This is a genomic window from Pontibacter actiniarum, from assembly GCF_003585765.1.
Taxonomy (GTDB): Bacteria; Bacteroidota; Bacteroidia; order Cytophagales; family Hymenobacteraceae; genus Pontibacter; species Pontibacter actiniarum.
In genome coordinates this window covers 4139855-4197525 of sequence record NZ_CP021235.1, presented here as the reverse complement: position 1 = coordinate 4197525, position 57671 = coordinate 4139855, and the positions used below count along the sequence as shown (strand labels likewise).

Here is a 57671-nt window from a genome sequence, read left to right as displayed (position 1 = left end):
AGCGGGGTGCCCGCCATTACAGTGGACACTTACAGCGACAGCACACTGCAGCTGACCATCGGCTCCTATAAAGCGCCGCGTGAGCGAAACGGCAACCAGGACCGCAGCCGCATGGTGCGCACGCCAGACCGCTATGTGCGCACACCGCGTGGGCTTGCCCTGATCCCCGGCCGCTGGACACCGGCTTACAACATCCCAAGCTATTACCTTAACTCGCCTTACTACAGCCGTTATTTCTACGACCCGTATGGCCAGAGCGACGGCTTGCCGACAGGCCCAGGCATCAGCACCTACTTCCACAGCATGCTGGACGCCAATAGCCTGAACAAGGTAGAGCAAGAAGGCGAAGTAGACGTGCTACAGGAGCGGGTGGAGCAGTATGAGCGCAACCTGAAGCAGGAGCCTGAGTTCCAGACGGTGTACCGCTACGGCGATAAGCTGCACTACGGTTACTACGACCGTAAGGCCAGGACCTTCCGCATTGTGGAGTTTGCCCACGGCCAGGAACCCGCCCAGCAAGAGCAGCAGCAGTAAACACCGCGCCTGCAAAGTATAAAAGCCCCGCCAAAGCTATGTTTGGCGGGGCTTTCTGTTATCAAGAGGGCCGTGCTATTTCTGGTCCTGCATCATCATCTCGTTCACCCGTTGTTGCAGCGCCTCGTTCTGGCGGTAAGCAATCATAATCTGCTCATACTTATCGAGCGACATGCCGTCTTTCTGAATAGCCGCCTCCACATTTTTCTGCATCTCCGGCTGCATTTCTATCATGCGCTGGGCCGCTTTGTTAAAAGCCGCTTTTTCCTCGGTGGTGGCCTCTACCTGGTCCAGCTGCTGCTGCTGGTGTGCCTGTGCCATTTCGTTGAACTTGTCGATGCTCAGGTTTTCTTCCTGCAGGATGCCCATCATCTTCTTTTCGCCCTCCTGCTGAACAGCCATCAGGCGTGCACTGGCATCTGCAAACTGCTGCAGCTCCGCATCTGTGAAGTTCTGCTGCGTTTGCCCTTGCTGGGCGGGCGGAGTGGTTTGCTGTGCCATTGCTGCGCCTCCAAACGCAGAAGTACCCAGTAGTAGTACGGCTACAGCAGTAGCTTTCAATTTATTCTTAAGATTCATAAAGTTCAGGATTTAAAAATTACGAGGTGGATAAACTGACTTATAAAAGCTCTCTGTCTCGCTCTTACACTCTTGGATATACCAGATTTAGTTTAAAATAGTTGTGTAGCGGCATCTCCTGGCGAGGTGGGGGAGCTATCCTCTTCGCCAGGAGATGCCGCTTTGGAATGCATCAGGTTCTTAAGCTTAATAAGCTGTGCAACTTTAAGCGAAGCCTATGAGGCACAGGTGTACACAGGCATATACCGCCCTTGGGCCATGCCACTACTGAAGGGAGGAAAAGCTGCAGAAGCCTTTTTGTGGTAAGAATAAAGAGACTCCAGTCGAAGGCGTAGGCTCCTCTTTAGCTTTGAAAAGGGTGCTTTCCTTAAGTGCAGCACTGATAAAGGCCTTGCCATTCTTCCGCGTGAGCCGGGGATACCTCGATAGGCTGAAAGCAACAAATACACCGCCTGGTTGAACAGTGGCTAAAGCTGGAGCTACGGTAAGCGGCAAAGGAAGGTGTGGTGGTAAGCCACAGAGAAGGGCTGGCACTTAGCGCTTGGCTCGGTTGCTGGCCAGGCCTGATACTAGCTCAGCTTTTCCTTCTTGAGCAGCTCCCGCTCTATCAGTTGCTGTACCTCCGGTTTGTTGTAGTCGTCTACGCTCTTGATGTGCTTCATTACCTGCTTCATGATCCTGTCCTGCACCTTGCCGGTTTCCAGGGCGTAGGAGTACGGTAGCTCCGAGAAGGTAACCATGGTATAAAGCGTTAGCCACTTGCCCGGGTACTGCTCTGAAATCCTGGCCTCGATCTTTTTGCGGAGCAGGAAGCGCGGGTCGGCTACTTTGTCGCGCATCTCGATGAAGTTCATCACGGCCAGGTCGGCAATGGCGTCGGCGTTGGGCTTGCGGGTGCGCTCAAAGCGATGGAACAGCTCCTCCCAGTCCTCCCCGTCAAATGTGTCCAGCATCTGGTCCAGCACGGTTATATCTTCGAAACCAGCGTTCATGCCCTGTCCATAAAACGGCACCACGGCATGGCAGGCGTCGCCAATCAGCAAAGATTTCCCCTTATGGCTCCATGGGAAGCACTTAATCGTCACCAGTGAGCCGACAGGGTGTGAGAAGTACTCCTGGGCCAGATCCGGCATCAGCGGCACCGCATCCGGGAACACCTCCCGGAAAAAGGCCAGTAAATCTTCCTCACTTTTGATGGAGGCAAATGAACGCTCGCCTTCGTAAGGAAAAAACAACGTACAGGTAAAGCTCCCGTCGAAGTTCGGCAGGGCGATCATCATGTAGTTGCCGCGCGGCCAGATGTGCAACGCGTTCTTTTCGATCACCCAACCGCCGTCGGCCGTGGCAGGTATGGTCAGTTCTTTGTAGCCGTACTCCAGGTAGCTCTGCTGGTAGTCGTACCGCTCCGTTTTCTGCATCGCCCCGCGCACGACCGAGAAAGCCCCGTCTGCCCCAAAAAGCAAGTCGGGCTGCACCGTTTCCACGCTGCCAGTTTCTATGTTGCGCAACTGCACCTCGTTGCTGTGCAGGTTCACGTCCATGGCCTGCCGGCCGAAGTGGTACGTAATGTCGGGGTTTGGCTCCGAGAGGTTCATCAGGGCCATGTTCAGCCCTCCCCGGGATACGGAGTATATCGCCTGCCCCTCCTTGCCATACGGCTGGTAGGTCAGGTTGCCCTGCTCGTCGTGCATCATGCGGCCGTACATGGGTATTGCCACCTTGCGCACATCCTCTTCTATACCGATGCCTTTGAGCGCGCGCCAGCCACGGTCGCTGAGGGCCAGGTTTATCGAACGGCCGCCATCCACAGACGTTTTACGCAGGTCGGGGCGCCGCTCGTACAGGTCTACCTTGTGGCCGCGCTTGGCCAGGTACAAAGACAGCAGCGAGCCAACCAAACCAGCTCCCATGATGGCGATGTTCTTTCTCTCGGTCATAGTTTATCAGGCAGAGCCTCTTGTTGGCGTAAAGTAACGGTTTCCGGAGCGTTTTGGCAAACCTGTCAGCCTTTCACGTACCGGAACGTGAGGTTGATGCGTGGTTGTACGGCTTTGGCTGTTTTAGGGATGTGGTGCAGCCAGTGGTGCTGCGTTGGCCCCTGCATTAGCAGTAAACTGCCGTGGCTGAGGATGATGCGAACAGGCGCGATGTCTTTTCGGCTGCGGTGTTTGAGCGCGAAGCGGCGCTCGCCCCCCAGGCTCAGACTGGCTATACTTGGCTCCTGCCCTAACTCCGGCTCGTTGTCCGAATGCCAGCCCATGCTGTCCTGCCCGCTCCGGTACAGGTTCAGGAGAACGCTGTTGTACGCCCGCCCGCTGGCCTCCTGCACGCGCTCCCGGAGCTCCTGTAGCAGCGGGAGCCACGGCTGCGGCTTGTTTTCCAGCCCCGAGTAAGTATAGCCTTTGTCACCGTACCAGGCTGTGAGGCGCGGCATGGGCTGTAGTTTACCGAACAGCTTTATACTTTCCTGCTGCCAGTTTACCTCCTGCAGCAGCCGCTCCAAGTACACGTCGCGCTGCGGCGCAGGCACAAACGCCGGGGCAAAGTACACCTCGGCGTCAGGCAGGGAGAGGGGCTGTAAATGTGGGTGCATAGGGCAAAGGTAGGCGTTGGTTTTTGAATTCTGCCCGGGCTCGCGCAGAGCCCGGTTGCTTTCAGCTTCTCCGGAGGCGGCGGCTTGGTTATGGGGGAGGCGGCACCTGTTACTCCTTCTTCACCACCCCCGGCACCCGCACCTTGCCGCTACGGCTCCGGCGATAGTCCAGGTAGCTCATGGATTTGGTGGCTGTTACCCCGTGTAGCACAACAGACACCAGCACGATAAAGCCTACAACCGCCCACAGCTGGTCTGCATCCACAAAGGTAACTTTATCCAGCGCAAAAGAGAGGTAGAAGAAAGAGCCGATGCCCCGGATGCCGAAGAAGCTGATGGCGAGTTTCTCACGCATCGGCATCTTTATCCCCCACATCCCCAGCAGCCCCGCCAGCGGCCGGATCACAAACAGAAACACCAGGCCTACCACAATGCCCTGCCAGGTCAGGTAGTCCAGCAGGCCAAACACCAGGCTACCGCCGAACAGCATCAGCAGCACCACCATCAGAATGTGCTCTATCTGGTTCACAAAGTCGTGCATTTCCGTGTGGTAATCGTGCTCGGGCTCACAACTGCTCAGGGTAATAGCCGCCACAAACACGGCAATAAAGCCATAGCCGTGCGCCATCTCCGTCACGCCGTACACCACCAGCGTGGCCGACAGCGCCAGAAAACCCTCCTGCGCCTTCGGGAAGCCGGAGGTGCGCGGGAGCTGGAAGATCAGGTAAGCCAGGCCGCGCCCGATCAGGAACCCGATGACCACGCCTGATACAATGCGGTAGAGCAGGTCGCGCAGCAGCCAGCCACTCAGCCACTCGCCGTCGGTGGCCTCAGCAGCAATGGCGATAACTACGGCCAGCCAGGTAAACGGGAAGGCCATTCCGTCGTTCAGCCCGGCCTCGGCAGTCAGGGAGAAGCGCACCTCGTCCTCCTCCTTCTCGTTGGGAGGCCCCACCTGCACCTGCTCCGCCAGCACTGGGTCTGTGGGGGCTAGCACGGCCCCCAGTAAGATTGCCGCGGAAACAGCCATGCCCAGCACGCTCCACCCCAGTAGCGCCAGCCCCCCAATGCACAGCAGCATGGTAATGCTCACCAGCCGAAGCGGCACCCGCCACCTGCGCCAGCTTACCTTGCGCCTGATCTTCAGGCCGGTGCCCATCAGCGAGATAATCACGCTCAGCTCCGTAATGTGCACCACATAGTTCTCCTGCCAGATGGGGTCCGGGATGGGCAACTCTACTGGCAGCATGTAGATGCCGATGCCTAGCAGCAGAAATATGATCGGGTAGGAAATAAAAGTACGCTTAAGCAGAGCGGGCACCCAGGCCATGGAGAGGGCGGCCAGCCCCACAAGCGTTATCACGAGTATATAGGTAGACATAGGCTTCTTTTAGCACCGGTACGGCCCCACTGGCTTTACGGCAAACCAGCCAGAACACAAGCTATACTTACTGTATCCGTACACCGTGTGGTTACATACGATATTTCAGGTTTTGTGCCTATATTTATACATTGCTAAACATTAACGTATAGATTTTGAAAGAATTAGAACGCTTCTTGGTCGATTTCAGCAACGCCGCCTGGGGCATGCCGCTGCTGCTCCTGCTCATGGGTGGGGGCTTCTTTTTTATGGTCTATTCCGGCTTCCTTCCCTTCCGCTACCTGGGCCACGCCATTAACGTGCTCCGCGGCAAGTACGACGACCCCGACGACCCGGGCGATATAAACCACTTCGAAGCGCTCTCCAGTGCCCTGGCGGCAACAGTAGGCATGGGCAACATTAGCGGTGTGGCTGTGGCTATTGCCACCGGGGGCCCCGGCGTGCTGTTCTGGATGTGGGTGAGTGCCTTTGTAGGGATGGCCACGAAGTTCTTTACCTGCTCACTGGCCATTATGTACCGTGGCCGCGATACCAACGGGCACGTAGAAGGCGGCCCCATGTACGTGATCACCGAAGGCCTGGGCAGTAAGTGGAAACCGCTGGCTGCGTTCTTTGCCGTGGCTGGCCTGTTCGGGACACTGCCCATCTTCCAGGCCAACCAGCTGACGCAGGTGCTGCGCGAGGTGGTGCTTGTGCCCAACGGCGTTGCCACCGAAAACCCGTTTTACTGGAACCTGGGCATCGGCCTGACGCTCGTCGCGATTACCTCGCTGGTAATTTTCGGTGGCATTAAACGCATTGGCCATGTGGCAGGCAAAATGGTGCCCAGCATGGTGCTCCTCTACATGGTGGCCGTGCTTTACATCATGTTTGTCAACCGCGAAAGCATACCTGGCGCCTTTGCCCTGATCTTTGAGGATGCCTTCTCGGCAAGGGCCGTGCTAGGCGGCGCGGTAGGGGCCATTATCATCGCCGGCGCGCGCAGGGCAGCGTTCTCAAACGAGGCGGGCATCGGCACGGCCGCCATGATGCACGGTGCCGCCAAAACCGACGAGCCTATTCGGGAGGGACTGGTAGCCATGCTCGGCCCTTTTATTGATACCCTCGTGGTCTGCACACTTACCGGGTTGGCGATTATCGTAACCGGCACCTGGCACACCTCCGACGACAATGGCGTAACCATGACGGCCACTGCCTTTGGCTCTGCCCTGCCGGGCGGCATTGGCAGCTATGTACTCGTGCTTTGTGTGCTGATCTTCGCTTTCACCTCGCTCTTCTCCTATTCTTATTACGGTACCAAGTGCTTCGGCTTCCTGTTTGGGGCCAGGTACAAGCACTACTACAACTACTTCTACGTGTTCACCATCGTCTTCGGCGCCGTGGCCTCTATCACAGCCGTACTTGCTCTTATTGATGGCATGTACGCCATGATGGCCATCCCGACCATGGTGTCGGCGCTTATACTTTCGCCCAAGGTCATGCGTGCCGCCAGGGACTACTTTAAGCGGATGCGGGAGTTCCGGGAAGAGCGGGAGGAGCTAAACGTATAGGCTGTACAGGCCTTGTGCTGCGGCCTGCGCCGGAAAGCAAACTGTGGTGATCGCGCTGCTTCGGGAGCTTAGCCAGCGCTATAACGCCGGCTTCGTGCTCGACAACAGGTTCCTAAACGAAGACTATGAGCAGCTGCATGCCGCCGAGCAGCGTGTGGCGGTGCTGTCTAAGTACTTCGCTGGGTTAGCCATGCTGATCTCCTGCCTCGGCTTGCTCGGGCTTGCCACCTTTACCGCCGAAAGAAGGATGAAAGAGATCGGCATCCGGAAGATGCTGGGCGCCAGCGAATTTAGTATCGCATACCTGCTGTCGGCCGATTTTTCAAAGCTGGTCGTGGTTGTCATCCTGATCGCGCTGCCTGTCAGTTACCTGGTCATCACGCACTGGCTGGATAACCTTGCCTACAGGATTGAGCTGAAGCTGTGGTACTTTCCCGGAGCCGGGCTCCTGGCACTGGTGATCGCCTGGGGCACCGTGGGCATGCAAGCCGTAAAAGCGGCCAGCGTAAGCCCTACCCAATGCCTGAAAGAGGAGTAGCACGAAGTATACTTGTGACGATTTGATTGGCTAGAAAAGGCAGCCCCTATCTACAAACCATTGCCCCCAAACGAAAACAGCGGCTGGCACTAAAAGGGTGCCAGCCGCTGCTGCTGTATCATCGGAAAGCGAAAGCTTTCTTTCTTTTGCCAATGCTACTTTACGCCCTCCAGGCACTCGTGCAGGATTTCGGAGAAGCGGTATACTTCCTCAAAGCTGTTGTAGAGCGGCGTAGGAGCCACGCGGATCACGTTTGGCTCACGGTAATCCACAATAATGCCTGCCTCCATCAGCTTATCAAACAGCACGCGCGAGTTCTGCTTCACGAGCAGCGAGATTTGACAGCCACGCGCCTGCGGGTTGCGCGGCGTGATCATCTCCAGCACATCTTCGCCCACATGCACATCGTTTATCAGGTACTCCAGGTAACCCGTCAGCTTTTCGCTCTTGGCACGCAGGGCTTCCATGCCACCGGCTTCCTCTACCAGCTCCAGGGCGGCACGGTGCACCGACATCGTCAGGATTTGCCCGTTACTCAGCTGCCACCCGGCCGCTCCTGCCATGGGCTTAAAGCCTTTCTGCATTTTAAAGCGCTCCTGGGCATCATGGCCCCACCAGCCGGCAAAGCGCGGGAGGCCCGGGTCGTTTCCGAAACGCTCATGCACATATACCCCCGACGTGCCTCCCGGTCCGGAGTTAAGGTATTTGTACGTGCACCACACGGCGAAATCTACGTCCCAGGCGTGTAGCTGCAGCGGGATGTTGCCTGCGGCGTGCGCCAGGTCAAAGCCGACCAAAGCTCCCACCTCGTGCCCTGCCTTGGTGATGGCTTCCATGTCGAACACCTGCCCGGTATAGTAGTTTATGCCGCCCATCATAATCAGGGACAGCTCCTCGCCGTGCTCTTTTATACTTTGCAGGATGTCTTCGATGCGCAGCGTGCGCTCCCCCTCGCGAGGGAACAGCTCGATAATGGCCTCATCCGGGTTGTAGCCGTGGAACTTCGCCTGCGTCTCCAGCGCATACTGGTCGGATGGAAAAGCGCCGCCCTCGGTGATGATCTTGAACCGTTTGCCTTCCGGCCTGTAGAACGACACCAGCATCAGGTGCAGGTTCACCGTCAGCTGGTTCATAATCACGACCTCGCTCTCTTTGGCGCCTACCACACGGGCGGCACCGCCAGCCAATAGCTCATGGTAGTTAAACCACGGCTCCTCTCCTTTAAAATGGCCCTCCACGGCAAGGTTCGCCCACTTATACATCTCATGGTCGATGAACCGCTGCGCCGACTTCGGCTGCAGGCCCAACGAGTTGCCACAGAAATAAATGGCATCCTGGCCGTTTACCTGCGGGAAGTAAAACTGATTTTTGAAGTGGTGTAGCGGGTCTTGTTTGTCTTGCTCCTGCGCAAAGGCAAGTGTGTTCTGGTAGTTCATGTTGTGCGGAATGTGTTTATACTTGAACAGCCGTGGCCGTTATTGTTTTCATTATCCTGCTAAGATAAGAATTTGCAGTGGTCCAACCACCCCTGCCCCTCAGAACTACGCCCGCAAGCTTTGAACTCACGCCTTCACTTGTTTTGGGAGGGGAGACTGTAGTAGCTATTGCCAAAGTATAAGTTCCATAGCGAGCGGTATCGCACGGACAGGCCGCGACCTGTCCCTACAAAGCAGTTTCAGGAACCGCCTCAGCTTTGGCTATTAAAAACTTATCCCAGTCTTTCCGTTGAGCGCATATGCGAGTTTTTCCGGTGACGAGCGGGAGCGAGGCAGCCCGAGGCACGAGTAAGAGGGCCCCTACCCCCGGCAGGAAAAGCTCCCAGCGCGATGCGGGAAGACGGGGCCTCGCGGGCATGAGCGCTCCAAAGCCAGAGGTGAAACGATAGGCGAGTGGGAGCTGGAGGATGAACGGAGGCTAGAAAGGACAGCTTGTTTGAAGATGCAAAAGCAGTAGCTATGGAAGTACGGTCAAAGCTGTACAGCTTTGGCTCTGTGAGCCAGTTGAGTTGCAAACTCAACATCATAGTAAGACACGAGTTACAAACTTGCGCCAGCAGGAGTAGCCTAAGGCACAAGCGGACGCTTGCGCCAGGAAAGTTGTAGAAGGCAATAACGGAAAGTGTGGCTTTGCAAGCCAGTTGAGTCACAGACTCAACATCATAGTAAGTCACAAGTCTGAAGACTTGCGCCAGAGGGGGTCAGAGAGGCAGCTAGTATATTTTGTTACTGCTAAGCCTTTTCCTTTACCCGCCCCTGCCCTTTCACAAACTGCTCCTTTTTTAAGTTGAGCCACTCCAGGGCCGTACCGCTGAGCATGCGCTCTTTGGTAGCCAGGTCGTAAGGCATGGACTCGATGATTTTGCCCGGTTCCAGCTCACCGAGCGGGAAAGGGTAATCAGTGCCGAGCGCGATGCTGTTGGCCCCCACCAGGTTTACCAGGTAGTCGAGGGCAGCAGGGTCATGCACCAGGGAGTCGAGGTAGAACTTGCCGAGGTAGTTGCGCGGGTTTACGTTGTTATCCACTGCGCACAGGTCCGGGCGCACCTCAAAGCCGTGTGCAATACGGCCAATGGTCGCCGGGAAGGAACCGCCGCCGTGTGCAAAGGCCACCCGCAGCTTTGGCAGGCGCTCCAACACTCCTCCAAAGATCATCGAGCAGATGGCCATACTTGTTTCGGCAGGCATGCCCACCAGCCAGGGCAACCAGTACTTGCTCATCTTCTCTTTGCCGAACATATCCCAGGGATGCACGAAAATGGCTGCGCCCAGTGCCTCCGCCGCTTCAAAAACAGGGAACAGCTCCGGCTCCTCCAGGTTCCAGTCGTTAATGTGGGTGCCGATCTGTATGCCTGCCATTCCCAGCTCTTTCATGCAGCGCTCCAGCTCTTTCACCGCCAGCTCAGGCTCTTGCATGGGCAAGGTGCCCAGTCCCACGAAGCGATCCGGGTAATCGGCTACGATGCCGGCAATGTGGTCATTCAGCATCCGCGACAGGTCATACGTGTGCTCCGGCTTTGCCCAATAGTTAAACATCACCGGCACGGTGCTCAGCACCTGTACCCCTACCTTGTGCTGGCTGCACTCGTGCATGCGCACCCTTGGGTCCCAGCAGTTATCCTGAATTTCGCGGAAGAACTTATCGTCCATCATCATGCGGGCGCAGCAGGGCTTGTGGTGCTCCAGCCGGATAAAGCCGCCATAGCCGTAACGGTCGCGCAGGTTGGGCCAGTTAGCAGGCAGGATGTGCGTGTGTATGTCTATCTTCAGCAGGTCGTCGGCAGTAAGTATAGGCTTCTTCTCTTGCATGGCTTAAGGGGCGAATTATACGTCTATACGCACATGGGCTGTATAGGGCAATCCAACAATATACGCTTTTTTGGACACAAGTATCAAGACGTAAGACACAAGACTTTGGGGACACAAGTATCAAGTATCACGACACAAGACTTTTTACAGGGGTGTGACAAAGGCTGATGAAGTATAAACTGCTTTGGGCTGATTTACACTTCACCTTTAAAAAAACAAGCCGCTCCGGCTACCAAGGCAGCAGAAGCGGCTTCTTACTTTATTCAACCACAAAAGTCTTGTGTCTTGATACTCGCGTCTTGTGTCCAACTTAAAGTTTTGCCGGAGGGTCCATTACAGTGCCGCAGTTGTTGCAGGTGCGGTGCTCCATGCTGTCCCAGAAGTGGCTCATGATAACCGGCAGCTGGCCTACAATGTCTGTTACATCGGCGTACTCCTCATATAGCTTGTTGCCGCAGTTCTCGCAGAACCACAGGAAGCCATCCTTCTCGCCGGCTTTGCGGTAGCGCTCCATCACCAGGCCTACTGAGCCGGCAGGGCGCTGCGGTGAGTGCGGCACGCGTGGTGGCAGCAGGAAAATCTCTCCTTCCTTGATCGGAATATCCACCGGCTTCCCGTCCTCGATTATCTTCAGCACGATATTCCCTTCCAGTTGATAGAAAAACTCCTCTCCTTCGTCGTAGTGGTAATCTTTGCGCGCATTAGGTCCGCCCACTACCATTACGATAAAGTCGTCGTTGCCCTTAAACACCTGCTGGTTGCCTACCGGCGGCTTCAGCAGGTGGCGGTGCTCCTCTATCCACTGCTTAAAGTTGAAAGGTCTCTGTATAGCCATACTTCTTCTGTTACATGTTTTATAGACTGAAAGTACGAAAAAGCCAGCAAATATGGTAATCGGCAATGCACGATGCCCCGCACATCTTTCCGCTGTTTTCCGTACATTTAGCCTATGGACTTAAACCTCAAGAACAAACGCGCCCTCGTGTGTGGCAGCACGCAGGGCATAGGCAGGGCAGTGGCGCAGGAACTGGCACAGCTAGGGGCCAGTGTTACGCTGCTCGCCCGCGACGAAGAAAAGCTGCAGCACGTGCTTCAGGAGCTGGACAGCGCACAGGGGCAACTCCACGATTACATTGTGGCGGACTTCAACAACCCCTACGAGGTGGACCTGAGTGTGCGCGCACGCCTGCAGGAGCTACAGCACATGCATATTCTGGTGAACAATACCGGAGGCCCTCCCGGTGGCCCGATCATAGACGCCGATACAGACGAATTCCTGACGGCTTTTAACATGCACCTGGTAAACAACCATCAGCTCACGCAGGCGGTGGTGCCATATATGAAGGAAGCAAAGTACGGCCGCATCATCAACATCATCAGCACCTCAGTAAAGCAGCCACTTAACGGTTTAGGCGTATCGAACACCATTCGTGGGGCTGTGGCTAGTTGGGCTAAGACGATGGCGAACGAGCTGGGGCAGTTTGGTATAACCGTAAACAACGTGCTGCCTGGCTCTACCAACACAGGTCGCATTACCTCTATCATCGAAAGCAGAGCCCAGAAATCAGGCCGTAGCCAGGAGGAAGTAAAGCAGGAAATGGAAGCAGAAATTCCGGCCAGGCGATTTGCAGAGCCAGCAGAAGTAGCTGCCGCAGCTGCCTTCTTAGCCTCTCCTGCCGCAGCCTACATCAACGGCATCAACGTGCCGGTAGATGGTGGAAGAACGGGCTGCTTGTAAGATTTTAGACGCTAGATTTTAGACGCTAGACTTTTTGGGTTGAAGGGGGTGAATAGTGGCTATTAGTCAGAGCCAAGGTACAAGCATTTATACTCGTGCTGAAATTCCCCTCCCTAGAGGGGCAGGGGTGGGTTCTTCTGTAGGGACAGGTCGTGACCTGTCCGCGCTGTACCTCCGGCTATGGAATTTATACTTGACGAACAGCGGCTACGGAAAACTCCCCTCCTTGGACACGGTAAGGCAAGTATAAGTACCACCCATTCATAATTCCTAATTCATCATTCATAATTGCGAACGCAGTGAACCAGCTTCAGAACTACATCAACGGTCAGCTAGTTGCTCCCGCAGCAGGGCAGTACATCGACAACTATAACCCTGCAACCGGAGAAGTATACTCCCTTATTCCTGATTCTGATGAGCAGGATGTGGAGCAGGCGGTGCAGGCTGCCCAAGCGGCTTTTCCGGCGTGGGCGAAGACGTCTGCCGAAAAGCGTGGCCGCATTTTGATGAAGATAGCTGATCTGATTGATGAGAACCTGGAGCGGCTGGCAGAAGCAGAATCAGTAGACAACGGTAAACCGCTAAAGCTTGCAAGGACAGTAGACATTCCGCGGGCTAGCAGTAACATGCGTTTCTACGGAACGGCCATACAACATTTTGCATCGGAGGCACATTACATGGACGGGACAGAGGCCATCAACTATACAGTGCGCCACCCACATGGTGTGGCAGGCTGTATCTCGCCTTGGAACCTGCCGCTATACTTGTTTACCTGGAAAATTGCGCCTGCCCTGGCTGCTGGCAACTGTGTGGTAGCCAAACCATCCGAAGTAACGCCCATGACAGCTTACCTGCTGTCAGAGATTTGCATGGAAGCAGGCTTACCTGCCGGTGTACTGAACATTGTGCACGGCTATGGCCACAAAGTAGGAGCGGCCATGGTAGCGCATCCTAAAGTACCTGTTATCTCCTTTACCGGCGGCACCGCTACCGGGAGAAGCATTGCCGCGACAGCTGCGCCTATGTTCAAAAAGCTATCGCTGGAGTTGGGCGGCAAAAACCCGAACATCATTTTTGCAGACTGCGATTTTAACAAAGCACTCCATACTTCCATTCACTCCTCCTTTGCTAATCAAGGGCAAATCTGCCTCTGCGGCTCCCGCATCTTTATAGAGCGCCCGCTGTATGAGAAATTCCGGGATGCATTTGTGGAGAAAGTAAAAACCCTGACCGTAGGCGATCCGCTGGAGGATGGCAGCAAGCAAGGTGCCGTGGTTTCGGAGCAGCACATGCAGAAGGTGCTTTCTTACATTGAGCTGGCAAAGCAGGAAGGTGGCACCATCCTGACAGGCGGACACCAGGTGCAGGTAGAAGGTCGCTGCGCCAAGGGTTGGTTTATTTCTCCTACCGTTATCGAAGGTCTTCCTTACAACTGCCGCACCAACACCGAGGAGATCTTTGGCCCTGTCGTGACGCTTACGCCTTTTGACACCGAAGAAGAAGTAATTCAGTACGCCAACTGCACCGACTACGGCCTCTCCGCCACTATCTGGACGCAGAACCTACAACGCGCCCATCGTGTGGCACACCAGGTACACAGCGGCATCATCTGGGTCAACACTTGGCTCCTCCGCGACCTCCGCACACCTTTCGGCGGCATGAAAAACTCCGGCGTAGGCCGCGAAGGAGGCTTTGAGGCGCTGAACTTCTTTACTGAGCCGCAAAATGTTTGTGTGAAGCTGTAAGCCTGCGCCTTCTTCTCTTTTATTCGCTTTCCATATTTGCCCCTCCTCCCCACCCTTCTTCTAAGGTGACATATGTCATTTTTGGCGCTTTTTTAAAGTTGTAACTTTGATGCAACTTTAAAATATCCTACTATGATTACAACGGAGCAAAAAGAATTAATTAAAGCAACAGTACCAATCCTGCGAGAGCATGGGGTTGCCTTAACTACTCATTTTTACAGCCGCATGTTTACGCATAACCCTGAGCTGAAGAACCTGTTTAACATGGGCAACCAGGGGAACGGAAAGCAACAGTTGTCGCTGGCGATGGCTGTGCTTGCCTATGCCGAGAATATAGAGGACCCATCAGTGCTGGTGTCTGCTGTTACCAAGATCGGGCATAAGCACATGAGCCTGGATATCAGACCAGAGCATTATGCTATTGTAGGCAAACACTTGCTGGCTTCCATTGGCGAGGTACTGGGCGAGGGCGCTACTCCTACACTGATAGAGGCATGGGCAGTGGCTTACCAGCAGTTAGCTGATTTGATGATTGGCCTGGAGCAGAACCTGTACAGCGATGCAGTAGCCAAAGAAGGCGGCTGGACCGGATGGCGACCTTTCCTGGTAAAGCAAAAAGTACAGGAGTCGGAGGAGATTACTTCATTTTACCTTTACCCTGCCGATGGCGGGAAAGTGGCTGACTTTACGCCGGGCCAGTACATAAGCCTCAGGCTGTTTCTGCCGGAGCTAAACCTGCTCCAGCCACGCCAGTACAGCCTTTCTAACGCCCCAAACGGCGACTATTACCGCATCTCTGTAAAAAAAGAGGCTGGAAAGGCCGAGCACCCCAATGGCATGATCAGCAACAGGCTGCATAATGCAGTACAGGAAGGCGATGTCGTAGAAGTGGCGCCACCAGCCGGAGACTTTGTACTTGACACGACCAAACAGACACCGGTGGTATTCGTCAGCGGTGGCGTGGGGCAAACGCCCCTGATGAGCATGCTCGAGTACCTGGCCAGCACGCAAAGCAGCCGCGACATTGTGTGGGTACACGGCAGCCGAAACAGAAAAGTACATGCTTTCCGTGAGCCGTTGACCATGCTCGAGGCAAAGATCGGGAAGCTAAACAAGCACATCTTCTACGATACCCTGGATGAGGAAATGCAGGTAAGCGGCTACTATGAGGGGGTGGTAGAGTTGGATAAGCTGAAGGAGCAAGCGCTTCTACAGAATGCGGATTACTACATCTGCGGGCCTGCCCCTTTCATACAGAAGCAGTTTACAGATTTGGCAGCGATGGGAGTTAGCCCGGAGGCGATACATTACGAGGAGTTTGGCCCGGCTAACCTGGTTCTGTCCTAGCGCATTTATTTTTGGAAGTATGAAATTGAACCACTTCACTGATATTGGCCTGCGGATATGCATGTATATGGCACAAAAGCAACAACATAACGCTGCCACAACCATTTCTGAACTCTCAGAGCGGCTTTGCATTTCCCGTAATCACCTGGTGAAAGTGGTTCAATTTCTTTCCAATAATAAAATTCTGGCTGCCACGCGCGGCAGAGGCGGCGGGCTGCGCCTGGGCGACAAAGCAGGCAGCATCAGAATAGGACAGCTGGTGCAGCTCCTGGAGCAAAGTAGCAACCTCATCAACTGCCAAAGTATAAGCTGTGTACTGGATGGCAGCTGCCTCCTGAAACTCGCCTTGGATAGTGCTTACCAAGCATTTATTGAGCACCTGGACCACTTCTCACTGCAAGATGTAACGGCAGGCAAAGCAGGTGTACTGCTTCAGCAGCTCATCCAACCAAGCATCGCCATTTCTGTTGATCCCGTGGATATACAGGCGTAGATTTCCTTGCCTGTACCTTCTTTCAAAGGGTACAAAATCCTGACTATACTTTCACCTTCTCCTTCGGTTTACCTACTCTTCTATTTCTCCGTACCTTTGCCCGATGGACTTTAAGAGAAGAAGACTAGCCGTAACGCTTCGGAACCAGCTGAACTACCCGTTGCAGTTTAATCCTTTTGTGTTCAGCAAGCTGTTTTTGCTATGGATAGCCGTGGGTATTGTGGGCGGTGTGATTGCCGGCTTTTACTGGACGGTACTAGAGGGACTGCTGCATTTTCTGGCGCAGTTCCAGGGGCTTTATGTCATTCCAATCATGGCAGTAGCAGGTCTGTTAGCAGGCTTGGTTATTCACTTTCTCGGCGACCCCGGCGAGATGGACCTGATTGTAAATAACATCCGTTTTAAGGGCGGCAGACTGGAGCCCAAGAATAACCCGTCCATGATCCTGTCGTCGTGGCTGTGCATTGCGAGCGGCGGCAGTGCAGGCCCGGAGGCTCCGCTTGTGCAGGTGGTAGGCTCCACCGGCACGTGGATAGCCCGGAAGCTCAGGATAAAAGGCGAAGACCTACGCTCTTTAAGTATAGCAGGTATGGCTTCTGCCTTTACAGCCCTGTTTGGCGCTCCGCTAGGTGGCAGCCTCTTTGCATTGGAGATACAACACCATAAACACATCAGCGAGTACTACCAAGCTCTGATGCCTGCCCTTGTTGCCAGCTGCTCCAGCTATGTTATTTTTCTTCTGGTTACACATATCGGCATTGGCCCTACCTGGGTTTTCCCGATCTATGCCACACCCGAGCTAAACGACTTTTTCTATGCCATGCTGTATGCGTTGGCAGGCACGGCAGCTGGTTGGTTGTTTATTTTTACAGTGCGCCAATGCCGCCGTATTTTTCAAAAACTGCATGTGCCGATTTATATAAAGATGATGATCGGAGGGCTCATCATCGGTACTATTGCTTACTTTGTGCCCCTCTCCCGCTACTTTAGCCACGATGAGCTGAATGTGTTGCTGGAGGAGCAGTTTACGCTGGAGTTCCTGCTTATACTTTTGGGAGCCAAGATACTGGCTATCGCCTTTACCGTTACCTCCGGCTGGCGCGGCGGTTTTATCATTCCGCTTTTCTTTGTGGGTGCTACGGTGGGCATGATTGTGAACACTGCCTTTCCGGGCCAGAACCTGCCTCTGATTATGGTAAGTTGCATGGCGGCGATCAACGCCTGCGTTACCCGCACCCCAATCAGCACGACCATTTTGCTGGCCACGCTTACAGGCTTTCATCATTTCATCCCGATCCTGTTTGCCAGCCTGACCGGTTTCTTCCTGGCACCTAAAACACCGCTGATAAACGCGCAGCTGGGCGTAAAGGAATAAGAGCATGTTTAAAATTTATCCTTTGCGCTGCAAACTGCCTGTAAAGGAACCTGGCTTCACGCTCTTCTCGCCCCATAGCGCTGCTATGAAGCTCTAAAACCGCTTTGCCAGAACCCCTTCCATTCAGCTTTCGCTTGCAAAAACAAAATTTAAACAAGCTCTAAGCTATACTTATCCATAAAATAAAAAAGGCTCACCATTTACGGTGAGCCTTTTTTATAACAGCTATACTTATACTTACTGGTTCTTCTCAGTAGTAGGGTTAATCAGGTTGCGCTCCAGGAAGTCAGTCATCATGGTGAAGCGGTGCATGTAGGTGTTGCCGCCATAGATGCCGTGGTTGCGGTTCGGGTAGTAGAAACTCTCGAACTGCTTGTTGGCATCAATTAAGGCATCCTGCATGGCTACAGCATTTTGGAAGTGCACGTTGTCATCGCCTGTACCGTGGATCAGCAACAGCTTACCCTGCAGCTTATCAGCGAAGAACAACGGTGAGTTCTCATCATAGCCTGCCGCATTTTCCTGTGGTGTTTTCAGGTAACGCTCTGTGTAGATAGAGTCATAGAATCTCCAGTTTGTAACCGGAGCCACGGAGATACCTGCACGGAACACACCATCACCTTTCGTTAAGCCAAGCAGCGTCATGTAGCCACCAAAGCTGTGGCCCCAAATACCGATGCGGTCTTTGTCTACATAGCTTTGCTTGCCCAGCCATTTAGCGGCCTCGATCTGGTCTTCGATTTCATACTTACCCAGGTTAGCGTAGGTAATCTTTTTGAAGTCAGCGCCACGGGCACCTGTACCTCTGTTATCTACGCTTACCACTATCAAGCCTTTGTCGGCCAGCACCTGGTGCCAAAGGTAGTTGCTGCCGCCCCAGCTGTTGGTTACTGTCTGTGAGCCCGGGCCACCGTACACGAACATCAGCACAGGGTACTTTTTGTTCGGGTCAAAGTCCGTTGGCTTGATCATCCAGCCGTTCAGCTTCGTGCCGTCAGCTGTGTTCATAGTGAAGAACTCCTGCTTGGCAATATCATACTGCGCCAGCGTGTTCTTCAGCTTTTCGTTATCCTCCAACACCTTAATCAGTTTGCCATCTTTAGCTGTGTGCAGGCTTACGGTTGGTGGTGTGTTGGCAGCAGAGTAATAATCCAGGTAGTATTTAAAATCATTACTCATGTTGATGTTGTGCGTACCTGATTTCTCTGTCAGGCGCTGCTTCTTTTTGCCTTTGCTGCTGATGCTGTACAGGTGGCGGTCCAGTGGGGACACCTCTGTAGACATGTAGTACAGGCGGTCGTTTTTCTCGTCGTAGCCAACGTACTCGCTCACTTCCCAGTTTCCGTCGGTGATCTGGCGCACCAGTTTACCGTTCATGTTGTACAGGTATAGGTGGTTGTAACCATCCTTCTCAGAAGAGTGGATAAAATTCTTGCCGTCCTCCAGGTAAGTAAGGTCGTCGGTAATGTCAATGTAAGCTTTGTCTGTCTCTTTCAATACCACATTGGTTTTACCGGTAGAAGCATTGGCGTGCAGAATCTCCAGGGTGTTCTGCAGGCGGTTCATTTTTTGGATAGACAGCAGGTTCGGGTCATTTGTCCACTTGATGCGCGGGATGTAAATATCATCCTCGTTGCCTGTATCCATCTTCACGGTTTTGCCGCTGTTAACGTCATACACCGAAACCTTTACGGTTGAGTTTGCCTCACCGGCTTTCGGGTATTTGAACTTGTAATCCTGCGGATACAGCTCGCCCCACATTTGCATGTTGAACTCCGGCACGTTTGCCTCGTCAAAAGTATAGAAGGCGATTTTCTTACCGTCTGGTGACCAGTGGAAGCCTTTCGCGAAAGAGAATTCTTCTTCATACACCCAGTCAGAATAACCGTTAATGATGGAGTTGAACTTGCCATCGGTGGTGATCTGTGTTTCCTGCATGTTGCTCAGGTCGGTCACGAACATGTTGTTTTCGCGGGCGAAGGCAACACGCTTGGCATCCGGTGAGAAAGACGCATACATCTGTTTGCCGCCATCACTCAGCTTCGTCAGCTTCTTAGAGGCGATGTCGTAGATGTAGAAATTCGCTTTGGAAGAGCGGCGGTAAATCTGCTCTGTATCGGTAGAGAAAAGTACTTTCTGCTCGTCTGAAGAGAACGTATAATCGTCGTACTGAATTGGCTGATTGCTGCCGGCTGGCACCAGGTTTTCTCCCTCGATGATGGTGGAAACAGGTTTGCCTGTAGTCACATCATACTTCACGATGTCGTACACCTTATGCTGCTCGTCTGGCACCATAGAGCTGTAGTAGCGGCCATCGTTCATCCAGTTCACGCCGTACACCGACTGGCTACGGAAGGTACCCTTCTTGTAAAGGTCCTCCAGCGTAATGTCTTTTTTCTGCTGCGCCTGCGCCACAAAGGCAAAGCACAGAAGCACGGCAGCCAAAAGATTTGTTTTTAATCTGATATGCATGCTTTTCGGTTAAAGTTTAGTTTAGCTCCTCTAAGTTAGAAGAATATTGTGGTTTAGCCATAGAGCAACAGCCAAAACCGTACCTATACTTGTTGCAGGACACAAAAAAGCGGTGGCCCCTACCGGAGCCGCCGCTTTCATTATCCTTTTACACCTGCGCCGTTAGAAGTTGAAGCCTAACGTCACAAGCACTGAATTCTGCTTTCTGTCGATGTTCACGGCTGGCTCTCCCGATCCCTGAGGCGAATAGGGTGTGTAGCTGGTGCCGCTCACAAAAGGGGCATAGGTTATATCCTGCTGCGAGTGCACATAGGCGGCATCCACAAAGAACTGCTGTAACCTGATGCCGGCACCCAGGGTGTAGTGTTTGGTTGCGCCATACTTATAGTTGATAAACCCGGCGTTGTAGCTGGAGCCATTATCCAACTCTCCATTGTAGGCATAGCCGGCACGCAGCCTGAACACCTCAAAGCGGCCTTCTGCGCCTATTTTATAGTTCACAGCCGATTTGTTGTTCGTCGCAATGCCATCGTTCACATCATCAAAGAAGCCACCGGATGAGAAATCGTCATCTTCTTTGAACTTCGCATCGCCGTAATCCACATACTCCACGTCGGCGGTGATAAAGCCGTACTTCCCGATGAAGTAAGCAATGCCACCCGTTGCTTTGAAAGGGGTAACCAGGCGGTAAGAAAACTGCCCCGGCACCTCTGCCGCACTTTCCACCCCATCGTTAAAAGAAGTGTTGATGATGCGCTGGTACTCATCGTCAAAGGTATAGGCAGTTGGCGTCTGCACGCTCACCCCTAAACGCAGGGCATCAATCGGGCGGGCGATAAGCCCGACCTTCAGGTTAACGCCAGCTCCGGTCGTGTTAAACTCATCGCGGTACTCCAGGCTTGTAAACGGTGTGGTCGGGTCGCCCTCAGCTTCGGTATAAATAACCTCCTGTGAGAAATCGACTGTTACAATGCCCAAAGAGGCACCTATGTACAGCTTGTCTTTATAACTGGTGCCCACGCCGATGTCCAGCTGGTTCTGCGAACCTGTGCGCCGAATTTCCTCCCGGTGTGAAATCTGCCCAAACCGCTCTAAGGGATAATACTCTCCTCCTTCCACATCAAAGAGAAAAGCCCCGTAAGCCAGCCCTTCTAAAGTTGTAAAGCCGTCGCGGTACTCTCTATTCAAACTTAAGGAATCACGGCCATTCTGGATGGCTAAATCAGTAAAATACTCTACTAACGTTGGGTCTAGCTCCCCTGACTGAGTGCGATAGGAAGTATACTTTTCGTTGAAGTTGTTTAGCCTCGTAAAGCCAATGCCGAAGGTCGTTCCGCGCCAGTCGCTGGCATCGCTGTCTCCTTTTCTGTTCGACAGCACCACGCCCAGCTGCGGGAACACAAACTTGCTGTTGCTGCCGCTTGTTCTACTCCCCATAATTGAGGCATCCGTGTTTACAGACTGCACGCCCGGTGTAACGGTAAACTCGGAGCGGCGGAACATGCCCAAGCCGGCTGGGTTACCGGAGAGGCTCGAAATATCGGCGCCCAGCGCTGTCTGCGCACCTCCCATTGCCTGAATACGCGCAGTACCGGTTACCCCGATCTGAGAGTAGCGCAGGGCGTCAACCTCGGTTTGGGCAAAAGCAGTACCACCCCAGCCCAGTGCAAGCGCCAGGCTGGCCAAAAGTGTCTTCTTCATGTGTTATATGGAGTTTTTACTAGTCTAATTGTTTCCTCTTCTTGATGGGCGCCCGCTGCTCTCCGAAGACGAAGAACTGCTGCTGCTGCGCTCAATAGAACGCGACGGTGTAGGAGTGCTGCTCGGTCGGCTCTCATACGTGCGGGTTGGTCGGCTTTCGATGGTGCGGCTCGGGCTAACGCTCTCAGAAGAGCGGCTACGTCGGATTACCCGCTGCGGCTGCTCCGAGGAGCGGCTTGGCGTGTACTCGCGGGTTCTGCGGCGGCTTGGCTGTACGTTCTGGTTTTGGTTCTGCGGCTGCACGGTGGTGCTGCGGCTGGTACGGCTCGGCCTTGCAGGCAGCGATTGCTTGGTGCCCTCGGTGCCATTGGCCGGTGCTACCGTACTGCGGCTGCTGCGCGACTGGCGGCCGATCACTCCCTGGGTTTGCTGCCCTGTGCTTTCGCCTTCATACACGCTGCCTCTGTCCGGGCGGCCGGTTCCGTTGTTGCCATTAACCACTGAGTTGCGGCTGTCGCGCGGGCCATACTGTACCTTGGTTGGCCTGCCTATAACCACTGGCCTGTCGTGGTACCAGTTGTAGGGATTGTTGGCATAGTAGCCGTGGTGCAAGCCGTTGTAATAACCGTTGTAGTAGCCATAGCCGTAGCTGTTAGGCCACCAGTTGCTGCGGCCGTAGAACGGTGCTCCGTAAAAGCCTCCGCCCCAGCCCATGCCATAGCTGATGCTTACGCTCAGGCTGTTGCCGTAGCGGCCAGGCCCCCAGAACGGGTCATAGTAGAACGGATCATTATAAAACGGGTCGTAAAAAGGATCGTAGAAAGCGTAGCTGGCGCGGCGCGGGATATAGGCCGATCCCCAATAAGGGTCCACAAAAGAGTAATCGGGGCGGTACCAGTTGTCGCGCGGGCTGTACTCGCGCCCGTCGTAGTACTCGTCGCCGGCGTAGTTTTGCGTAATAGCGTTATCGGAGTATTCAGGGTTCAGCACCTCGCCTTCGGCAAGGGCCTCGTCGCTGGTAGTGTTCTCGTAGGTCTGGTAAGCCTGGCCAGAGGGCTGCGCCTCCGGCTCCACGTACACTGTCTCGTCCGTTGAGCTGTAATACATGTCGTCGTACTCCGACGACTGCATCGCAACAGGGCTGCTACAACCAACGGCCAGTAAAGCGAGCACGGGGGCTATGGTAAAAATCGTATACTTCTTCATGGCCTTCTGCTTATGTTCTGCGGGGAATAACTTCTTCTATATCAAAGATAAGCACACATTGGAGCAAAACCTTATCCATAGTATAATATATTAACGTATTTTTGGCCCGGAACGATGTCCGAACGCGTTTTTATAAACATCAAAATCTGTTCCAAAAGCATTATAAATTAGCCATATAAGATAATTTTAGAGAAAAATGAGCAAAGGGTTACCGAAAAGAAGCGAAGATTACTCTCTGTGGTACAACGAACTGGTAAAGAAAGCGGGGCTGGCTGAGAACTCGGCAGTGCGTGGGTGCATGGTAATCAAGCCCTACGGCTTCGCCATCTGGGAGAAGATGCAGCGTGTGCTGGACGATATGTTTAAAGCCACCGGCCATGAGAACGCCTACTTCCCTCTGTTTGTGCCCAAGAGCCTTTTCGAAGCCGAGGAGCAGAACGCCGAAGGCTTTGCCAAGGAGTGCGCCGTGGTAACCCACTACCGCTTGCAGACCGACCCGGACAAGGCCGGCAAGCTGCGCGTAGACCCTAACGCGAAACTGGAGGAGGAGCTGATTGTGCGCCCTACCTCGGAGGCTATTATCTGGAGCACCTACAAAAACTGGATACAGAGCTACCGCGACCTGCCCCTGCTTATAAACCAGTGGGCAAACGTGGTGCGCTGGGAAATGCGCACGCGCCTGTTCCTGCGCACGGCAGAGTTCCTGTGGCAGGAAGGCCACACCGCCCACGCCACCGCTGACGAGGCCATTGCCGAAACCAAGCAGATGATGGAGGTGTACGCCACCTTTGCCGAGCAGTTTATAGCGCTGCCGGTTATACGCGGCGTGAAAACACCAAGCGAGCGCTTCGCCGGCGCCCTCGACACGTATTGCATCGAAGGGTTGATGCAGGACGGCAAGGCCCTGCAGGCCGGTACGTCGCACTTCCTGGGCCAGAACTTCGCCAAGGCGTTTGACGTGAAGTATGCCACCAAAGAAGGCGGCCTGGAGCACGTTTGGGGCACCTCCTGGGGCGTGAGCACCCGTTTGATGGGAGCCCTGGTGATGGCGCACTCTGATGACGAAGGCCTGGTGCTGCCTCCAAAACTGGCGCCTATCCAGGTGGTGATCGTGCCGATTTACAAAGGCGAGGAGCAGCTGGCGCAGATATCGGAGAAGGTAAACCAACTGAAGCGCGAGCTGGAGGCCAAAGGCATCAGCGTGAAGTACGACAACCGAGACACCGAGCGCCCTGGCTTTAAGTTTGCCGAGTGGGAGCTGAAAGGCGTGCCGGTGCGTGTAGCCATCGGTGCCCGCGACCTGGAGAACGGCACCGCCGAGATCGCCCGCCGCGACACCAAGGAGAAGAGCTCACAGCAGTTTGCCGGCCTGGCCGACTATATCCCGGCCCTGCTCGACGAGATCCAGGAGAACATCTACACCAGAGCCCTGAACTACCGCGAGGAGCACACGACCAAGGTAGACACGTACGAGGAGTTTAAGGAGGTGCTGGAGAACAAAGGCGGCTTCGTGCTGGCCCACTGGGACGGCACCCCGGAGACAGAGGAGCGCATCAAAGAAGAAACAAAGGCGACTATCCGCTGCATCGCCCTTAACTCCCCGGAGGAAGAAGGCGTGGACATGCTGACCGGCAAGCCAAGCAAGCAGCGCGTATACTTTGCCAAAGCGTACTAATACCGCTTTTCGTGCCCGCCAAGCGCAGGCTGCGGAAGCACAAGCTTACAGGCGCCTTCTCTCCGGGGAGGCGCCTTTCTTTTGCCCCTCTTGCTGCCCCCTGAACTCCCGGCACGGCAGGCCGATAATTCGTAAGGGGTAATTCGTAATTCTATCAGCAAATGCCTATATTTACTTAACAAGCGCAACCTACTATGCTACTGGACTGGACAACAGTTATTTTGCTTATCGGCATCGGGCTGCTACTGATCGTGGTAGAGTTCATTTTTGTGCCGGGCACTACCATTGTGGGCATACTGGGCTTGATACTTACGGCCATCGGCGTCTGGATCGGCTATGCGGCCCTGGGCACAGAAACAGGCCACCTCATACTTGGCGGCACCGTGCTGATCGGCGGCCTGGCCTTTTTCTACAGTTTCCAGTCGAACAGCTGGGCCCGGTTTGCCCTGAAGGACCAGAACAAGAGCCGCGTAAACGAGGAGCACCAGCACACGCTGGAGCTGGGGCAGGAAGGCAGAACCGTGTCGGCGCTGCGGCCGCAGGGAACCGCGCTGTTTGCGGAGCGCCACTATGAGGTGCAGACACAGGGGGAGTACATCACGCCCAACACCGCGATCAGGATTATCAGGCTTAACCAGAATAAAATAACAGTAGAAGCAATCTCCTAACCTTATACAGATGGAATTATCCGCAATTTTCCTCATTGCAGGCGGCATTATCCTGCTCATTATCTTTTTATACTTCGTTCCGATCAGCCTGTGGATCACGGCGCTGTTCTCGGGGGTGCGCGTTGGGCTGGCAGAGCTGATCTTCATGCGCATCCGTAAAGTGCCGCCAAGCCTGATCGTCAACTCCATGATCAACTCCACCAAGGCGGGCATCGACCTGACAACGACGGAGCTGGAAACCCACTACCTGGCGGGGGGCAACGTGCCGATGGTTATCAAAGCGCTTATCTCCGCAGACAAGGCCAACATACCGCTGTCTTTCAAGCAGGCCACCGCCATCGACCTGGCAGGCCGCAATGTGTTTGAGGCGGTAACCACCTCGGTAAACCCCAAAGTGATCAACACGCCCAACGTAGCCGCCGTGGCGCAGGACGGCATCCAGCTGATCGCAAAGGCGCGCGTGACGGTGCGGGCCAACATAAACCAGCTGGTGGGCGGTGCCGGCGAGGAAACCATACTTGCCCGCGTGGGCGAGGGCATCGTTACCTCCATCGGCTCCTCTACCTCGCACAAAAGCGTGCTGGAGAACCCGGACATGATCTCGAAGCTGGTGCTACAGAAGGGCCTGGACGCCGGTACGGCCTATGAGATCCTTTCCATAGATATTGCCGATATCGACGTGGGAGAAAACATTGGGGCAAAGCTGCAGATTGACCAGGCCGGCGCCGACCTTAGAGTAGCTGAGGCCAAGGCAGAAGAGCGCCGCGCCATGGCCGTGGCCGTGGAGCAGGAGATGAAAGCCAAGGCACAGGAGGCACGCGCCAACGTAATTCAGGCAGAGGTGGAGATTCCGCAGGCGCTCGCAGCGGCTTTCCGAAGCGGCAACCTGGGCATTATGGACTATTACCGCATGCAGAACATCCAGTCCGACACTGATATGCGCAACTCCATTGCGAACCCGGGCCAGCAACAGCAGGGCAGCGCTAACAGGCCGAAGGAGTAAAGCTCCTTTCTTTCACTACAGCAGCGGCCACTCCCTCGCAAGGGAGTGGCCGCTGCTTTTCCGGGCATATACCCGCCTGAGTGCCTACAGGAAAGCACTCCGGAGAGTTTCAGGGGCAGACGTTTCCGTACCGGACAGCCTGCCGGACTCCTGCTTCAGAAGATAATTTCGTTACAAACTCCCGTTTAGCACCTTCTCAACGGTTCTTCTTGCCTCGTCATAGTTTGTGATAAATGACTCCAGCGGCCTGGAGCTCTGCTTTTGGAGCAGGGAAAGCAACGTTCTGGGCTGTACACCTAAAAACCGCTGCACCTCCTCCAGCACCTCCGAAGGCCTCTCGCTTAAGCCCTCGTAGGCGATAGAAAGCACCTCATGCTGCTGAAAAAGGCCCTTTAAGTAGTTCTGGTTCTGCATGTAAAGATCCAGGAACCGCGTCAGGTCTTCACAGTCGATGTGCATCTTCTCTCTTTCGGGCTTTACGTGCGCCCTGTCTGCACTCCACACCTTTGTCTTTTTAGCGATCTCCAGCGATACATACTGCTTTAGCAGGTCTTTCCTCACCAGGTGAATGATCCGGACATCCTTCCGTTGCATTACCTCATCGAAGGCACTCTGGTAGAACGGGTCCTGCAGATAGGAATAAAACAGTTTAAGCCCCACAGCTTTGATTTGCGGGCTATGCGGCTTAAACACGTACGCGCTCACAGGCTGTGGCGACGTGTAGAGGCCCGCCACCCTCTTCTCCCGCAGCACCTCCCCATAGGACATCACCTGCGGATGGAAGTTCAAGTAGGTATGCAGCAGCGTGGACCCGGTGCGGGGCTCGCACAGGATAGCAAAGGGCGTGTAGCCTCTACCCTTTTGGCGGCTGACCGCGTTGGAGAGTTGCTTTCGCTTTATGATGAGGTACGTGCGGAGGTGAAGCAGGTAGTTGTACATGGTTTGGTTGATGCGTTGTAGTGCGCGGCAAGCTTGTTTGAATTAAAACTGTGGTGCCACCCTTTTCAGCCAGCACAGCGGGTTAGCGGCTGATGATAATCCCGTACTTGTCCAGCAGCCCGGTTACCCCATCCACAGAGAACTTCGCTCCCTTTAGCCGATTGGCTTCCGGGTCTATCGAATAGCCGACCGACGTCCGCAGATCGGCCTTCTCCAACACCGTGCCGTCAAACATGGCGCTGCCCAGGTCACAGTTGCTGAAGACGGCTTTTGTCAGGTCCGCTTCCGCAAAGTCGGCCTCCTGCAAGCTGCAGTTCTTAAAAGCCGTGCCTTTTAGCTTGAGCCTGTAGAAAGAGGCCAGGTTAAGGGTACAGTCTTCGAAATCAAGGGACAGCAGGAAGGGGTTGCACTCGCTAAAGTTTAACCCCAGCAATTTACAGTTTCGGAACGACACGTCCTTTAAGGCTGTGCTGCGCATGTTGGCCATACTCATGTTACAGTCCCTGAACGTGCACTCCACAAATGCGACACCCGATAGATCTACCCCCGAAAAGGCACAGCTGCTAAAGGTGCAGTTATCGTACTCGCCTTTCTGCAGTCCGCTTTCCGAAAAGTCCACCCGCTCAAAAACCTGGTACTCTACTACACTTTCAGCCATTTATACTTCTCTTTAGGTGGTTTTCACGACTATAGCCTGCTCCGGAAGCACCAGCCGTACAAATATAAAAAGCCCGGCTCGTAACAGAACCGGGCTCTCTACATTTTATACTTTTATACTTCCGCAGCCTAGGCGGCTGGCTTCAGTGTAAATGTGCGGGTTACGCTGTTGTACGGGCCTGGCAGTACGTTGCCGTTGTTATCAACCAGCTCCAGCTTAATGGTGTTCTCCCCCATCGGCAGGCCTTCCATGATGTAAGGCATCCAGCGGTCAAGCATAAATTCGGAGCCGTTGATGGTGGCGCGCACTTTATTGCCGGTGGTAGAAAGGTCGGTGTTCACCAGGTAGAAGTCCAGCATTACCTTTTCAGCCTCCTTACCCACATACTCGCCTTTCGGGCGGCTATAGAACATATTTGGCGCATCCAGGTCAATGTCCAGCGTCTGAGTTGGTCGGCCGGCCGTTACTTTGCGCAGGTCATACGCGCCCTTGTGCTTCAGGCTTTCGTGGTAAGAGCGCGACAAAAAGGACAGAATCACGTGCTCCCCCTCTTCCAGGTCCTTGGTAAACTCCGTTTCGTAGTGGGCCGTGTAGGGCTGGTTGTCCACGATGTTGTGGATATGCTGCCCCTGGTGCGAGTTAGCGATGTGCTCGGCATTGGAGTGCGGCGTCATGCGCGTAAGCTGGTAGTTAGAGAGCGTATAGTCAAACGGAACCGGCCCTGGCTCCACCACACCACCGGCCGGAGGCGTGTTTAGCCGCAGCTGCGATTCCGGGTACTTCTGAGAGTTGTCAAAAGCGTACACGCGCAAGCCATTCTTACTCATTACGGCACCTACAGGCGTTGGGCCTTCACTCATGGCTGTCTCAGCAGGTGTTTGTGTTTCGGCTTCCTGGGTTTGGCGTGCAGTGTCACAGGCAGAAAAGCCGAGCATCAGGGCCGAGGCCAGAAGTAAATACGTTTTTTTCATGTAATAAGTGTTTGGTTAGCAATGCAGCTAATTTAGTGATTTTCTTCGTATATTGCGAGGTACGTGAATACCACAAAAAAGTATACGCTAGAATTATATGAGCGAGATTTTGTTTGACGAGGTTCCTTCCTTAGACTTGGCGGATTTCACTTCTGGAGATGCGGAAAGAAGGGCTCGATTTGTAAAGCAACTGGGCGATGCCTATCAGAACATCGGTTTCATTGCGCTGCGTAACCACGGCCTCAGCGATGAGCTGACCGAGAAGCTGTACGCTGCCACGAAAGAATTCTTTGCCTTGCCGGATGAGGTAAAGCAAAAGTATGAGCACCCGGAGCTCGCCGGCCAGCGCGGCTACGTAGGCAAGGGCAAGGAGAAGGCGAAAGGCTTCAACACCGGTGACCTGAAAGAGTTTTACCATGTGGGCCAGGAGCTGAGCGATATCCCGGACAGCGACCCGATCAAGGCGGAGTACCCGGAGAACATTTTCCCGGCAGAGGTACCGGCGTTCAAGGAAGTTACCCTGGAGGCCTACCGCAAGCTGGAGGAAGCAGGAAAGCAAGTGCTTCGCGCTATCGCCATACACCTGGGCCTGGACGAAGAGTACTTTGATGAGAAGGTGAAGTATGGCAACAGCATTCTGCGCCCTATCCACTACTTCCCGATCGAGAACCCGGACAGCGTGCCTGCCGACGCCGTACGCGCGGCCGAGCACGGTGATATCAACCTGATCACGCTGCTGATGGGCGCCAGCGCCGACGGCCTGCAGGTGCTTCGCCGCGACGGCCAGTGGATCCCGATCACGGCCCTGCCGGAGCAGGTAGTGGTAAACGTAGGCGATATGCTGGCTCGTTTAACGAACAACAAGCTGAAGTCTACCATCCACCGTGTGGTAAACCCGCCGCGCGAGCTGATGCACACCTCCCGCTTCTCTATTCCGTTCTTCATGCACCCGCGCTCCGAAATGGACCTTACCTGCCTGGAGAGCTGCATTGACGAGAAAAACCCGAAAGCTTACCCGGATGCCACCGCTGGTGAGTATCTGAACGAGCGACTGGTGGAGCTTGGGCTAAAAAGAGCATAAGCCGTTACAACAACAATAAAAAAGAGAGATAGCGTAAAAGCTGTCTCTCTTTTTTTATTTTTATGCCACCATGAGTTTGCGCTACTATATCTTCCTGAAAGACGTACTAATGCTCGCCTTCACAGCTTTTGGAGGCCCGCAGGCGCATATTGCCATGATGTTTAAGCTACTGGTAGACAAGCGCCGCTACCTTACCGAGCAGGAGCTCATTGAACTCAACGCGCTTTGCTCTATTTTGCCGGGCCCTACCTCCACACAGACCATTACGGCTATCGGCTATAAGATCGGAGGGCCTAACCTGGCGTACCTTACCCTGCTGGTTTGGATTGCCCCTGCCGCCACCATTATGGCCATAGCCGCACTGGCTATTTCATACCTGCAGGACCAGGGCATCTCGTTGGAGTTCCTGAAGATTATCCAGCCCATGGCGGTTGGCTTTGTCGCCTACGCCGCCTACATGATCAGCGTAAAGGTGGTAAACACCAAAACAGGGGTAGTGCTGATGGTGATATCCGCCATACTGGCCTACTTTTTCAGCTCCCCCTGGGTTTTCCCGGCCCTGCTTATAGCCGGCGGGTCCGTTACAGCCCTGCGTTTCAGGCAGCACCCGCTCGAGCAGGACAAAAAGCTGCGGATACAGTGGGCCAACTTTGTACTTTACGTGGCGGTGCTGATCACGGCAGCCGTACTTGGTAAAGCAACCTCCTCGCTGCCCGTGCGCCTGTTCGAGAACTTCTACCGGAACGGCAGCCTTGTGTTTGGCGGCGGCCAGGTACTGATTCCGCTGCTCTACGCTGAGTTCGTAGATTTTAAAGGCTACTTAACGGGCGAAGAGTTTCTGTCAGGCTACGCAATCGTGCAGGCGCTGCCCGGCCCCACCTTCTCCTTCGCCTCCTTTGTAGGTAACCTGGCAATGCGCAAGTTCGGCACGGCCGGACAAATGCTTGGTTCCTTTGTAGCCACCGTCGGCATCTTCCTGCCGGGCACGTTCCTGATTTTCTTTGTAATCAGGTTCTGGGATGAACTGAAAAAGTATAGGGTCGTGCGTGCCTCCCTGGAGGGTATTAGCGCCGTGAGCTCTGGCATGGTGGTGGCTGCGGCCATCCTGCTGTACCACCCCATTGAGAACACTGTGCTTAACTTTGGCATTGTTGCCGCTACCTTCTGCCTGTTGATGTTCACCAAGATTCCCCCACCCCTCCTTATCCTGACGGGCTTACTGCTCGGCTTCGCAATTTATTAAAAGAAAGAGCCCGGCCAAATCAGTTTAGCCGGGCTCTTTCTTTATCTCATGGTAGTATTCTTTTACTTCAGCAGGCCGAGAAGGTACTCTCCGTAGCCGCTCTTTCGCAGCGGCTCTGCCGCCTGCCGCAGCTGCTGCTCCGAGATGAAGCCCATGCGCCAGGCCACCTCCTCAATGCAGCCTATCTTAAGGCCCTGCCGCTCCTCTATCACCTGCACAAAGGTGGCCGCCTGCATCAGCGACTGGATCGTGCCCGTGTCGAGCCAGGCGGTGCCTCTGTTCAGCACGCCCACCTTCAGCTTGCCCCTCCTCAGGTACTCGCGGTTCACGTCCGTGATCTCGTACTCGCCCCGCGCGCTCGGCTCCAGGCCCTTGGCTATTGCCACCACCTCGTTGTCGTAGAAGTACAGCCCCGGAACGGCGTAGCTGCTCTTGGGCTCCAGCGGCTTCTCCTCAATGGAGACGGCCTGCATGTCCCCGTCGAACTCCACCACCCCGTAGCGCTCCGGGTCGTGCACGCGGTAGGCGTAGACCACGCCCCCCTCGGGGTCCGCATTCTCCCGCAGCGTGCTGCCCATGCCCGCCCCGTAGAAGATGTTGTCGCCCAGCACCAGGGCTACCTTGTCAGAGCCAATGAACTCCTCCCCGATCACGAAGGCCTGCGCCAGCCCGTTGGGCTCCTCCTGCACGGCGTAGCTGAAACGGCAGCCTATGCGGCTTCCGTCACCCAGCAGACGCTCGAACATGGGCAGGTCGTGCGGTGTGGAGATGATCAGGATCTCTCTGATCCCTGCCAGCATCAGGGTGGAGAGCGGGTAGTAGATCATCGGCTTATCATAAACCGGCATCAGCTGCTTACTCACCGCCAGCGTCAAAGGGTGAAGTCTGGTGCCGGAACCTCCGGCAAGTATAATTCCTTTCATGTATACCAATAAAGGCTGCTATTAATGTGCCGCAGCCGCTTTTGTGTCTCTGTAAATAAACTCCTGATTTTCCTTAAACCAATCAAAGGTGCGCTGCAACCCTTCTTCTATCCGCACTTTAGGCTCATACTGCAGCAAGCCCTTCGCTTTGGATATGTCGGCGAGGCTGTCCCGGATGTCTCCTGCACGGTCAGGGCCATGCACAGGCTCCACATCTACAGCAGCAGCCTTCTTCAGGATGTGGAACATCTCCAGCAGCGAAGTTCTATCGCCTACAGCAATGTTGTACACTTGGTTAACCGCCTCCGCGTTGTCTACCAGCGCTGCCTTGATGTTTGCCTGCACGCAGTTTTCAATGAAGGTGAAGTCGCGGGTCTGCCCCCCGTCACCGTTTATCTTTGGCGAGCGGTTATGGATCAGCGCGTCGATGAAGAGCGGGATTACTGCGGCGTAGGCACCGTTCGGGTCCTGTCTCGGCCCGAAGATGTTAAAGTAGCGCAGGCCGATGATTTCCATGCCGTACGTCTTGCCGAAAACATCGGCATACAACTCGTTGGCATACTTCGTTACCGCGTACGGCGAAAGTGGCTTTCCAATCCTATCCTCCACTTTCGGCAACTCCTTGCTATCCCCGTAGGTAGAAGAAGAGGCGGCGTACACAAAGCGCTTGATGTTGTTTTCCTTGGCGGCAGTCAGCATGTTCACAAAGCCGCCCACATTCACATCGTTACTCGTGATCGGGTCGTTAATGCTTCTGGGCACAGAGCCAAGCGCCGCCTGGTGCAGCACAACATCCATTCCGGCACAGGCTTCCATACAGGTCTGCGGGTCCCGGATATCGCCTTCCATCAACTCAAATGCAGGGTTATCCAGGAACTGCTCTATATTCTTGCGGTAGCCGTTCGAGAAGTTGTCCAACACACGAACTTTGCCCGCTTTATACTTTAAAAGGTACTCGACCAGGTTGGAGCCAATAAAACCAGCGCCACCGGTTACCAAAAAAGAGGTGTTACTCAGTGGCTTATCGTGGTATGGGAAATCGTACATATACTGTTTTTTCTTTTTACTGTTTATCTGTGGGTATACTGCCCCTCGTAGTAGCTCTGGTAATTGCCGGAGGTTACATTCTCCAGCCACTCCGGGTTCTGCAGGTACCAGTCCACTGTTTTGCTTAGCCCCTCCTCAAAGGTCACCGATGGTTTCCAGCCCAGCTCGTCCATCAGCTTAGAGGAGTCGATGGCATAGCGCAGGTCGTGGCCGGCGCGGTCTTTCACAAAGGTGATCAGCTTGCGGGAGTATCCTTTCTTGCGGCCCAGCTTCTCGTCCATCTGGTCGCAGAGCAGCTCGATCAGGTCCAGGTTTTTCCATTCGTTCACCCCGCCGATGTTGTAGGTCTCCCCCACTTTGCCCTCGTGGAAGATCACATCGATGGCACGGGCGTGGTCGAGCACGTAAAGCCAGTCGCGCACGTTCTCCCCCTTGCCGTACACCGGTACCGGGCGCTCGTTTTTGATGTTGTTGATGGCGAGCGGGATGAGCTTCTCCGGGAAATGGTTAGGGCCGTAGTTATTCGAGCAGTTCGAGATCTTTACCGGCAGGCCGTATGTATGGAACCAGGCCCGCACGAAATGATCGGAGCTTGCCTTGGAGGCGGAGTACGGCGAGCGCGGGTCGTAAGCTGTCTCCTCGGTGAAAAGGCCCTCCTCTCCCAGCGAGCCGTACACCTCATCGGTGGAGACATGGTAGAACAGGTGCTCCTGCAGGTTACCCGCCCAGTGCTGGCGCGCCGCATTGAGCAGGTTCACCGTACCGATCACGTTGGTCTGCACAAAGGCCAGCGGGTCTGTAATGGAGCGGTCCACGTGCGACTCCGCCGCCAAGTGGATCACCGCGTCAAACTTATACCTGGAGAAAATCTCCTCCAGATAGGCCGCGTCCACGATGTCTCCCTTCAGGAAGGTGTAGTTCTCGCGGTCCTCGATGTCCGACAGGTTGGCCAGGTTACCGGCGTAGGTCAGCTTGTCGAGGTTGTAGATTTGATAGCTTGGGTATTTGGTGACGAACAGGCGCACCACGTGCGAGCCGATAAAGCCCGCTCCGCCCGTAATCAGTATTTTCATGCTTATTTTTTTTCTTTCTGAAGCGATAACTGCCAGTCCCAGGCGCTTTTCATAGCTTCCTCCAACGTGCTGGTGGTTTTGAAACCGAGTTCTTCGGTGGCTACACTTACATCGGCGTAGATCTTCGGCACATCTCCCACACGGCGTGGCCCCACTTTATAGTTCAGTTTCTGCCCAGATGCTTTCTCAAAGGCCTTGATAGCCTCCAGCACAGTGTTACCCGTACCCGTGCCCACGTTGAAGAACTCAATTGCCCGCGCCTTGCCTTGCAGCAAACGCTCTACGGCCACCACATGCGCCTTTGCCAGATCCACAACATGGATGTAGTCGCGGATACAGGTGCCGTCCGAAGTGTCGTAGTCATCGCCGAACACTGTCAGCTGCTCGCGCATGCCTACAGCCGTCTGCGTGATAAACGGCACCAGGTTGTTAGGCACCCCCAAAGGCAGCTCCCCTATCTTGGCAGAAGGGTGCGCCCCGATCGGGTTAAAGTAGCGCAGTGCCGTTGCCTTTATGCTGCTTTTACCGCTGTTTGCCAGGTCAGTCAGCACCTCCTCGCACATTTTTTTCGTGTTACCGTAAGGTGAGTTTGCTTTCTGCACCGGCGTTTCCTCAGTTACGGGCAGCTTGTCCGGAATGCCGTACACTGTGCAGGACGATGAGAACACCAGGTTCGTAACCCCGACTTCCTCCATCACCTGCAGCAGTGCCACCAGCGACCCCACGTTGTTGTGGTAGTACTTCAGCGGCTCCGCCACCGACTCGCCTACTGCTTTATAGGCTGCAAAGTGGATGACTCCCTGGATATTCTGCTCCTGCTCAAACACACGGCGCAGGGCTGCTGTGTCGGTGCAGTCGATGCGGTGGCAGGGAACGCTACGGCCAAGTATGGCGGCAATTCCCTCCAATGCACTTTCCTCTGAATTTGAAAAATTATCTACGATGACAGGCTCATAACCAGCCTGTACCAGCTCTACCACGGTGTGAGAGCCAATATAGCCGGCGCCGCCCGTTACCAGTATCTTTTCTTTTGTCAAAACTTATAAGCTTGTGTATTCTATGTCTTTTATTTTACCGCGCAGGATGCCCTTGAGGTCCACCAGGATCGGCGCGTCGTTCATGATCGACTTGAAGTAGTTCTCATCCAGTTCCAGGTATGGCTGGTGCGGCACGGCCACTACCACAGCGTCATAGCCCTTTCCGGCCGCTTCCACCAGGCCGAAGCCGTACTCATGCTGCAGCTCCTCGGAGTTAGCATACGGGTCCACCACCTCTACGTTCACGCCGAAGCTTTTTAGCTCCCGGATCACATCCACCACCTTTGAGTTTCGGATATCCTCCACGTTTTCCTTGAACGTGGCACCCATCACCAGCACCTTCGTCTGCGAAATGTTTTTGCCGCGCATGATCATCATCTTCACGAGCTTGTTGGCGATGTGCGCGCCCATGTTATCGTTGGTGCTGCGGCCGCTCAGAATAACTTTGGCATCGTAGCCCAGCGCCTTTGCCTTATACGTTAGGTAATAAGGGTCTACGCCGATGCAGTGGCCACCCACCAGACCCGGCGAGAAGCGCAGGAAATTCCACTTGGTTCCGGCCGCCTCCAGCACCTCGTAGGTGTTGATGTTCATCTTATCAAAGATGATTGACAGCTCGTTCATCAGAGCGATGTTCAGGTCGCGTTGCGTGTTCTCGATAACTTTGGCGGCCTCAGCCACTTTAATAGTAGAGGCACGGTGTACGCCGGCGTCTATCACCAGTTCATACACTTGGGCTATCTCCTCTGCTGCCTCCGGGTCGCTGCCAGAAACCACCTTCACGATTTTAGCCAGCGTGTGCTCTTTATCTCCCGGGTTGATGCGCTCAGGGGAGTAACCAACCTTAAAGTCCTCTCCGAACTTCAGGCCAGACTCGCGCTCCAGTACCGGCACGCAGTCCTCCTCCGTGCACCCAGGGTACACCGTCGACTCAAACACAACATAATCGCCTTTCTTCAGCACCTTGCCAACCGTAGCAGAGGCAGACAACAGCGGCTTCAGGTCAGGCTGGGCATAATTATCAATAGGTGTAGGCACCGCTACAATAAAGAACTGCGCCTCGCGCAGCACATCCAGGCTATCGGTAAAGGTGATGTCCGCCCCCTCAAACTCACTGCTTTCCAACTCTCCGCTGGGGTCGATGCTATTGCGCATCAGCTCCACACGTTTCGAGTTAATATCAAACCCGATCACCTTTATCTTTTTGGCAAAAGCCAGGGCAATGGGCAAGCCCACGTAGCCTAGACCAATAACTGCAAGTTTGGCTTCTTTGTTAAGTAGTTGTTCGTACACGTATTTATTGCTTAGTTATCCTGATACAACATTCAAACCCTCACCGAGATTTGTTAGGGTGTGCCTGCCAGAGGCTCATCGGCAGCAGCTTTAGGGGCAAAACGACCCCTTATACGTTGGCATTGCTTTTAAGCTGCCGTTTACACCCTAAAGCCGGTGCATTTATTGATTTTACATCAAAAGTACAATTTTAACTCATACTTTGGATAGTCTTAGTCCTGAAAATTCGCCTGGGCTACCGCTTTGCCCGAACAATGCGGTCCTTCCCGAACAGGTCCTGCACAACCTGCGCCTCCGCGAAACCCGCCTCCAGCATGAACTCCTGCACGGCTTTGCCGTAGCGCTCGTTAATCTCGAAGTACAAGATACCACCTTTTTTCAAGAGCTGCAGCCCCACCTCCGTTATCCTTCTGTAGTATCTCAGGGGGTCCTGGTTGGGCACGAACAGGGCAAGGTGCGGCTCATACTGCAGCACGTTCTTCCGCATCTGCTCCTTTTCCTCCTCCAGCACATAGGGCGGGTTGCTCGTGATGATGTCCAGGGACCCCGCGGCGACACGTTGCACCGGCTCAAAAATATCGGCCTGCAGCCACTCTACGGGCAAGCCATACTTGGCGGCGTTGCTGCGGGCTACCTGCAGCGCGCCCTCCGACACCTCCAGGCCATACACATCGGCGTTTGGCTGATTGGCCGCAAGTGCCAGCGGAATGCAGCCGCTGCCGGCACAGATATCCAGCACACGCAGCCCCGCCTGCCCCCTGTGCTCCCGCAGCACCAGGTCCACCAGCTCCTCCGTCTCCGGCCGGGGTATCAGCACGCGTTGGTCCACCAGCAGCTCCAGCCCGTAGAAATGGGCCACGCCCAGCACATACTGCACCGGCTCCTGCTGTGCCAGCCGCTGCACCACCAACTCCACCTGCGCTTCCTGCTCGGGCCGCACCTCCTCCTGCTGCGCCAGCGTTAGCTGCACACGGTTTTTCTGCAACACATGCTCCAGCACCAGCTGGGCTATGCTTCCTGCCTCCGGCTCAGGGTAGGCTGCTTTTATTTTATCCCGGATATGCTGCTGTAACTGCTGAATAGTGGCCACGTCTATACTTTGTGTTGATTTCGGTATCTTTGCAAAAGTAACTAAACAGATACTAGTAGCAAGACGTTAGATTTTGGACTTCGCTCCTGCAGAACGAGCAACCTTTAGCATCTTGTACTTTTATACCCGGCATCTTGCACCCTGAAGTATGGCTACAACCGACGAAAAGTACATGCGGCGCGCCCTGGAGCTGGCTCAATTGGGCAACGGCTACACCAGCCCCAACCCTATGGTGGGCTGTGTGGTGGTGCACAACGGGCAGATAATCGGGGAGGGCTGGCACCAGAAATACGGCGGCCCCCATGCCGAGGTTAACGCTATTGCCGCAGTGGAGGATAAAAGCCTGCTGCCTAAAAGCCGGGTGTACGTCACCCTGGAGCCCTGCTCGCACTATGGCAAAACCCCGCCCTGCGCCGACCTGCTCATCAGCCACGGCGTGAAGGATGTGGTTATCTGCAACACAGACCCTAACCCGCTGGTGGCAGGGCGTGGCATTAAGAAGCTGTTCGAAAGTGGTGCGCAGGTAAAGGTAGGCGTGCTGGAGGAGCAGGGGCTGGCGCTGAACAGGCGTTTCTTCACCTTCCACACGCAGAAGCGCCCGTATGTTTTCTTGAAATGGGCGGAAACAGCTGATGGCTTTATCGCGGCGGCCAATTACCGGCAGGAGCAGATCAGCGGCAGGCTGGCCCAGCGGCTGGTGCACAAGTGGCGCTCCGAAGAGCAGGCCATAATGGTCGGCAGCCGCACCGCCCTCTACGATAACCCGCGCCTGAATACGCGCCTGTGGCAGGGGCAGCAACCGTTGCGCCTGGTAATAGACAAGCAGTTGCTACTGCCCCCGCACCTGCACCTCTTCGACGGGAGCTGGCCAACGGTGGTATACACCCACCAAAAGCAGCAGGACCGCGAGAACGTGCACTTCGTGCAGCTGGAGGCAGGGGAACTGATGCTTCCGCAGATCATGCAGGACCTTTACCAGCGAAATGTACTGTCGGTATTGGTGGAGGGGGGCACCTTTCTGCTGGAGAGCCTGCTGCAGGAGAACCTCTGGGATGAGGCGCTGGTTTTTAAGAGCCCGAGCAAGTTGCTCTTAGCCGGTGTAAAAGCGCCGGGCATGTCCTACGGGCAGTTAAAAAGCATTCAAACTTTAGGGCCTGATCAACTGTTGCACTATACTAGATCTTAGACACAAGACTTTTGCGTTCACCACTTACATATTCACTCACTAAAAATTCAGTTATTCAATATTAAACCATGGCCGAATCACTTCTTGTAGATGCCAACCTCAGCAAAGAGGAAAAGTATAAGGCGCTGCTTCCGCAAATAGAGGCGCTCACCACCGGTGAAACCGACCTGATTGCAAACATCTCCAACCTGGTAGCCGCGTTACGCCAGGGTATGGGCTACTTCTGGGTGGGTGTGTACTTCAACAAAGAGGGCCAGCTGGTGCTGGGCCCATTTCAGGGGCCGGTGGCCTGCACGCGCATTCCGTACCACAAAGGGGTTTGCGGGGCCTGCTATACGCAGCAGAAAACAATGCTGGTACCGGATGTGGAGGCTTTCCCGGGCCACATCGCCTGCAGCAGCGACTCTAAGTCAGAAATTGTGCTGCCCGCCATAAAGGATGGGGAGGTAAAACTGGTGCTGGACGTAGACAGCGACAAACTAAACGACTTCGACGAGGTAGACCAGCAGTACCTGGAGCAGCTAATGAAACTGGTGGAAAGCTGGTATTAGTCCAGACGTTAGATAGAAGACGTAAGATTTTAGACTCTCATGTTGAGATTGGGGCCTATAGGAAAACATAGTTGCTCGTGCAGCCACGCGCAGTGCCTCACCAGACTTGTGACGTTTGCAGGCGTTTCTAAAAACATCCTATAAATGCCAATTCTCCTGAAAGTCCTGATTCAGATAAATAAAAAGGCCGCTGCAGTTTATACTTGCAGCGGCCTTTTTTGTCTAATATCTAGCGTATAGCATCTTGAAGATTACCCAAACAAGGTTGGCGGTGGTGTTTTTAGCTGTGCGATAACAGTCTGCCCGCCTTTTGTTTTCTGGCCAAGCTCTGCTTTTATTTCGGTGTCCAGCGGCACGAAGATATCGACGCGTGAGCCAAACTTGATGAAGCCGAACTCCTCGCCCTGGCTTACCTCATCTCCCTCGTTTACATACCACACAATGCGGCGCGCCATGGCCCCGGCAATCTGGCGGAAAAGCACCTCCGGCCCGGCCGTAGACTCTACCACAACCGTGGTGCGCTCGTTCTGGGTGCTCGATTTCGGGTGCCACGCTACAAAGTAGTTACCCGGGTGGTACTTAAAGTACTTTACGATGCCCGACACCGGGTTACGCGTAATGTGCACGTTGATCGGCGACATGAAGATGGAGATCTGCTTGCGCTTGTCCTGAAAGTACTCCGGCTCCTCCACCTCTTCGATCACCACCACCTTGCCGTCGGCTGGGGCTATGATCAGGTCTTCGTGCAGCAGCAGGTTGCGGTACGGGCTCCTGAAGAACTGGAGAATTAATAGGAAAAGAACGGCAGACACGGCGGAGAAGATTCTGTTGAAGGTGCCATTCTCCGGATTGAAGTTGTAGAGCAACAAGTTCAGCACTATCAGAATCAACAATGTAAAAAATAAAATTCTCCGTCCTTCTTTATGAATTTTCATCCGTTTTTGTGTTTGCCGCAGGTACTTTATAACTCATAATAGCCCATCCAGTTTAGTAGATGGGCTATTACCTGCTTCAAAATTATACAATCTTTCGCTTATTCTTCTAAAAAATATATTTTAGAAGCCCCCGCGATACTTGTACGTCATGGCTACCTTATCGATGGCCACAATGTAAGCAGCGATACGCATGGGTACGTTATACTTTTGCGAAGCGGCGTAAACGCGCTCGAAAGACTCGTTCATGATGCGCTCGGCACGCTCGTTTACGCGGTCCAGCGTCCATTTAAAGCCCATGCGGTTCTGCACCCACTCAAAGTAAGACACCGTTACGCCACCAGAGTTCGCCAGGATATCCGGCACAACCATGATGCCTTTCTCATTGATGATGTTGTCGGCTTTATAGGAAGTCGGTCCGTTGGCTCCCTCCACAATCAGGCGGGCCTGGATCTTGTCCACGTTATGGATGGTGATCACGTCTTCTACGGCGGCAGGCACCAGTACGTCTACCTTAGAAGTCAGCAGCTCGTCCGGGTTCATCTGCTCTGCCCCTTTGTAGCCTTCCAAACGGCCGTTGTGGGCGTTTTTATACTCGATGGCCTCTTCGATGTCTATGCCGTTGTCGTTCCAGTACGCTCCGCTCACATCGCTGATGCCCAGGATCTTCACCCCGCGCTCTGCCATCAGTTTGGCAGCCCAAGCGCCTACGTTACCGAAGCCCTGCACCACAGCGGTAGATTTATACGGGTCCATGCCCAGCTTTTCCATGGCCGCCATGGCCGATACCATCACGCCGCGACCTGTTGCCTCTACACGGCCCAGCGAGCCGCCCAGCACCAACGGTTTGCCTGTTACTACGGCATGTGTGGTGGAACCTTTTGTTTTAGAGTACTCGTCCATCAGCCAGGCCATCTCGCGCGGGCCTGTGCCCATGTCCGGAGCCGGTATGTCCTGGTCCGGGCCGAAGATATCTACCAGCGAGGAAGTATAGGCTCTTGTCAGACGCTCGATTTCACCAGCCGACATAGAATAAGGATCGCAGATGATACCGCCTTTGGCTCCGCCATAAGGAATATCCACCACCGCGCACTTCCAGGTCATCCAGGCGGCCAGGGCCTTCACCTCGTCCAGGAACACATCCGGCGCGTAACGGATACCGCCTTTTGATGGCCCCAGGATCGTAGAGTGTACTACACGGTATCCTTCAAACACACGCACCTTGCCGTCATCCATGGTCACAGGCACGTTTACGATTACCTGCCGAGTAGGAGACTTCAGTACGTTGTATACTTCTTCATCCAACCCAAGCACCTCAGCGGCTATGTTGAAGCGCGACATCATCGACTCAAAAGGATTTTCTCTGTCCTTAATTGGTGCTGGCTCTTTGTATAACATCATCTACTCAAAAATTTTTATTGTGAGTACTCAATCAGTTTTAGTGTTTCCGGGGTAAAGTTGAGAATTATACTTACAACCTCCTAAAAGGCTGATGTAAATTTTTCAGAAGATCTCCAGGAACGTAACTATGAACGGAATTGCCATTAAAAGGCTGTCAAATCGGTCCAAAATTCCGCCGTGGCCAGGCAACAGGGTCCCGGAGTCCTTCACGCCCAGGCTGCGTTTCAACATGGATTCGGAAAGGTCGCCGAGCACGCCGAAAACGGCCACCAGCACGGCCATGCCCACCCACTGGTACAGCTCCAGATCAACGAAGAGGAAAGACATGCCATAGCCGACCAGCACGGCCAGCAGCGTGCCCCCGGCCCACCCCTCCCAGGTTTTACCCGGCGAGATGCGCTCAAAAAGCTTGTGCTTGCCAAAGCTCTTGCCGGCAATGTACGCTCCCGTGTCGGCGGCCCAGATCAGCAGCATCAAGCCAAGTATAGGCTGCCAGCTGTACGCCCCGTTGAGGAAGCCCAGCAGGTGCAGCAGGCCAAAAGGCCCGGCCACATAGGTTACACCCAGCAGGGTAAAGGCGATGTTGGTGAAGGGCTGCGGCTTTTTGCGGTACATCTCCACGATAAAAACCAGGAACAGCAGCGGCAGCGACAGGTAGAGCAGCTCCCCGGGCATCGCCTCGTTCTGCACCAGAAACATCGATGTGAAGAACACGCCGCCCACCAGGAGGCCCAGCGGCTTGTTGGGCCGCATGCCCTGCACGCTTACCAGGTTATAGAACTCGGAGATCCCCAGCAGCGTGAGCCCCAGAAACAGCAGAAAGTAGGTCCACTCGCTGTACCAGATGCCTCCTATAAAGACCGCGGCGCCCAGCACCCCTACTATGATTCGTTGATTTAGATTGCTCAGGGAGGAGATGTTTTTACTCATGAACAGGAATGGCGTCGGCGGGCGACGGGGTTATAAGGTGATTTTATCGCTTGTCTAGGTACGGTCTTCTATCTCTTCGGCCTCGGCCACGCTCTGCTTGCGAAGCGGCAGCCGGGCAAAGCCCTGGTACAGAAAGTAAATAATGGCCGCGCTGATCAGCACCGACAGAGCTATACTGTACAAGGGCATTGGTTCAGTGCTCTCGATATCGGCATCTATCGTGCGCGTCTGCTGCAAGTATAGCATAAAAACCGTAAACCCGTTATTTACAAAGTGCGCCACGATCGGCACGCTCATGCGGCCCGACCAGAAATAGAGGTAGCCGAAGAGGGCACCCAGTATGGCCCTCGGAAAGAAACCGAAGAACTGCACGTGGATGGCACCGAAAATGATTCCCGTTATCCAAATGGCCACATGCATGTTGCCGCTCCAGCGGTAAATCTGCCGCTGCGCAATGCCCCGGAACACCAGCTCCTCGCCCACGGCCGGTATGGCCGCAAAAACAAGCAGGCCCACCAGCAGCTGCGGCACGGTCTCGAAGCGGGTGATCAGCTTCGTCAGCTCTGCCAGCTGGTCCTCCTGCTGGCGCGCCCACTGCTCAAAACCGCTCATAAAGTTCGGGAAGTCCAGGTTGGCGTTCCAGTTGATGATAATGGAGTTCGCCGGCATGATGAGCACGATCAGCGCGGCGCTAATGAGCACCAGCAGCCACGAGGGCCGTACTTTCCAGTTCAGGTAATCAGCGGGTTTGTAGTTGAGCGAGAGCAGCAGGAACAGCGGCGCCACGATAAAGGCAAAGAACTGCAGCACCCCCTGCAGCATCAGCATAACGCCCGGCCCCTGGGGGTGCGAAGCGGGGTTGGTGGCCACGTCCGCCAGTTGAAAAAGGCTGACCCCAAATATCCAGTCTGCCAGCAGGCCAACGGCAAACATAGCCACAAAGTAGCCTCCGGCCATGTACACAATCAGCAGCAACAGCACCCAACTAGGGTGCAGATCTTTGGAGATGAAACCTTTCATACTGATAATTAGGTTTAGTTGACGTAAATTTACGCGAAAATATAGATTTTGCTTTGGTAAAGATTGCTAACATAGAGCTAGGGGAGTTTCCGTTGTTGCTGGCCCCGATGGAGGACGTAAGCGACCCGCCGTTCCGGAAGGTGTGCAAAGCCAACGGTGCCGACCTAATGTACACGGAGTTTATCTCCTCTGAGGGTTTGATACGGGATGCCGCCAAAAGTGTGCAAAAACTCGACATTTTTGACTACGAGCGCCCGATCGGCATCCAGATATTCGGTTCCGACATCGAGTCGATGCGCGAGGCGGCGATTGTGTCTGCCCAGGCTGGCCCCGACCTGATCGACATCAACTACGGCTGCCCCGTGAAAAACGTGGCCTGCAAGGGTGCCGGCGCGGCGCTGCTGCGCGATGTGCCCAAGATGGTGAAGATGACGGAGGAGATCGTAAAAGCCACCAACCTGCCGGTAACCGTGAAAACCCGCCTCGGCTGGGACGAGAACACCAAGTATATTGTAGAGACGGCCGAGCGCCTGCAGGATATCGGCATCAAGGCCCTGAGCATACACGGGCGCACGCGCGTGCAGATGTACAAAGGCGAAGCCGACTGGAGCCTGATTGCGGAGGTGAAGAACAACCCGCGCATGCAGATCCCCATCTTCGGGAACGGCGACATAGACTCGCCGCAGAAGGCGCTGGAGTACCGCAACAGGTATGGCGTGGACGGCATCATGATCGGCCGCGCCAGCATTGGCTACCCGTGGATATTCAACGAGATAAAGCACTACATGAAAACCGGTGAGATACTGCCGGGGCCGACGCTGGAGGAGCGCGTGGAAGTATGCCGCCAGCACTTCACGCACTCGCTGGAGTGGAAGGGCGATAAGCTGGGCATCTTTGAGATGCGCCGCCACTACACCAACTACTTCCGCGGGCTGCCGCACTTTAAGCCGCTCCGCATGAAACTGGTGCAGTCCGAAGACATCCAGGAAATCTACGACACACTGGACGAGATCGCGCAGACGATGAGCTATCAGGAAGCATAAAAAGTGCTCCTCGCCCTGTCAATAACCGCATCCCCTGCCCTCACCGGCCGGGGATGCTTCTTTCTGCGAGATGAAAATCCGCAAGAACCGGGTTGTTCCGGAGAGGAGGTTTTAAGTACTTGCCCCTATGTTCGCCCCGAACCGGCAGTAACGTATTCCGGCATGGCGTCTCATCTAAAAGCTTTGCAGAGCTAAGGGGGCAGGAAAGACAACCGATCCTCTAAGCCGTTATTTTGCAGTTGCACGTTAACACACTACTTCTCTAACTTCTAAACGCTTTACCCTATCAAAACCGCTACTACTCCCGCTCCGGTTAAAACCACCAACAACGCCCTTGCCTGGCTCCTGATCGTCGTGCTGACGCTGATCTGGGGCACCTCTTTTATCCTGATGAAGAAAGGGCTGGTCGTGTACTCGTCTGGGGAGCTGGGGGCACTGCGGATGGTGATTGCCTGCGCGGCCCTGCTGCCCTTTGCACTGCCGCATGTGCGCAAGATGGAGCCGCGCCAATGGAAATACCTGGCAGGCAGCGGAGTGCTGGGCAACTTTCTGCCGGCGTTCCTTTTTGCCTACGCCGAAACGCGGCTTGCCAGCGGGCTGGCCGGGGTGCTTAACTCTCTCACGGCGCTGTTCACGCTCCTGGTGGGCGCCTTGTTTTTCCGCCAGTCCATCACCTGGATGCGCATGCTCGGCATCATCATCGGCATTGCAGGCACAGCCATCCTTATCTTCTCGGGCAACGGCAGCGCCAACATGGACAACAAGTACTATGGCCTGTACATTGTAGTGGCCACCATCTGCTACGGCGGCAGTGTGAACATCATTAAGCACCGCCTCCACAACCTGAAGCCGTACGTTATCTCCGGGCTGGCCCTGCTCACTGTAGGGCCCGTGTCCCTGGCTTACCTGCTGACGACTGACTTTGCGTACAAGCTACAGCATGTGCCGGGGGCCTGGGAGGCGCTGATGTACATTGCCATACTTGCCGTGTTCAGCACCGCTATCGCGCTGGTGCTTTTCAACAAGCTCATCCACATTTCCACAACGCTCTTTGCCAGCTCCACCACCTACCTTATCCCCATTGTGGCCCTTATGTGGGGCGTCCTCGACGGGGAAACCATTGAGCTTTGGCATTACCTGGGCATGCTGGTGATTCTGGCGGGCGTGTTTATCGTAAACCGCGCCAAATAGCAGAGCGACCCTCCTCCACCGCCACCGCCGGGGCAGGCGTAAACATTTCAAAGTTTCCTATTTCTTTTCTATATTAGGGGGTTTTGTAAAAACGTTTACTACTAAATGAAGCTATATAAGCCCCTCCTGAGCCTCTTGCTGCTCTTCCTGCTATCGGTGCAAGCCATGGCACAGGATGCTGTTTCCAGAGACGCCATAGAAGAACTGCAACTACAGGCCATCAACGATACCGCGTTTACCCTGCGCACCACCTCCGAGGCCGGAAACCTGATCAAATACAACGGGCAGCTCCCCCTGCGGATAAACGGAGAGCTCCAGGAAACGCTTTTCACTGAAGGCGAAGCCAATTTTTCCCTGCCGGAGCAGGCCAACCTGGTGCAGGTAAGCGCAAACCTGGGCACCCACACCCTTGCCCGCCTGTACCGCCTCGATGCGGAGGGGGAGCACGGCGTACGCGAGTTCCCTATGTGGCTGTCCATACTTCCGCCGCTGATCGCCATTGTGCTGGCCCTGATCTTCCGGGAGGTGCTGCTGGCGCTGTTCGCCGGCATCTGGGTGGGCGGCTTCGTTATCTACGGCCTGTCCTTTAAGTCCTTCTTTACCGGTTTGCTGGCCGTGGGCGACACCTACCTAATGGAGGCGCTGACGGATGGCGACCACGTGTCGGTGATCATCTTCTCCATGCTGATTGGCGGCATGGTGGCTATCATCTCCAAAAACGGCGGCATGGCCGGGGTTGTTAACCTGCTCTCGCGCTATGCCCGCTCCGCCAAAAGCTCACAGGTGGTTACCTGGGTGCTGGGCGTGGCCATTTTCTTTGACGACTATGCCAACACCTTGATTGTGGGCAACACCATGCGCCCGGTTACGGACGGGCACCGCGTGTCGCGCGAGAAGCTGGCCTACATCGTGGACAGCACGGCAGCGCCTGTGGCGGCTATTGCCTTTGTTACCACCTGGATCGGAGCCGAGCTGGGCTATATCAAAGATGCGGCCATCAGCCTCGGGATTGAGGAAGGCGCCTACTCCATGTTCTTTCACTCGCTCGAGTACGCTTATTACCCGGTGCTGACGCTGACGTTTATGCTCATGCTGATCCTGATGAACCGCGACTTCGGCTCCATGCACAAAGCGGAAGTCAGAGCCCGCACCACCGGCGCCGTTACCTCCGCCAGCCTGGATGAGGCCGGGCAGGAAAAGCAACAGCAGGAGATGGCCGAGTTCGAACCGATCGACCCGACGCGCACCCGCGCCCTGAACGCGCTGCTGCCTGTGCTCACCGTGATCGCGGGCACCGTTGTCGGCTTGCTGTACACCGGCTACGCGCCAGAGGTTTGGGCCGACACCAACTTTGGCGTACTGCGCAAGCTGTCCATCACTATCGGTAACTCCAACTCCTACACAGCCCTTATCTGGGCCTCCCTTAGCGGGGTGATTGTGGCGATTGCCTTAACGGTGAGCCAGCGCATCATGAGCTTAACAGCCACCATGGAGTCGCTGGTGGTCGGTTTTAAGACGATGCTCCCCGCCATACTGATACTGGTGCTGGCCTGGTCGCTGGCGGCGGTAACGCAGGAGCTGTACACGGCAGAGTACCTCACCTCGCTCTTCTCGGGCAACATTTCCCCGCACTTCCTGCCGGAGATCACTTTCTTCCTGGCGGCTATCATAGCTTTCTCCACGGGCTCCAGCTGGGGCACCATGGCCATACTTTACCCGCTGATGCTACCGGCCGCCTGGTATGTGTGCCAGCAGCAGGGCTTTAGCCTGGACGAAACCATGCCCATCATCTACAACGTGATTTCGGTGGTGCTGGCAGGCTCTGTTTTCGGTGACCACTGCTCCCCGATCTCCGACACCACCATCCTGAGCTCCCTTGCCTCCGGCTGTAACCACATCGACCACGTGAAGACGCAGCTGCCCTATGCCGTTACCGTGGCGCTGGTAGCCAACCTGGTATGCACAAACCTGTCGAGCTGGGGCGTGCACTGGCTGCTGGTGTACCTGATCGGAGGGGTTATACTTTGGGGCTTTATAAAAGCGTTCGGCAAGAAGAACGAGGTCGAGCCGGTGCCTGAGGCAGAGGCTGTCTCTTAACCATGTGAGTCATTAACGCCAAAATCAAAAGCGGCCACTCCTTTACAGAGTGGCCGCTTTTGATTTTGGTGCCCCAAACATACACGGAAGCTAGTCCAGCTTGAGCGCGTAAAAGTCGTGCACCACGGCGCGGGCTCCGTAGCTTTCCTTGTTCCGGATCAGCCCCTCATTCAGGTACTGCCCCTGCTGCTCTGTGGACACACCGAAGCTAAAGTATACTTTCTGTGCATATACTTCCCGCAGCAGCCAGTCCACCAGCACATCCAGGGCTCCCACCTCACGCCCCACGGCTGAAGTGGCCATGTACTGGCAATGCGCGACGGTTGCCGTTTCGTAAACCAGCACCCCGGCCAGTAGCTCGCGGCCGTCTGTGGCGGTGTACAGCCTAATGTTCTCCGGAAAGCGGGAGGCAAGCAGCTCTATCTCCGCCGCCGTATGCGCCGGAGCCAGGTTATACTTTTCCTGCAGCACCTCCTGGCCTAAGCGCATAAACGCCTCGTACGCCGTGCTCTGCATTAGCTGCAGGGGCGGCGCCTGCTTCAGTTTCCGCTTCCGCAGCGTAGCGTACGGCAGTTGGTTCTGCAGCGCTATCACCGAGTTTACATCTCGCCTGTAAAGTGTGGCTCCGTGGCGGAATAGCGCATATTGATCCTCCTCGGCCGGCAGCCGGTGGTAAATGTGCGGAATGGCTTTATAGTTTATACTTCGGAACCCTCGGGCCGCAAAGTACGCTTTCATGGCCTGCACCATCTCCAGCAGCAGCGCCGCCTTCATGCGTTTGCCTGTCACGAAGCCTCCGTAGGACAGGCCCCCGTGGCTGTGCACCTCCTGCCCGGCCTCGTTTGCCGGCAGAAGCGCCACCAGCCTGCCCTTGTGGTAAAACAGGAGCGAGTGGTCTGTAAACCGGTCAGCATGGTACTCCATATAGTCCCGGTGCAGCATAAAGGTGCCGTTCTTGGATGCCGCCACAAACGCATCCCAGGCTACTTTATACTTCCCGCTGTACTTTACTACCTCAACCATTTATGCGACAAAAGACTGTTTTAAAAAAGCAACTACCTGTTCAGCACAATCCGGAAGGTGGTGCCTTTCCCGAGCTCCGACCACTTCACGTACAGCCTGCCCTCGTGGTAGTTGTCGATAATGCGTTTGGCAAGCGCCAGGCCCAGGCCCCAGCCGCGCCGCTTCGTGGTGAAGCCCGGCAGGAACACCGAGTCTACCTTGCTTTTGGGGATGCCCTTGCCGGTGTCCGTGATGTCCACGGCAATGCTGCCCTTGCCCAGCAGCACCAGCTGAATGTTTATACTCCCGCGGCCTTCCATGGCATCCACGGCATTCTTGCAGATGTTCTCAATCACCCAGTCGTACAGCGACACGTTTACCTTGGCCGTAATATCGGCCGCAAAGTTAGACTCCACCGTAAAGGCCACCTTGCGCGAAATGCGGTTCTGCAGGTAGTTGATGGCGTTCTGCGTCACCTGCAGAATGTTCTCATCACGCAGCGTCGGCACCGAGCCGATGTTGGAGAAGCGCTCTGTGATCACCTCCAGGCGCCGCACATCCTTGCCCAGCTCTTCCAGTATCGGCTCGTTTTCGAACTTAGGGTTGGCTTTGATGTACTCATACCACGCCATCAGCGACGAGAGCGGCGTGCCCAGCTGGTGCGCTGTTTCCTTGGCCAGGCCCACCCATACCCTGTTCTGCTCGGCGCGGCGGGAGTAGCTGAAGGCAAAGTAAGCGATCAGGGCAAAGCAGGAGATCACGATCAGCTGCACGTACGGGTAGTAGCGCAGCTGCGAGAGCAACTCAGAATCCTTATAAAACACGTAGTTCACCGAGCCCTCCGCCCAAGGCACCACGATCGGCTCGTGCTGGGCCTTCATCTTCTCGATCTGGTGCTGCAGGAACTCGTTTATTTTATCTGGCTTGTCCGAAATGTTTTCGGGTATATCGATGTTCTTAGAATCGAGAATATTCTCCTTTTCATCCGTCAGGATAACAGGAACCGTGGTGTTGGAGGAAAGGATCTCCTCCTCGATAAACACGATGTTGTCGTCGCTGGGGGCGTTGATCATGTAGCGGAGGCCCTTGGCATACAGCTGCACCAGCTCCTGCTCCCGCTCCGATAACTTGCTGACAAGTATGTTAGTATAGGTAATGGTGGCGGCACCGATGATAAGAGCAATGATAACAACAACGAGTTTTATTCTGTTCTTCTGGGAGTAAATGGGGATCATGCAGTAAACACGTAATTTATTTGAAATTAGTATAAATTAAACATAGGGGGCAAGTAAGTTTCATTTTAAAAATTAGAGCTTTAACTTTGCGCCCTAGTAGAACCCACGTTATTATGCTTCAGAACTTTAAAGCAATCAGCCTGTCGTATAAGAAAGCGCCGTTGGATATCAGGGAACTGATTGCCTTAGATGAAACCTCCTGCAGGCTTTTCCTTCAGACGCTCAAAAGCTTTATACAGGCTTCTGATATACTAGTACTCTCTACCTGCAACCGCACCGAAGTATACTACAACGCCGATACCGACTATAGTGCCGAGATTGTGAAACTGCTCGGCATCACCAAGGGCATCGACAACATCTCCAGGTACTTAGACTATTTCACCATCCTGAACGAGCACAACGATGCCGTGCAGCACCTTTTCGACGTGTCGATGGGGCTGGAGTCGCAGGTGGTGGGCGATATGCAGATCTCGAACCAGGTAAAGGTGGCTTACCAGTGGAGTGCCGACAACGAAACGGCCGGCCCTTTCCTGCACCGCCTGATGCACACGATCTTCTTCACCAACAAGCGCGTGGTGCAGGAGACCTCCTTCCGGGACGGCGCCGCCTCTACCTCCTATGCCGCCATTGAGCTGATCGAGGAGCTGACCGCTGACGTTGTGGACCCAAGTATACTGGTGGTAGGCTTAGGGGAGATTGGCGCCGATGTGTGCCGCAACCTGAAAGACCTCGGCTATAAGAACGTCAGAATCACCAACCGCACGCAGGCCAAGGCCAAGGCGCTGGCCGAAGAGTGCCAGATGGAGGTGCTGCCGTTCGAGAACATCGTGCAGGGCCTGAAAGAAGCGGATGTGATTATCTCGTCTGTAGCCCGGGAAACGCCTTTCTTTACCAAGGAGATGGTGAAGCGCCTGAATGTACTGACCTTTAAGTTCTTTATTGACCTGTCGGTGCCACGCAGCGTGGAGCAGGAGGTGGAGAGTGTGCCGGGCGTGCTGGTGTACAACATCGACACCATTCAGAACAAAGCCTCTGAAGCGCTGCAGCGCCGCATTAACTCCGTTCCGAAAGTAAAGGAGATCATCTACGAATCGATTGAGCAGTTTAACGACTGGTCGAAGGAGATGATGGTATCGCCGACAATCAACCGCCTGAAGAACGCACTGGAAACGATCCGCCAGGAGGAGATGGCCCGCTACATGAAGAAGCTGGGCCCGAAAGAGACAAAACTGGTCGACAACATCACCAAGTCGATGATGCAGAAGATCATAAAATTGCCGGTGCTCCAGCTAAAGGCTGCCTGCAAGCGCGGCGAGGCCGAGACGCTCATCGACCTGCTCAACGACCTGTTTAACCTGGAGAACCAGCCGGCCGACGTAGAGCACAGATCTGAGTAAACGGCTAATATTTTTTAGTTAAAAAACGGCTGAGGCCTCCGCGATTTTCCACTTAGGGTGAAATACGGAGGCCTCAGCCGTTCTTCTTCGTAGCGAAGAGTGGTTGCAACCAGTAGGGTAAAAGGGGGCTTAAATGTCGATGCAGCACTCCTCCAGGCAATCGATCACGTCGATCAGCTTCGGGATTGCCAGCGAATAATATATCTTCGTTCCCACTTTAAAAGACGAGAGCACGCCCTTGTCTTTCAGTGTAATCAGGTGCTGCGATGCGATTGCCTGGGGCAGGTCTAACTGCTTATATATCTCAGTAACAGTCATTTTATCCTCTTTTCCGAGCAAATCCACTATCGCTAATCTCTTCGGGTGGGCCAGTACCTTTAGCATGGCCGCTGCCTTATCTATCTTCTTCGACTCAACTCTTGACAACAAACTTTTCATAATTAAAATTATACCTAACAGTTTCTACAAATCAATTTTCAATCTTATTCATAATAAGATATATACGAAGCCTGCACTATTTGGCTGAATTTCATAGCCGTGCTTTTAGTATTTTTGGCCAATGGATACTTCTTATCATGTAATCGGGCTAATGTCCGGGACATCCCTCGATGGCCTCGATATAGCACACTGTAGATTTACGTACAAATCCAAAAATTGGATATATGAGATACTACATACTAATACATTAGCATATTCCGATACTCTAATTGACCAACTCCAAGGTGCCGAGACGGCGAGCGCCGTAGAGCTGGTGGCATTAGACCACGCTTTCGGCCGGTTTATCGGCCAGAAGGTGCAGGAATTTGTACAGCAACACGTAATACAACCGGACTTTGTTGCCTCCCACGGCCACACCATCTTCCACCAGCCGGATAAGCACATCTCTTTGCAGCTGGGCCACGGGGCATACATCGCTGCGCACGCCAAACTGCCTGTCGTCTGCGACTTCCGGACGCTGGACATTGCCCTGGGCGGGCAGGGCGCGCCACTCGTGCCCATCGGAGACGAGCTGCTTTTCAGCGCCTACGACTACTGCATTAACCTGGGAGGCATCGCCAATGTTTCTTACCCACAGAACGGCAAGCGCTTAGCCTTTGATATAAGCGCCTGCAACATGCTGCTGAACAGGCTGGCCAACAGCGTAGGGAAGCCCTATGACCATAACGGGGAACTGGCACGCTCCGGCTCTCTGGACGCTACGCTGCTGGAGGCTCTTAACGCTCCTGCCTACTTTGCTGCGCCTGCCCCAAAATCGCTGGGCAAGGAGTGGGTGCTGGAGCACAGCCTGAAAAGCGTGGATGCCGGCAAGGCCCCTGTAGCCGACAGGCTGCACACTGTTTGCCGCCACGTTGCGCAGCAGATACAGCAGGCGCTGCCACTGCTGCATGAGGGCCAGCACCGGGTACTGCTTACCGGCGGGGGCGCGTTTAACCTGTACCTGGTAGAGCAGATACAGGAGCAGCTGGGGCCGAAGTATAAGGTGGAAGTGCCGGAGCCGGAGGTGGTGGCCTTTAAGGAGGCGCTGATCTTTGCCTTTCTGGGCGTGCTGCGCTGGCGTGGCGAACACAACTGCCTCAGCAGCGTAACCGGGGCTACCCAAAGCAACGTCGGCGGTGCCGTTTACCTTTGCTAAGGCCATCCTTAATTTTTTGTAGCTTTGCCTATCAGCATTATAATTAACATCATAGCATGAAAGACCTACTCGCAAAATTTGAGAATAAGCAACCAGAAATTGTTTTTGAGTGGAAAGACCCTGAAACAGAGGCCGAAGGCTGGGTCGTGATCAACTCGCTTCGCGGCGGTGCGGCAGGCGGCGGTACCCGCATGCGCAAAGGCCTGGACAAGCGCGAGGTGGAGTCGCTGGCGAAGACCATGGAAGTAAAGTTTACCGTGTCCGGCCCTGCCATCGGCGGCGCCAAGTCCGGCATTAACTTCGACCCGGCCGACCCACGCAAGCGCGGCGTGCTGGAGCGTTGGTACAAGGCTGTTATTCCGCTGCTGAAAAGCTACTACGGCACCGGCGGAGACCTGAATGTGGACGAGATCCACGAGGTGATTCCGATCACGGAGGATTACGGCCTGTGGCACCCGCAGGAAGGGGTGGTAAACGGCCACTTCCACGCCACTGAGCCGCAGAAAATCAACAAGATAGGCCAGCTGCGACAGGGTGTGGTGAAGGTTATCGAAGACCCGCACTTCTCCCCTTCCACGGCCCGTAAGTACACAGTCGCCGATATGATCACCGGCTTTGGCGTCGCCGAGGCTGTACGCCACTACTACAGCATCTGGGGCGGCCAGTTCGAGGGCAAGCGCGCCATTGTACAGGGCTGGGGCAACGTTGGTGCCGCCGCAGCCTACTACCTGGCCTCTAAAGGCGTGAAAGTGGTGGGTATTATAGACAGGGCTGGCGGCCTGATAAAAGAAGCCGGCTTTAGCTTTGAGGAAATCACTGAGCTGTTCCTGAACCGCCAGGGCAATGCCCTGAACCCGGACACGGCAGGTGTGCTCTCCTTTGAGGAGGTAAACAGCCGCATCTGGGATCTTCCGGCGGAAATCTTCATCCCTGCCGCGGCCTCTCGGCTCGTGTCGCGCGAGCAGGTGGAGCGCATGATCAAGAGCGGCATGGAGGTAATCTCCAGCGGCGCTAATGTACCGTTCCAGGACCCGGAGATTTTCTTCGGCCCGACTGGTGAGTACGCAGACCGCAACCTGTCTGTGATTCCGGACTTTATCGCCAACTGCGGCATGGCCCGTGTCTTTGCCTACCTGATGGAGAGCGAAGTGGAGATTACCGACGAGGCTATCTTTACGGATATCTCCAACACGATCCGCACCGCACTTGAGAAATCGCATGAGAAGCAGGGGCAGAAAACGGAAATCGCCAAAACCAGCTTCGAAATTGCCTTGAGCCAGCTGCTCTAAATACCGCTTACCTATGAACTGGGAGAAGTTTGTACTCGACAGCAGTATCCTGCGCTATGAGTTCCTTGGCAATTCTGTGGCCGAGTACCTGATTACCGCAGGCATCCTGCTCTTTGGCTTTATCTTTAAGACCGTGCTGTCCCGGCTGCTGTCGGGGCTGATGTACAAGCTCGGCAAGGGCTTTTGGCGCGAGGAGAACCTGCCAGAGTTCAGGCGCCTGCTTATACAGCCGCTGGAGGTGCTGCTGTTCCTGGTATTCCTGTACCTGGCGTTCCAGGTGCTGGACTACCCTCTGGAGCCAAGCGACCTGCGCGACGGGGATCCGTTCCTGAAGACGTTCATGTTCCGCACCTATCAGGTGTTCGTGATTGTGGCGCTCACGTGGGTTATCCTGCGCTTCGTGGATTTTGTTGGCCTGGTGTTCCGGCACCGCGCCGAAAAGACCGTGTCGAAGCTGGACGACCAGCTGGTGCCTTTCTTCAAGGACTTTTCGAAAGTGCTCGTCGTGATCTTCGCCTTCCTGGTAATGCTGGGATCGGTGTTTGATGTAAACGTGACTGGTTTGGTGGCCGGCCTGGGTGTGGGCGGCCTGGCGATTGCCTTTGCCGCCAAAGAGAGCCTGGAGAACCTGCTGGCCTCTTTCACCATCTTCCTGGACCAGCCGTTTATGGTCGGCGACCTGGTGCAGGTGGGCGAGCTGATCGGGGTGGTGGAAAAGATAGGCTTCCGGAGCACGCGCATCCGCACACTTGAGAAAAGCTTTGTGACGCTGCCCAACAAGCACATGATCGATAAGCCGCTCGACAACCTGACGCTGCGCACGTTCCGGCGGGCAAAGTTCGACATCACCCTGACCTACAGCACAACCTCTGCACAGATCAGGGCCATTACCCGCGATATACAGGAATACATAGACCAGCACCCACGCACCAACCAGGACGGGCGCATACGGTTTCTAAACCTGGGCCCCCACTCCAAGGACGTGATGGTGCTGTACTTTGTGGATACGATGGACTGGAACGAGTTTATCGACATTAAGGAGGAGATCAACTACAGGATTGTAGAGATTGTGGAGGCCCACGGCGCCTCATTCGCCTTCCCTACCCAAACACTGTACCTGCACCCGGAGGAGGCACCTAAAGAACAGCAAACAACAGGCAAGCCACACTTTGGCGGAACTGACTTTAAATAAGGACAAATAAAAAAGCCGGAGAAGCTCCGGCTTTTTTTTCACCCTTATATCTTTAGATTCATCTGAATGCGTGGTTAGTTCTCTATATAACCTTATCAAGAATCTATCTTATCAGTAAACCTTAATCCCTAATAACTAAAGCGTTAGTATCCTGCAGTTGTGGTTTCTTTAACGGGCCAATACAGCCTTAGTTTCGAAAAAAAGCCAGTTTTCCCTCTCTAAGACCTTTATTTTTGAGTGAACGCATGCTATGCACCCGTGAATAACAAATAGTAAAATTACGATACTTACGCTCTTCCCATAGGTCCGCTGCCAGTGCGGCGGGGCCTACACGTTAGTTGAAGTCAAAGTATTCGCCCTCCTGCAGCTCCACCTCCTTCTCTTTTTCCTTTGGCTTTTTCCCACGCAGCAAATCGAGCAGCTCCTGCCCTTCCTGCTTCAGGTCGGTCTTTATCTTCTGGCGCACCCGCTCGTTGTCGTAGGCGATCTTAAAGTCGCTCTCACTGCCCTTTAACGTCAGAAACAGGTTACTATTGCCTGCATCGGGGTCCTCGGCCACGGTGCCGTAGCGCGCATCCTTATCGGGCCGGCGGTTGCTAAAGAGCGGCAGCTTAACCTTGTAGTCCATGCGCTGGTCAAAGGTGTGCGTACCCGATACCGACACCACAGGGGCCGCAGACAGGTTGGAGCGGATATCCATCTCTGGTATAAAGATGGTGCCCTGCTGGATCCAGAAGGAGTTGTGCAGCTCCGCAAAGCGCATGTTGGCCAGCTCGGTGCGCTTCACAAAGGCAGACATCTTCTGCATAGGCGGGAAGTTGATCAGCTGCCCGTCTCGCACCGTTGCCACAATCTCGGCCTGCAGCAGGTCTGTTTTAGGGTCCAGCTGGCTATTGAGGTATACATCCGACACAATGTTAGCCGTAAGCAGGCCGCGCAGGTGCCGCGCCTCGATAAAGTTCTGGTGGAAATTCTCGAACACGTAGAAAAGGCTGTCCACGCTCATGTTTGTTAGCTTGGCAGCCGTACTCACCTTTATGTGGTCACGGGAGCGGGCGTCCATGTCGCCCCGCACCGCAAAGTCGCCCCCGATAGCCTGGAACGAAATGTTAGGCGTAGACACCACCTGGTTGCGCAGTTTTACTTCTCCCCGGATGTTCTTGCCTCTGAAGCGCCGAAACCGAAGCCTGTTGATGGAGGCACTCAGGTCGAAGGCAATGTTGGGGGAGATAATAAACTTGTAGTTCTCGCCGGTTCGGGCGGCCTCCGGGGTGTTTAGCTCCTCGCTCAGCAGCTGATCGAAGTTAAGGTAGTTGCTGCTGAAGTCGGCCTCCACCAGCAGGCGCTGCCGCTCCAGCAGCAGCCAGGCCATTACGTTCTTGAACATCCCGTTGATGGTGAAATCCGACTCTCCCAGCTTGCCAGTAAAGCGCGACACCCCCACATCGTTCCGCTTAAATATGAAGTTGCCGTTCAGGCTCGTGAGTGGCAGCGGCAGCTCCCGCAAAGCCAGCGACACGTTGTGCAGCGTGATCTCTCCGGTTGTGTTCAGCGTGCTGTTGCCCGGGCGGGCCTTAAACTCGTTTACGTTTCCGGAGAAGGCGATGCGCACGTCAGCCAGCCCGCTGCCGCTGCGCACCTGCTCCAGCTTCGCCAGCCCCAGTATATAGCCTACGTCCAGCATCCCCTGCACATCGAAGGCAATGTAGGGGTTGTCGAAATTGCTGTACTTCAGGTTTCCCTTAAACGGCCGGCCGTTCAGCACACCGCTCAGCTCCTTTAGCTCCAGCACCGAGGTGGCGGCGTTTTGCCGCTTGCCGTTCGTGAAGCTGCCCGCCAGGTGTATCTTTTCCACACGCTGCTGCACATCGGGGTGAAAAAACGAGGCGTTGCGGGCCCCGAAGCTGACATCCACCTGCGGCGTGTGCTTAGCGGATGCGCGGCCCTTCACCGTACCGTTAAAATAGATTTCGCCTTCGCTGCGGTACTGGTTCAGCTCCTGTGCCATATGCTGCGGAAGCAATGAGAGCAGCGACTGTACATCCGTGTTCTTGCCATTGAGCTTCAGGTCCAGTTCTGTGCCCTCACCGTAGGCGATGGCGCCGGCCACCTCGTAAGCGGCCTTCTCCACCTCTACCACCGATGGCTGCAGCGTAATAGTCTGTGCCTGCCGGTTAATGCGCAGCGCCGTGGCCAGGTTCACCCGCTTGCCTTTAAAGTACTCGCCCGTGCCCAGCTTTATCGTGTGGATGGTCGCCTGCCCGTTTGCCTCAATATCAACGGTCTCCGGAGAGATGGCGAGGGCGGCGGCCAG

The 57671-nt window shown here is 54.8% G+C and carries 49 protein-coding genes (2 of these 49 running past the window's edge); 22 read left to right on the top strand and 27 right to left on the bottom strand.

Features of this window, described 5'->3' with window-relative positions; genetic code table 11:
- A protein-coding gene (locus CA264_RS18100) for a hypothetical protein (RefSeq protein ID WP_051364514.1) crosses the window boundary here: on the top strand, nt 1-534 show its 3' portion. It extends 1032 nt beyond the left edge of the window; only the last 534 of its 1566 coding nucleotides appear in the window; the start codon falls outside the window, past its left edge; it ends in the stop codon at nt 532-534.
- A gap of 75 nt (nt 535-609) precedes the next feature.
- On the opposite strand, the gene CA264_RS18095 is transcribed toward CA264_RS18100, so the two are convergent.
- The 4 genes from CA264_RS18095 to CA264_RS18080 all read right to left on the bottom strand — a co-directional run bounded on the left by CA264_RS18095 (nt 610) and on the right by CA264_RS18080 (nt 5087).
- Nucleotides 610-1113, bottom strand: a complete 504-nt coding sequence (locus CA264_RS18095; RefSeq protein ID WP_025608806.1) for a DUF4168 domain-containing protein — start codon at nt 1111-1113, stop codon at nt 610-612.
- A gap of 569 nt (nt 1114-1682) precedes the next feature.
- On the bottom strand, nt 1683-3050 hold the full coding sequence (locus CA264_RS18090) for an FAD-dependent oxidoreductase (protein WP_025608805.1): 1368 nt from the start codon (nt 3048-3050) through the stop codon (nt 1683-1685).
- A 65-nt stretch (nt 3051-3115) separates the two neighbouring features.
- Complete coding sequence (locus CA264_RS18085) at nt 3116-3706, bottom strand: alpha-ketoglutarate-dependent dioxygenase AlkB family protein (protein ID WP_025608804.1); 591 nt, start codon at nt 3704-3706, stop codon at nt 3116-3118.
- A 109-nt stretch (nt 3707-3815) separates the two neighbouring features.
- A complete protein-coding gene (locus CA264_RS18080) occupies nt 3816-5087 on the bottom strand; it encodes a cation:proton antiporter (protein WP_025608803.1) in 1272 nt (423 codons plus the stop codon).
- A gap of 155 nt (nt 5088-5242) precedes the next feature.
- On the opposite strand from CA264_RS18080, the gene CA264_RS18075 reads away from it, so the two are divergent.
- Both CA264_RS18075 and CA264_RS18070 read left to right on the top strand, forming a co-directional pair.
- A complete protein-coding gene (locus CA264_RS18075) occupies nt 5243-6637 on the top strand; it encodes an alanine/glycine:cation symporter family protein (protein WP_025608802.1) in 1395 nt (464 codons plus the stop codon).
- A gap of 43 nt (nt 6638-6680) precedes the next feature.
- Nucleotides 6681-7175, top strand: coding sequence for an ABC transporter permease (locus tag CA264_RS18070; protein WP_025608801.1), 495 nt, complete (start codon nt 6681-6683; stop codon nt 7173-7175).
- Nucleotides 7176-7330: 155 nt separating this feature from the next.
- On the opposite strand, the gene kynU is transcribed toward CA264_RS18070, so the two are convergent.
- The 3 genes from kynU to CA264_RS18055 all read right to left on the bottom strand — a co-directional run bounded on the left by kynU (nt 7331) and on the right by CA264_RS18055 (nt 11315).
- Nucleotides 7331-8611 carry a kynureninase gene (gene kynU / locus CA264_RS18065; RefSeq protein ID WP_025608800.1) on the bottom strand — a complete coding sequence of 427 codons (1281 nt, stop codon included), beginning with the start codon at nt 8609-8611 and terminating at the stop codon, nt 7331-7333.
- 792 nt (nt 8612-9403) lie between these two features.
- Nucleotides 9404-10480, bottom strand: coding sequence for an amidohydrolase family protein (locus CA264_RS18060; protein WP_211233412.1), 1077 nt, complete (start codon nt 10478-10480; stop codon nt 9404-9406).
- 310 nt (nt 10481-10790) lie between these two features.
- Nucleotides 10791-11315, bottom strand: a complete 525-nt coding sequence (locus CA264_RS18055) for a 3-hydroxyanthranilate 3,4-dioxygenase (protein ID WP_025608798.1) — start codon at nt 11313-11315, stop codon at nt 10791-10793.
- A 114-nt stretch (nt 11316-11429) separates the two neighbouring features.
- Between CA264_RS18055 and CA264_RS18050 the strand changes: the two genes are divergently transcribed.
- The 5 genes from CA264_RS18050 (at nt 11430) to CA264_RS18030 (ending at nt 17178) form a co-directional block, all read left to right on the top strand.
- Nucleotides 11430-12218, top strand: coding sequence for an SDR family oxidoreductase (locus CA264_RS18050; protein WP_025608797.1), 789 nt, complete (start codon nt 11430-11432; stop codon nt 12216-12218).
- Between the two features lie 299 nt (nt 12219-12517).
- Nucleotides 12518-13963 carry an aldehyde dehydrogenase gene (locus CA264_RS18045; RefSeq protein WP_025608796.1) on the top strand — a complete coding sequence of 482 codons (1446 nt, stop codon included), beginning with the start codon at nt 12518-12520 and terminating at the stop codon, nt 13961-13963.
- Between the two features lie 132 nt (nt 13964-14095).
- Nucleotides 14096-15310, top strand: a complete 1215-nt coding sequence (hmpA, locus tag CA264_RS18040) for an NO-inducible flavohemoprotein (RefSeq protein WP_237151139.1) — start codon at nt 14096-14098, stop codon at nt 15308-15310.
- 19 nt (nt 15311-15329) lie between these two features.
- Nucleotides 15330-15803 carry an Rrf2 family transcriptional regulator gene (locus CA264_RS18035; protein ID WP_025608794.1) on the top strand — a complete coding sequence of 158 codons (474 nt, stop codon included), beginning with the start codon at nt 15330-15332 and terminating at the stop codon, nt 15801-15803.
- Between the two features lie 103 nt (nt 15804-15906).
- Nucleotides 15907-17178 (top strand): chloride channel protein, encoded by a 1272-nt coding sequence (locus tag CA264_RS18030; RefSeq protein ID WP_025608793.1) that lies wholly within the window; start codon nt 15907-15909, stop codon nt 17176-17178.
- Nucleotides 17179-17415: 237 nt separating this feature from the next.
- Here the strand turns inward: CA264_RS18030 and CA264_RS18025 are convergent, their stop codons facing one another.
- From CA264_RS18025 to CA264_RS18015, 3 genes are all read right to left on the bottom strand, one after another.
- A complete protein-coding gene (locus CA264_RS18025) occupies nt 17416-19650 on the bottom strand; it encodes a S9 family peptidase (protein ID WP_025608792.1) in 2235 nt (744 codons plus the stop codon).
- A gap of 162 nt (nt 19651-19812) precedes the next feature.
- Nucleotides 19813-21351 carry an OmpP1/FadL family transporter gene (locus CA264_RS18020; protein ID WP_025608791.1) on the bottom strand — a complete coding sequence of 513 codons (1539 nt, stop codon included), beginning with the start codon at nt 21349-21351 and terminating at the stop codon, nt 19813-19815.
- Nucleotides 21352-21375: 24 nt separating this feature from the next.
- On the bottom strand, nt 21376-22557 hold the full coding sequence (locus CA264_RS18015) for a hypothetical protein (protein WP_025608790.1): 1182 nt from the start codon (nt 22555-22557) through the stop codon (nt 21376-21378).
- A gap of 196 nt (nt 22558-22753) precedes the next feature.
- Here CA264_RS18015 and proS point away from each other — a divergent pair, with 196 nt between their 5' ends.
- From proS to floA, 3 genes are all read left to right on the top strand, one after another.
- Nucleotides 22754-24232: a proline--tRNA ligase gene (gene proS / locus CA264_RS18010; RefSeq protein WP_025608789.1), complete on the top strand. Its 1479-nt coding sequence runs from the start codon at nt 22754-22756 to the stop codon at nt 24230-24232.
- Nucleotides 24233-24426: 194 nt separating this feature from the next.
- Nucleotides 24427-24900, top strand: coding sequence for an NfeD family protein (locus CA264_RS18005; RefSeq protein ID WP_025608788.1), 474 nt, complete (start codon nt 24427-24429; stop codon nt 24898-24900).
- A gap of 10 nt (nt 24901-24910) precedes the next feature.
- Nucleotides 24911-25903: a flotillin-like protein FloA gene (gene floA, locus CA264_RS18000; RefSeq protein WP_025608787.1), complete on the top strand. Its 993-nt coding sequence runs from the start codon at nt 24911-24913 to the stop codon at nt 25901-25903.
- Between the two features lie 171 nt (nt 25904-26074).
- Here the strand turns inward: floA and CA264_RS17995 are convergent, their stop codons facing one another.
- The 3 genes from CA264_RS17995 to CA264_RS17985 all read right to left on the bottom strand — a co-directional run bounded on the left by CA264_RS17995 (nt 26075) and on the right by CA264_RS17985 (nt 28471).
- Complete coding sequence (locus CA264_RS17995; protein WP_025608786.1) at nt 26075-26842, bottom strand: Stf0 family sulfotransferase; 768 nt, start codon at nt 26840-26842, stop codon at nt 26075-26077.
- Nucleotides 26843-26924: 82 nt separating this feature from the next.
- Complete coding sequence (locus tag CA264_RS17990) at nt 26925-27500, bottom strand: pentapeptide repeat-containing protein (protein ID WP_025608785.1); 576 nt, start codon at nt 27498-27500, stop codon at nt 26925-26927.
- 128 nt (nt 27501-27628) lie between these two features.
- Nucleotides 27629-28471 (bottom strand): hypothetical protein, encoded by an 843-nt coding sequence (locus CA264_RS17985; RefSeq protein ID WP_025608784.1) that lies wholly within the window; start codon nt 28469-28471, stop codon nt 27629-27631.
- A gap of 97 nt (nt 28472-28568) precedes the next feature.
- Between CA264_RS17985 and CA264_RS17980 the strand changes: the two genes are divergently transcribed.
- Nucleotides 28569-29552, top strand: a complete 984-nt coding sequence (locus CA264_RS17980) for an isopenicillin N synthase family dioxygenase (protein WP_025608783.1) — start codon at nt 28569-28571, stop codon at nt 29550-29552.
- A 70-nt stretch (nt 29553-29622) separates the two neighbouring features.
- Nucleotides 29623-30795, top strand: a complete 1173-nt coding sequence (gene chrA, locus CA264_RS17975) for a chromate efflux transporter (RefSeq protein ID WP_025608782.1) — start codon at nt 29623-29625, stop codon at nt 30793-30795.
- Nucleotides 30796-30857: 62 nt separating this feature from the next.
- Here chrA and rfbA read toward each other — a convergent pair whose 3' ends face one another.
- The 6 genes from rfbA to prmC form a co-directional block, all read right to left on the bottom strand.
- The gene (rfbA, locus tag CA264_RS17970) at nt 30858-31718 is read right to left on the bottom strand and encodes a glucose-1-phosphate thymidylyltransferase RfbA (protein ID WP_025608781.1); all 861 of its coding nucleotides are present in this window, start codon (nt 31716-31718) and stop codon (nt 30858-30860) included.
- Nucleotides 31719-31739: 21 nt separating this feature from the next.
- Entirely contained in the window at nt 31740-32765 is a 1026-nt protein-coding gene (locus CA264_RS17965) for an SDR family oxidoreductase (RefSeq protein ID WP_025608780.1), read from the bottom strand.
- A 23-nt stretch (nt 32766-32788) separates the two neighbouring features.
- Nucleotides 32789-33838 (bottom strand): dTDP-glucose 4,6-dehydratase, encoded by a 1050-nt coding sequence (gene rfbB, locus CA264_RS17960; protein ID WP_025608779.1) that lies wholly within the window; start codon nt 33836-33838, stop codon nt 32789-32791.
- Nucleotides 33839-33840: 2 nt separating this feature from the next.
- A complete protein-coding gene (gene galE, locus CA264_RS17955) occupies nt 33841-34875 on the bottom strand; it encodes a UDP-glucose 4-epimerase GalE (protein ID WP_119570456.1) in 1035 nt (344 codons plus the stop codon).
- 3 nt (nt 34876-34878) lie between these two features.
- Nucleotides 34879-36168 (bottom strand): nucleotide sugar dehydrogenase, encoded by a 1290-nt coding sequence (locus CA264_RS17950; protein ID WP_025608777.1) that lies wholly within the window; start codon nt 36166-36168, stop codon nt 34879-34881.
- Between the two features lie 235 nt (nt 36169-36403).
- Nucleotides 36404-37258: a peptide chain release factor N(5)-glutamine methyltransferase gene (gene prmC, locus CA264_RS17945; RefSeq protein WP_051364507.1), complete on the bottom strand. Its 855-nt coding sequence runs from the start codon at nt 37256-37258 to the stop codon at nt 36404-36406.
- 148 nt (nt 37259-37406) lie between these two features.
- Between prmC and ribD the strand changes: the two genes are divergently transcribed.
- A complete protein-coding gene (gene ribD / locus CA264_RS17940) occupies nt 37407-38444 on the top strand; it encodes a bifunctional diaminohydroxyphosphoribosylaminopyrimidine deaminase/5-amino-6-(5-phosphoribosylamino)uracil reductase RibD (protein ID WP_025608775.1) in 1038 nt (345 codons plus the stop codon).
- A 68-nt stretch (nt 38445-38512) separates the two neighbouring features.
- A complete protein-coding gene (locus CA264_RS17935; protein WP_025608774.1) occupies nt 38513-38995 on the top strand; it encodes a GAF domain-containing protein in 483 nt (160 codons plus the stop codon).
- Nucleotides 38996-39246: 251 nt separating this feature from the next.
- On the opposite strand, the gene CA264_RS17930 is transcribed toward CA264_RS17935, so the two are convergent.
- The 4 genes from CA264_RS17930 to CA264_RS17915 form a co-directional block, all read right to left on the bottom strand.
- A complete protein-coding gene (locus tag CA264_RS17930) occupies nt 39247-39930 on the bottom strand; it encodes a phosphatidylserine decarboxylase family protein (RefSeq protein ID WP_025608773.1) in 684 nt (227 codons plus the stop codon).
- A gap of 120 nt (nt 39931-40050) precedes the next feature.
- Nucleotides 40051-41325 carry a Glu/Leu/Phe/Val family dehydrogenase gene (locus tag CA264_RS17925; RefSeq protein WP_025608772.1) on the bottom strand — a complete coding sequence of 425 codons (1275 nt, stop codon included), beginning with the start codon at nt 41323-41325 and terminating at the stop codon, nt 40051-40053.
- 105 nt (nt 41326-41430) lie between these two features.
- Entirely contained in the window at nt 41431-42258 is an 828-nt protein-coding gene (locus CA264_RS17920) for a phosphatidate cytidylyltransferase (protein WP_025608771.1), read from the bottom strand.
- Nucleotides 42259-42312: 54 nt separating this feature from the next.
- Nucleotides 42313-43278: a CPBP family intramembrane glutamic endopeptidase gene (locus tag CA264_RS17915; RefSeq protein ID WP_025608770.1), complete on the bottom strand. Its 966-nt coding sequence runs from the start codon at nt 43276-43278 to the stop codon at nt 42313-42315.
- Between the two features lie 53 nt (nt 43279-43331).
- Between CA264_RS17915 and dusB the strand changes: the two genes are divergently transcribed.
- The 3 genes from dusB to CA264_RS17900 all read left to right on the top strand — a co-directional run bounded on the left by dusB (nt 43332) and on the right by CA264_RS17900 (nt 47609).
- The gene (dusB, locus tag CA264_RS17910; RefSeq protein WP_025608769.1) at nt 43332-44321 is read left to right on the top strand and encodes a tRNA dihydrouridine synthase DusB; all 990 of its coding nucleotides are present in this window, start codon (nt 43332-43334) and stop codon (nt 44319-44321) included.
- A 285-nt stretch (nt 44322-44606) separates the two neighbouring features.
- Nucleotides 44607-45512, top strand: a complete 906-nt coding sequence (locus tag CA264_RS17905; RefSeq protein WP_071784625.1) for a DMT family transporter — start codon at nt 44607-44609, stop codon at nt 45510-45512.
- A 105-nt stretch (nt 45513-45617) separates the two neighbouring features.
- Nucleotides 45618-47609, top strand: a complete 1992-nt coding sequence (locus CA264_RS17900; RefSeq protein WP_162912097.1) for a Na+/H+ antiporter NhaC family protein — start codon at nt 45618-45620, stop codon at nt 47607-47609.
- Between the two features lie 90 nt (nt 47610-47699).
- Here CA264_RS17900 and CA264_RS17895 read toward each other — a convergent pair whose 3' ends face one another.
- Both CA264_RS17895 and CA264_RS17890 read right to left on the bottom strand, forming a co-directional pair.
- The gene (locus CA264_RS17895; RefSeq protein WP_025608766.1) at nt 47700-48632 is read right to left on the bottom strand and encodes a GNAT family N-acetyltransferase; all 933 of its coding nucleotides are present in this window, start codon (nt 48630-48632) and stop codon (nt 47700-47702) included.
- A gap of 32 nt (nt 48633-48664) precedes the next feature.
- Complete coding sequence (locus tag CA264_RS17890) at nt 48665-49846, bottom strand: ATP-binding protein (protein WP_025608765.1); 1182 nt, start codon at nt 49844-49846, stop codon at nt 48665-48667.
- A 113-nt stretch (nt 49847-49959) separates the two neighbouring features.
- On the opposite strand from CA264_RS17890, the gene hemA reads away from it, so the two are divergent.
- Nucleotides 49960-51243: a glutamyl-tRNA reductase gene (hemA, locus tag CA264_RS17885; RefSeq protein WP_025608764.1), complete on the top strand. Its 1284-nt coding sequence runs from the start codon at nt 49960-49962 to the stop codon at nt 51241-51243.
- A gap of 129 nt (nt 51244-51372) precedes the next feature.
- Here hemA and CA264_RS17880 read toward each other — a convergent pair whose 3' ends face one another.
- Entirely contained in the window at nt 51373-51681 is a 309-nt protein-coding gene (locus tag CA264_RS17880; protein ID WP_025608763.1) for an ArsR/SmtB family transcription factor, read from the bottom strand.
- 121 nt (nt 51682-51802) lie between these two features.
- On the opposite strand from CA264_RS17880, the gene CA264_RS17875 reads away from it, so the two are divergent.
- The 3 genes from CA264_RS17875 to CA264_RS17865 are packed head-to-tail and all read left to right on the top strand — an operon-like array spanning nt 51803 to nt 55357.
- Complete coding sequence (locus tag CA264_RS17875) at nt 51803-52876, top strand: anhydro-N-acetylmuramic acid kinase (protein ID WP_025608762.1); 1074 nt, start codon at nt 51803-51805, stop codon at nt 52874-52876.
- Nucleotides 52877-52932: 56 nt separating this feature from the next.
- The gene (locus CA264_RS17870; RefSeq protein ID WP_025608761.1) at nt 52933-54165 is read left to right on the top strand and encodes a Glu/Leu/Phe/Val dehydrogenase dimerization domain-containing protein; all 1233 of its coding nucleotides are present in this window, start codon (nt 52933-52935) and stop codon (nt 54163-54165) included.
- A 13-nt stretch (nt 54166-54178) separates the two neighbouring features.
- Nucleotides 54179-55357, top strand: coding sequence for a mechanosensitive ion channel family protein (locus tag CA264_RS17865; protein WP_025608760.1), 1179 nt, complete (start codon nt 54179-54181; stop codon nt 55355-55357).
- A gap of 334 nt (nt 55358-55691) precedes the next feature.
- On the opposite strand, the gene CA264_RS17860 is transcribed toward CA264_RS17865, so the two are convergent.
- On the bottom strand, nt 55692-57671 hold the 3' portion of the coding sequence (locus CA264_RS17860) for an AsmA-like C-terminal region-containing protein (protein ID WP_036777435.1). It continues 507 nt past the right edge of the window; 1980 of the gene's 2487 nt are visible here — the last part of the coding sequence; its start codon lies off the right edge, out of view — the gene reads right to left on this strand; it ends in the stop codon at nt 55692-55694.

What these genes read in the sequence shown, in the direction of transcription:
- CA264_RS17990 (WP_025608785.1), bottom strand. Translation starts at nt 27,500, where the DNA reads ATGGCTGAAAGTGTAGTAGAGTACCAGGTTTTTGAGCGGGTGGACTTT.
- CA264_RS17900 (WP_162912097.1), top strand. Translation starts at nt 45,618, where the DNA reads ATGAAGCTATATAAGCCCCTCCTGAGCCTCTTGCTGCTCTTCCTGCTA.
- rfbA (WP_025608781.1), bottom strand. Translation starts at nt 31,718, where the DNA reads ATGAAAGGAATTATACTTGCCGGAGGTTCCGGCACCAGACTTCACCCT.
- CA264_RS17920 (WP_025608771.1), bottom strand. Translation starts at nt 42,258, where the DNA reads ATGAGTAAAAACATCTCCTCCCTGAGCAATCTAAATCAACGAATCATA.
- CA264_RS18095 (WP_025608806.1), bottom strand. Translation starts at nt 1,113, where the DNA reads ATGAATCTTAAGAATAAATTGAAAGCTACTGCTGTAGCCGTACTACTA.
- CA264_RS17995 (WP_025608786.1), bottom strand. Translation starts at nt 26,842, where the DNA reads ATGTACAACTACCTGCTTCACCTCCGCACGTACCTCATCATAAAGCGA.
- CA264_RS18050 (WP_025608797.1), top strand. Translation starts at nt 11,430, where the DNA reads ATGGACTTAAACCTCAAGAACAAACGCGCCCTCGTGTGTGGCAGCACG.
- floA (WP_025608787.1), top strand. Translation starts at nt 24,911, where the DNA reads ATGGAATTATCCGCAATTTTCCTCATTGCAGGCGGCATTATCCTGCTC.
- rfbB (WP_025608779.1), bottom strand. Translation starts at nt 33,838, where the DNA reads ATGAAAATACTGATTACGGGCGGAGCGGGCTTTATCGGCTCGCACGTG.
- kynU (WP_025608800.1), bottom strand. Translation starts at nt 8,611, where the DNA reads ATGAACTACCAGAACACACTTGCCTTTGCGCAGGAGCAAGACAAACAA.
- CA264_RS17880 (WP_025608763.1), bottom strand. Translation starts at nt 51,681, where the DNA reads ATGAAAAGTTTGTTGTCAAGAGTTGAGTCGAAGAAGATAGATAAGGCA.
- CA264_RS17930 (WP_025608773.1), bottom strand. Translation starts at nt 39,930, where the DNA reads ATGAAAATTCATAAAGAAGGACGGAGAATTTTATTTTTTACATTGTTG.
- CA264_RS18015 (WP_025608790.1), bottom strand. Translation starts at nt 22,557, where the DNA reads ATGAAGAAGTATACGATTTTTACCATAGCCCCCGTGCTCGCTTTACTG.
- CA264_RS17870 (WP_025608761.1), top strand. Translation starts at nt 52,933, where the DNA reads ATGAAAGACCTACTCGCAAAATTTGAGAATAAGCAACCAGAAATTGTT.
- ribD (WP_025608775.1), top strand. Translation starts at nt 37,407, where the DNA reads ATGGCTACAACCGACGAAAAGTACATGCGGCGCGCCCTGGAGCTGGCT.
- CA264_RS18090 (WP_025608805.1), bottom strand. Translation starts at nt 3,050, where the DNA reads ATGACCGAGAGAAAGAACATCGCCATCATGGGAGCTGGTTTGGTTGGC.
- CA264_RS17980 (WP_025608783.1), top strand. Translation starts at nt 28,569, where the DNA reads ATGAGCGAGATTTTGTTTGACGAGGTTCCTTCCTTAGACTTGGCGGAT.
- CA264_RS18085 (WP_025608804.1), bottom strand. Translation starts at nt 3,706, where the DNA reads ATGCACCCACATTTACAGCCCCTCTCCCTGCCTGACGCCGAGGTGTAC.
- CA264_RS17915 (WP_025608770.1), bottom strand. Translation starts at nt 43,278, where the DNA reads ATGAAAGGTTTCATCTCCAAAGATCTGCACCCTAGTTGGGTGCTGTTG.
- CA264_RS17895 (WP_025608766.1), bottom strand. Translation starts at nt 48,632, where the DNA reads ATGGTTGAGGTAGTAAAGTACAGCGGGAAGTATAAAGTAGCCTGGGAT.
- chrA (WP_025608782.1), top strand. Translation starts at nt 29,623, where the DNA reads ATGAGTTTGCGCTACTATATCTTCCTGAAAGACGTACTAATGCTCGCC.
- CA264_RS18055 (WP_025608798.1), bottom strand. Translation starts at nt 11,315, where the DNA reads ATGGCTATACAGAGACCTTTCAACTTTAAGCAGTGGATAGAGGAGCAC.
- CA264_RS18080 (WP_025608803.1), bottom strand. Translation starts at nt 5,087, where the DNA reads ATGTCTACCTATATACTCGTGATAACGCTTGTGGGGCTGGCCGCCCTC.
- CA264_RS18030 (WP_025608793.1), top strand. Translation starts at nt 15,907, where the DNA reads ATGGACTTTAAGAGAAGAAGACTAGCCGTAACGCTTCGGAACCAGCTG.
- CA264_RS18005 (WP_025608788.1), top strand. Translation starts at nt 24,427, where the DNA reads ATGCTACTGGACTGGACAACAGTTATTTTGCTTATCGGCATCGGGCTG.
- CA264_RS17875 (WP_025608762.1), top strand. Translation starts at nt 51,803, where the DNA reads ATGGATACTTCTTATCATGTAATCGGGCTAATGTCCGGGACATCCCTC.
- CA264_RS18035 (WP_025608794.1), top strand. Translation starts at nt 15,330, where the DNA reads ATGAAATTGAACCACTTCACTGATATTGGCCTGCGGATATGCATGTAT.
- CA264_RS18020 (WP_025608791.1), bottom strand. Translation starts at nt 21,351, where the DNA reads ATGAAGAAGACACTTTTGGCCAGCCTGGCGCTTGCACTGGGCTGGGGT.
- CA264_RS17935 (WP_025608774.1), top strand. Translation starts at nt 38,513, where the DNA reads ATGGCCGAATCACTTCTTGTAGATGCCAACCTCAGCAAAGAGGAAAAG.
- CA264_RS18025 (WP_025608792.1), bottom strand. Translation starts at nt 19,650, where the DNA reads ATGCATATCAGATTAAAAACAAATCTTTTGGCTGCCGTGCTTCTGTGC.
- hemA (WP_025608764.1), top strand. Translation starts at nt 49,960, where the DNA reads ATGCTTCAGAACTTTAAAGCAATCAGCCTGTCGTATAAGAAAGCGCCG.
- hmpA (WP_237151139.1), top strand. Translation starts at nt 14,096, where the DNA reads ATGATTACAACGGAGCAAAAAGAATTAATTAAAGCAACAGTACCAATC.
- proS (WP_025608789.1), top strand. Translation starts at nt 22,754, where the DNA reads ATGAGCAAAGGGTTACCGAAAAGAAGCGAAGATTACTCTCTGTGGTAC.
- CA264_RS17865 (WP_025608760.1), top strand. Translation starts at nt 54,179, where the DNA reads ATGAACTGGGAGAAGTTTGTACTCGACAGCAGTATCCTGCGCTATGAG.
- CA264_RS17925 (WP_025608772.1), bottom strand. Translation starts at nt 41,325, where the DNA reads ATGTTATACAAAGAGCCAGCACCAATTAAGGACAGAGAAAATCCTTTT.
- CA264_RS17985 (WP_025608784.1), bottom strand. Translation starts at nt 28,471, where the DNA reads ATGAAAAAAACGTATTTACTTCTGGCCTCGGCCCTGATGCTCGGCTTT.
- CA264_RS18060 (WP_211233412.1), bottom strand. Translation starts at nt 10,480, where the DNA reads ATGCAAGAGAAGAAGCCTATACTTACTGCCGACGACCTGCTGAAGATA.
- CA264_RS17965 (WP_025608780.1), bottom strand. Translation starts at nt 32,765, where the DNA reads ATGTACGATTTCCCATACCACGATAAGCCACTGAGTAACACCTCTTTT.
- CA264_RS17890 (WP_025608765.1), bottom strand. Translation starts at nt 49,846, where the DNA reads ATGATCCCCATTTACTCCCAGAAGAACAGAATAAAACTCGTTGTTGTT.